51 protein-coding genes (1 of these 51 only partly in view) are annotated in these 56,853 nt (G+C 71.2%); 16 read left to right on the forward strand and 35 right to left on the reverse strand.

The genetic code is table 11. From position 1 onward, the window contains the following. Positions 1-444, reverse strand: a 444-nt coding sequence (locus ABD120_RS11390) for a sigma-70 family RNA polymerase sigma factor (protein ID WP_343949754.1), incomplete at its 3' end; no start/stop codon positions are given. A gap of 1 nt (position 445) precedes the next feature. Further along, positions 446-1,255 (reverse strand): MerR family transcriptional regulator, encoded by an 810-nt coding sequence (locus ABD120_RS11395; protein WP_343949755.1) that lies wholly within the window; start codon positions 1,253-1,255, stop codon positions 446-448. A 429-nt stretch (positions 1,256-1,684) separates the two neighbouring features. On the opposite strand from ABD120_RS11395, the gene ABD120_RS11400 reads away from it, so the two are divergent. The 4 genes from ABD120_RS11400 (at position 1,685) to ABD120_RS11415 (ending at position 5,672) form a co-directional block, all read left to right on the forward strand. Then, positions 1,685-2,650, forward strand: coding sequence for a VOC family protein (locus tag ABD120_RS11400; RefSeq protein WP_343949756.1), 966 nt, complete (start codon positions 1,685-1,687; stop codon positions 2,648-2,650). Between the two features lie 214 nt (positions 2,651-2,864). After that, a complete protein-coding gene (locus ABD120_RS11405; protein WP_343949757.1) occupies positions 2,865-3,527 on the forward strand; it encodes a TetR/AcrR family transcriptional regulator in 663 nt (220 codons plus the stop codon). Beyond that, positions 3,481-4,950, forward strand: a complete 1,470-nt coding sequence (locus ABD120_RS11410) for a class I adenylate-forming enzyme family protein (protein WP_343949758.1) — start codon at positions 3,481-3,483, stop codon at positions 4,948-4,950. The genes ABD120_RS11405 and ABD120_RS11410 overlap by 47 nt, the downstream gene beginning before the upstream one ends. Then, on the forward strand, positions 4,947-5,672 hold the full coding sequence (locus ABD120_RS11415; RefSeq protein WP_343949759.1) for an enoyl-CoA hydratase/isomerase family protein: 726 nt from the start codon (positions 4,947-4,949) through the stop codon (positions 5,670-5,672). Before ABD120_RS11410 ends, ABD120_RS11415 begins: the two co-directional genes overlap by 4 nt. Positions 5,673-5,706: 34 nt before the next feature. Here the strand turns inward: ABD120_RS11415 and ABD120_RS11420 are convergent, their stop codons facing one another. Both ABD120_RS11420 and ABD120_RS11425 read right to left on the reverse strand, forming a co-directional pair. Further along, complete coding sequence (locus ABD120_RS11420; RefSeq protein ID WP_343949760.1) at positions 5,707-6,315, reverse strand: PH domain-containing protein; 609 nt, start codon at positions 6,313-6,315, stop codon at positions 5,707-5,709. Next, positions 6,312-7,391: an adenosine deaminase gene (locus ABD120_RS11425; protein ID WP_343949761.1), complete on the reverse strand. Its 1,080-nt coding sequence runs from the start codon at positions 7,389-7,391 to the stop codon at positions 6,312-6,314. The genes ABD120_RS11420 and ABD120_RS11425 overlap by 4 nt, the downstream gene beginning before the upstream one ends. Before the next feature lie 22 nt (positions 7,392-7,413). Between ABD120_RS11425 and ABD120_RS11430 the strand changes: the two genes are divergently transcribed. Beyond that, entirely contained in the window at positions 7,414-10,314 is a 2,901-nt protein-coding gene (locus ABD120_RS11430; RefSeq protein WP_343949762.1) for an ATP-binding protein, read from the forward strand. On the opposite strand, the gene ABD120_RS11435 is transcribed toward ABD120_RS11430, so the two are convergent. The 9 genes from ABD120_RS11435 to ABD120_RS11475 all read right to left on the reverse strand — a co-directional run bounded on the left by ABD120_RS11435 (position 10,311) and on the right by ABD120_RS11475 (position 19,376). Further along, positions 10,311-11,132, reverse strand: a complete 822-nt coding sequence (locus ABD120_RS11435) for an NAD(P)H-binding protein (RefSeq protein ID WP_343949763.1) — start codon at positions 11,130-11,132, stop codon at positions 10,311-10,313. The genes ABD120_RS11430 and ABD120_RS11435 overlap by 4 nt on opposite strands. Positions 11,133-11,196: 64 nt before the next feature. Then, entirely contained in the window at positions 11,197-11,547 is a 351-nt protein-coding gene (locus ABD120_RS11440) for a cupin domain-containing protein (protein ID WP_343949764.1), read from the reverse strand. Positions 11,548-11,551: 4 nt separating this feature from the next. Next, positions 11,552-12,280, reverse strand: a complete 729-nt coding sequence (locus ABD120_RS11445; protein ID WP_343949765.1) for an AMIN-like domain-containing (lipo)protein — start codon at positions 12,278-12,280, stop codon at positions 11,552-11,554. A gap of 226 nt (positions 12,281-12,506) precedes the next feature. Then, on the reverse strand, positions 12,507-13,787 hold the full coding sequence (locus ABD120_RS11450; RefSeq protein ID WP_343949766.1) for a thymidine phosphorylase: 1,281 nt from the start codon (positions 13,785-13,787) through the stop codon (positions 12,507-12,509). Then, complete coding sequence (locus tag ABD120_RS11455) at positions 13,787-14,182, reverse strand: cytidine deaminase (RefSeq protein WP_343949767.1); 396 nt, start codon at positions 14,180-14,182, stop codon at positions 13,787-13,789. Before ABD120_RS11455 ends, ABD120_RS11450 begins: the two co-directional genes overlap by 1 nt. Before the next feature lie 2 nt (positions 14,183-14,184). Continuing rightward, positions 14,185-15,465, reverse strand: a complete 1,281-nt coding sequence (locus ABD120_RS11460) for an ABC transporter permease (protein WP_343949768.1) — start codon at positions 15,463-15,465, stop codon at positions 14,185-14,187. Further along, positions 15,462-16,601 carry an ABC transporter permease gene (locus tag ABD120_RS11465; RefSeq protein WP_343949769.1) on the reverse strand — a complete coding sequence of 380 codons (1,140 nt, stop codon included), beginning with the start codon at positions 16,599-16,601 and terminating at the stop codon, positions 15,462-15,464. The genes ABD120_RS11460 and ABD120_RS11465 overlap by 4 nt, the downstream gene beginning before the upstream one ends. Then, on the reverse strand, positions 16,601-18,190 hold the full coding sequence (locus ABD120_RS11470; RefSeq protein ID WP_343949770.1) for an ABC transporter ATP-binding protein: 1,590 nt from the start codon (positions 18,188-18,190) through the stop codon (positions 16,601-16,603). Before ABD120_RS11470 ends, ABD120_RS11465 begins: the two co-directional genes overlap by 1 nt. Positions 18,191-18,305: 115 nt before the next feature. Next, positions 18,306-19,376 carry a BMP family lipoprotein gene (locus ABD120_RS11475; RefSeq protein WP_343949771.1) on the reverse strand — a complete coding sequence of 357 codons (1,071 nt, stop codon included), beginning with the start codon at positions 19,374-19,376 and terminating at the stop codon, positions 18,306-18,308. 278 nt (positions 19,377-19,654) lie between these two features. Here ABD120_RS11475 and ABD120_RS11480 point away from each other — a divergent pair, with 278 nt between their 5' ends. Then, positions 19,655-21,535, forward strand: a complete 1,881-nt coding sequence (locus ABD120_RS11480; protein ID WP_343949772.1) for a Xaa-Pro dipeptidyl-peptidase — start codon at positions 19,655-19,657, stop codon at positions 21,533-21,535. A 78-nt stretch (positions 21,536-21,613) separates the two neighbouring features. Here ABD120_RS11480 and ABD120_RS11485 read toward each other — a convergent pair whose 3' ends face one another. After that, positions 21,614-22,846, reverse strand: a complete 1,233-nt coding sequence (locus ABD120_RS11485) for a M20 family metallopeptidase (RefSeq protein ID WP_343949773.1) — start codon at positions 22,844-22,846, stop codon at positions 21,614-21,616. Positions 22,847-23,264: 418 nt separating this feature from the next. On the opposite strand from ABD120_RS11485, the gene ABD120_RS11490 reads away from it, so the two are divergent. Beyond that, positions 23,265-24,656, forward strand: coding sequence for a peptide ligase PGM1-related protein (locus tag ABD120_RS11490; RefSeq protein WP_343949774.1), 1,392 nt, complete (start codon positions 23,265-23,267; stop codon positions 24,654-24,656). A gap of 3 nt (positions 24,657-24,659) precedes the next feature. On the opposite strand, the gene ABD120_RS11495 is transcribed toward ABD120_RS11490, so the two are convergent. Beyond that, positions 24,660-24,860 carry an SCO4848 family membrane protein gene (locus ABD120_RS11495; protein WP_343949775.1) on the reverse strand — a complete coding sequence of 67 codons (201 nt, stop codon included), beginning with the start codon at positions 24,858-24,860 and terminating at the stop codon, positions 24,660-24,662. Between the two features lie 83 nt (positions 24,861-24,943). Here ABD120_RS11495 and ABD120_RS11500 point away from each other — a divergent pair, with 83 nt between their 5' ends. Continuing rightward, positions 24,944-26,047 carry a D-alanyl-D-alanine carboxypeptidase family protein gene (locus ABD120_RS11500; protein ID WP_343949776.1) on the forward strand — a complete coding sequence of 368 codons (1,104 nt, stop codon included), beginning with the start codon at positions 24,944-24,946 and terminating at the stop codon, positions 26,045-26,047. A gap of 30 nt (positions 26,048-26,077) precedes the next feature. Here the strand turns inward: ABD120_RS11500 and ABD120_RS11505 are convergent, their stop codons facing one another. The 3 genes from ABD120_RS11505 to ABD120_RS11515 form a co-directional block, all read right to left on the reverse strand. Next, a complete protein-coding gene (locus ABD120_RS11505) occupies positions 26,078-27,004 on the reverse strand; it encodes a YihY/virulence factor BrkB family protein (RefSeq protein WP_343949777.1) in 927 nt (308 codons plus the stop codon). 77 nt (positions 27,005-27,081) lie between these two features. After that, entirely contained in the window at positions 27,082-28,086 is a 1,005-nt protein-coding gene (gene trpS, locus ABD120_RS11510; RefSeq protein WP_343949778.1) for a tryptophan--tRNA ligase, read from the reverse strand. A gap of 63 nt (positions 28,087-28,149) precedes the next feature. Next, positions 28,150-29,463, reverse strand: coding sequence for a hemolysin family protein (locus tag ABD120_RS11515; protein WP_343949779.1), 1,314 nt, complete (start codon positions 29,461-29,463; stop codon positions 28,150-28,152). Positions 29,464-29,549: 86 nt separating this feature from the next. Between ABD120_RS11515 and galE the strand changes: the two genes are divergently transcribed. Next, the gene (gene galE / locus ABD120_RS11520; protein ID WP_343949780.1) at positions 29,550-30,494 is read left to right on the forward strand and encodes a UDP-glucose 4-epimerase GalE; all 945 of its coding nucleotides are present in this window, start codon (positions 29,550-29,552) and stop codon (positions 30,492-30,494) included. Positions 30,495-30,831: 337 nt separating this feature from the next. Here galE and ABD120_RS11525 read toward each other — a convergent pair whose 3' ends face one another. From ABD120_RS11525 to ABD120_RS11540, 4 genes are all read right to left on the reverse strand, one after another. Beyond that, positions 30,832-31,758, reverse strand: coding sequence for a hypothetical protein (locus ABD120_RS11525; RefSeq protein WP_343949781.1), 927 nt, complete (start codon positions 31,756-31,758; stop codon positions 30,832-30,834). A gap of 119 nt (positions 31,759-31,877) precedes the next feature. Then, positions 31,878-32,849 (reverse strand): malate dehydrogenase, encoded by a 972-nt coding sequence (locus ABD120_RS11530; RefSeq protein ID WP_343949782.1) that lies wholly within the window; start codon positions 32,847-32,849, stop codon positions 31,878-31,880. Between the two features lie 54 nt (positions 32,850-32,903). Next, the gene (locus tag ABD120_RS11535) at positions 32,904-34,880 is read right to left on the reverse strand and encodes a serine/threonine-protein kinase (protein ID WP_343949783.1); all 1,977 of its coding nucleotides are present in this window, start codon (positions 34,878-34,880) and stop codon (positions 32,904-32,906) included. A gap of 181 nt (positions 34,881-35,061) precedes the next feature. Then, entirely contained in the window at positions 35,062-36,006 is a 945-nt protein-coding gene (locus ABD120_RS11540; protein ID WP_343949784.1) for a polysaccharide deacetylase family protein, read from the reverse strand. A 262-nt stretch (positions 36,007-36,268) separates the two neighbouring features. Between ABD120_RS11540 and ABD120_RS11545 the strand changes: the two genes are divergently transcribed. Further along, on the forward strand, positions 36,269-38,470 hold the full coding sequence (locus tag ABD120_RS11545; protein ID WP_343949785.1) for an NADP-dependent isocitrate dehydrogenase: 2,202 nt from the start codon (positions 36,269-36,271) through the stop codon (positions 38,468-38,470). A 44-nt stretch (positions 38,471-38,514) separates the two neighbouring features. Here ABD120_RS11545 and ABD120_RS11550 read toward each other — a convergent pair whose 3' ends face one another. Then, a complete protein-coding gene (locus ABD120_RS11550) occupies positions 38,515-38,811 on the reverse strand; it encodes a DUF3017 domain-containing protein (RefSeq protein ID WP_343949786.1) in 297 nt (98 codons plus the stop codon). After that, entirely contained in the window at positions 38,798-39,913 is a 1,116-nt protein-coding gene (locus ABD120_RS11555; protein WP_343949787.1) for a citrate/2-methylcitrate synthase, read from the reverse strand. The genes ABD120_RS11550 and ABD120_RS11555 overlap by 14 nt, the downstream gene beginning before the upstream one ends. Positions 39,914-40,184: 271 nt before the next feature. Between ABD120_RS11555 and ABD120_RS11560 the strand changes: the two genes are divergently transcribed. Next, on the forward strand, positions 40,185-40,835 hold the full coding sequence (locus ABD120_RS11560) for an FHA domain-containing protein (protein ID WP_343949788.1): 651 nt from the start codon (positions 40,185-40,187) through the stop codon (positions 40,833-40,835). Here ABD120_RS11560 and ABD120_RS11565 read toward each other — a convergent pair. Beyond that, entirely contained in the window at positions 40,830-41,927 is a 1,098-nt protein-coding gene (locus tag ABD120_RS11565) for an anhydro-N-acetylmuramic acid kinase (RefSeq protein WP_343949789.1), read from the reverse strand. The two genes, ABD120_RS11560 and ABD120_RS11565, sit on opposite strands and share 6 nt — an antisense overlap. A gap of 8 nt (positions 41,928-41,935) precedes the next feature. Then, positions 41,936-43,462: a glycoside hydrolase family 10-like protein gene (locus tag ABD120_RS11570; RefSeq protein WP_343949790.1), complete on the reverse strand. Its 1,527-nt coding sequence runs from the start codon at positions 43,460-43,462 to the stop codon at positions 41,936-41,938. A gap of 93 nt (positions 43,463-43,555) precedes the next feature. Between ABD120_RS11570 and ABD120_RS11575 the strand changes: the two genes are divergently transcribed. Both ABD120_RS11575 and ABD120_RS11580 read left to right on the forward strand, forming a co-directional pair. After that, positions 43,556-44,995: a glycoside hydrolase family 3 protein gene (locus tag ABD120_RS11575; RefSeq protein ID WP_343949791.1), complete on the forward strand. Its 1,440-nt coding sequence runs from the start codon at positions 43,556-43,558 to the stop codon at positions 44,993-44,995. Continuing rightward, positions 44,992-45,849, forward strand: a complete 858-nt coding sequence (locus ABD120_RS11580; RefSeq protein ID WP_343949792.1) for a MurR/RpiR family transcriptional regulator — start codon at positions 44,992-44,994, stop codon at positions 45,847-45,849. The genes ABD120_RS11575 and ABD120_RS11580 overlap by 4 nt, the downstream gene beginning before the upstream one ends. Here ABD120_RS11580 and ABD120_RS11585 read toward each other — a convergent pair. Both ABD120_RS11585 and ABD120_RS11590 read right to left on the reverse strand, forming a co-directional pair. Continuing rightward, positions 45,846-46,673, reverse strand: coding sequence for an SMP-30/gluconolactonase/LRE family protein (locus tag ABD120_RS11585; RefSeq protein WP_343949793.1), 828 nt, complete (start codon positions 46,671-46,673; stop codon positions 45,846-45,848). The two genes, ABD120_RS11580 and ABD120_RS11585, sit on opposite strands and share 4 nt — an antisense overlap. A gap of 8 nt (positions 46,674-46,681) precedes the next feature. After that, complete coding sequence (locus tag ABD120_RS11590) at positions 46,682-47,449, reverse strand: NAD-dependent epimerase/dehydratase family protein (protein ID WP_343949794.1); 768 nt, start codon at positions 47,447-47,449, stop codon at positions 46,682-46,684. Between the two features lie 322 nt (positions 47,450-47,771). On the opposite strand from ABD120_RS11590, the gene ABD120_RS11595 reads away from it, so the two are divergent. Next, positions 47,772-48,068: a hypothetical protein gene (locus ABD120_RS11595; protein WP_343949795.1), complete on the forward strand. Its 297-nt coding sequence runs from the start codon at positions 47,772-47,774 to the stop codon at positions 48,066-48,068. Between the two features lie 3 nt (positions 48,069-48,071). On the opposite strand, the gene cyaB is transcribed toward ABD120_RS11595, so the two are convergent. After that, complete coding sequence (cyaB, locus tag ABD120_RS11600) at positions 48,072-48,635, reverse strand: class IV adenylate cyclase (protein WP_343949796.1); 564 nt, start codon at positions 48,633-48,635, stop codon at positions 48,072-48,074. Positions 48,636-48,811: 176 nt separating this feature from the next. On the opposite strand from cyaB, the gene ABD120_RS11605 reads away from it, so the two are divergent. Continuing rightward, the gene (locus tag ABD120_RS11605) at positions 48,812-49,729 is read left to right on the forward strand and encodes an ROK family protein (RefSeq protein ID WP_343949797.1); all 918 of its coding nucleotides are present in this window, start codon (positions 48,812-48,814) and stop codon (positions 49,727-49,729) included. Here ABD120_RS11605 and ABD120_RS11610 read toward each other — a convergent pair. From ABD120_RS11610 to purN, 3 genes are all read right to left on the reverse strand, one after another. Beyond that, on the reverse strand, positions 49,698-49,865 hold the full coding sequence (locus tag ABD120_RS11610; RefSeq protein WP_343949798.1) for a hypothetical protein: 168 nt from the start codon (positions 49,863-49,865) through the stop codon (positions 49,698-49,700). The genes ABD120_RS11605 and ABD120_RS11610 overlap by 32 nt on opposite strands. 122 nt (positions 49,866-49,987) lie before the next feature. Beyond that, entirely contained in the window at positions 49,988-51,520 is a 1,533-nt protein-coding gene (gene purH, locus ABD120_RS11615; RefSeq protein WP_343949799.1) for a bifunctional phosphoribosylaminoimidazolecarboxamide formyltransferase/IMP cyclohydrolase, read from the reverse strand. Next, positions 51,517-52,131, reverse strand: coding sequence for a phosphoribosylglycinamide formyltransferase (gene purN, locus ABD120_RS11620; protein WP_343949800.1), 615 nt, complete (start codon positions 52,129-52,131; stop codon positions 51,517-51,519). The genes purH and purN overlap by 4 nt, the downstream gene beginning before the upstream one ends. 78 nt (positions 52,132-52,209) lie before the next feature. Between purN and ABD120_RS11625 the strand changes: the two genes are divergently transcribed. Continuing rightward, on the forward strand, positions 52,210-52,629 hold the full coding sequence (locus tag ABD120_RS11625; protein WP_343949801.1) for a hypothetical protein: 420 nt from the start codon (positions 52,210-52,212) through the stop codon (positions 52,627-52,629). Between the two features lie 2 nt (positions 52,630-52,631). Here ABD120_RS11625 and ABD120_RS11630 read toward each other — a convergent pair whose 3' ends face one another. The 3 genes from ABD120_RS11630 to sucC form a co-directional block, all read right to left on the reverse strand. Then, a complete protein-coding gene (locus ABD120_RS11630; protein ID WP_343949802.1) occupies positions 52,632-54,248 on the reverse strand; it encodes a cell division protein PerM in 1,617 nt (538 codons plus the stop codon). Positions 54,249-54,806: 558 nt separating this feature from the next. Continuing rightward, a complete protein-coding gene (gene sucD, locus ABD120_RS11635; RefSeq protein ID WP_343949803.1) occupies positions 54,807-55,682 on the reverse strand; it encodes a succinate--CoA ligase subunit alpha in 876 nt (291 codons plus the stop codon). After that, positions 55,682-56,853: the 3' portion of an ADP-forming succinate--CoA ligase subunit beta gene (sucC, locus tag ABD120_RS11640; protein ID WP_343949804.1), read on the reverse strand. It continues 10 nt past the right edge of the window; only the last 1,172 of its 1,182 coding nucleotides appear in the window; its start codon lies off the right edge, out of view; its stop codon occupies positions 55,682-55,684. Before sucC ends, sucD begins: the two co-directional genes overlap by 1 nt.

The raw sequence follows: 56,853 nt of genomic DNA on the forward strand, positions 1-56,853 counted from the left end.
CCCCACCTCCGCCGCCGACCAGCGCAATACGTCGCGCAGGATCAGCACCGCGCGTTGCCGGGGCGGCAGGTGCTGCAGTGCCGCGACGAAGGCCAGCCGGACGGACTCGCGGGCGACCGCGAGGTCGGCCGGGTCCATGAGCGCGTCGGGCATCGGATAGACCCAGCGGTCGTACGGCATCGGCGCGCCCAGCTCCGCGCCGGGCTCGGCCGCCGGGCCGAAGTCCATGGCCAGGGCCCGGCGGCGGGCGCCGCGTAGCATGTCGAAGCAGACGTTCGTGGCGATGCCGTACAGCCACGGGCGGAGCGGACCGCGTTCGGGGTCATAGCTCTTCCACGCCCTGACCAGGGTCTCCTGGACGGCGTCCTCGGCCTCGAACCCGGAGCCGAGCATCCGGTAGCAGTATCCGGCGAGCTCGGCGCGGTGCCGCTCGAAGTCCGTCACCTCAGCGGCTCACCTCCCACTGCAGCTCCGTCACCCATTCGTCGTGATCGTCCGGGCAGTGCAGCGACACCTCGCGGGCCAGGCCGACGGCGCGGTAGCCGTTCTCCTCGATCCAGTGGGCCAGCGCCTGCATCGTGGGGCCCACATGGTCCATCGAGCCCCGGTGGATGATCGCGGCGGCCTGCTCGATCGCGGGCAGGTCGACCACGTCGTAGCCGTCGCCCGTGGGGACCGCGACCTCCAGCCCGGCGTGGGCCAGGACCGAGCCGTCGTCGGCCTGCACGTAGTAGGCGCAGCCGGGGCCGACGATCGCCACCCCGGTCTCCTCCAGGCGTTCGACCAGCCGGCGGTAGAGCGGGGTGAGGACCGGGCCGATGTCGTCGCTCTCGTAGCTGGCCGCGCGGCCGCTGAGCACGGCCACCCGGAGGGGGGCGACCTTCTTGAGTACGACCTCGTCTGTGCGCATCTGACCTTCCCTCTCGATCGCGCGGAGCCTCGCCTCGACGCCGCGCAACCTGGCGAGGTCGGCGCTGATCTGGGCTTCGAGCTGGGCACGGCGCAGCCGTACCATGCCTTGGAGCTCTTCGGCGCTCACCTTCTCGTCGAGGATCGCGCCCACCTGCTCCAGTGTGAAACCCAGGTCCTTGATCGCGACGATCCGGTTGAGCCTGGCCAACTGCGCCGCCTGGTAGAAGCGGTAGCCGGTCGCGGGATCGACGTGCGCCGGACGCAGCAACCCGATCAGGTCGTAGTGGCGCAGCATCCGAACCGACACGAGCCCCAGCCTGGCGAAGTCTCCGATACCGAACATGACCCTCCCAGGTGTACGGCCTCCCACCGTGTCAGGGTCAACCCTATGCCCGCCCCCTGGGTGCGGCGCCTGCTCCGAACAGGCCCGGCCGGTCCCCGCCGCTGCGACGCGAAGCGTGGCGAGCAGCATCACGAGGGCGGGGACCGGCTTCCACCACCGTGCGGCCGGGACGGGATGCGGTGGTCTGTCCGCGGTGCCTCAGATATCCCGTCCCGGCAGCCCGGTGTCGGCGGCACGGGCACTGTGGGCCGCCCGCGCCACCACGCCGGCCTCTCAACCGAGGCATGCCCTACTTAGGCAAGGCAAACCTAACTTCATCACGCCTTCCGGTCAAGCGCCTCCCGTTTCACATAAATGATGGTCTACTCTCAATTGAGATGACAGTTGCAGAAGCGTTCGCTTCACCTATGACAACGGAGGTGGCCCGTCATGGGCGACGACATCAACGGCCTGCATCATGTGGGCCACATCGTGCGGGACATGGGGCAGGCGATGGAGCGCTACCGCCGGCTGGGATTCACGGTGCCCGCCCCCGCCTATCCCGTCCTCCCGCGGGTGCCCGGCGGCCCGGCCGAGCCGTTCGGGGTGGCCAACACCCACGTGTACTTCCCCGGCAACTTCATCGAACTGGTGGCCGTCGTCCCGGAGACCGGCCCCGCGCCCGAAGGCGCCCGCCCGATCCCCCTGCGGGTGCCGGACGACAGGCTGCCCGGACTGGTGGCCGCCGTGCGCGCCGCCGCCGAGAACATCACGTCCTTTCTCCGGCGCTTCCAAGGACTGCACATCATGATCGCCGACACGCCGGACCTCGACGGCGTCGCCGCCCGGCTGACGGCCTCCGGCGTCGGCCACGGCGGCGTGCACGCCGTCCAGCGGCCCGTGGAGACCAGCGTGGGGACCACGATGGAGCCCGCCCGCTACCTTGAGATCTCCGATCCCGGCCTGTCTGCCGGGCGCGTGCCCGAAGGCCGGATCGGGTTCGCCGAGAACGCACCGGCGCAGGCGCCCCCGTCGCCTCCCGACCACCCCAATGGCGCTACCGGCCTGGTGGAGTGTGTACTGTGCGTCGCCGACCCGGCGCTGCCCGAACTGGAGCGGCGCTACGGCACGTACTTCGGCCGGCCGGACGGCCGGGGGACACCGGGGACGGCGCGCTTCGGCCGGGCGAACGTCACCGTCGTCTCCGAGTCGGCGCTGGCCGCGCGGTTGCCCGGTGAGCGTCCGGCCGCCCTGCCCGCGTTCGCCGCCTACGCCGTGTCGGTCCGCGACCTCGCCGCCACCGAGCGGTTCCTGCGCGCCGGCGACGTCCCGCTCACCCGGACCGGCCCCGAGGAGCTGCTCGTCCCCGCCTCCGCCGCACTGGGCACCGCGATCGTCTTCCGCCAGGAGGGCTGAACATCCCCGTCGGGCGCCGCGATCACCTTCCGCCAGAACGATCGAACATCCTGGCGCCGCGATCGTCCTCCGCCAAGACGGTTGCGCATCCGCCCCGGCGGCCCGATCGTCCTCCGCCGGAGCGGCTGGGCATTCGCCTCTTGGCGGCGGCAGCGGAAGAGGTTACGCTACGACCGAACGTTCGGTAGGGCGAAGGGGAGACATGGACGCCGGGATGAAGATCAAGGCAGCCGCGATCGACCTCTTCGCCCGCGACGGCTACGCCGCGACCAGCATCAGAGACCTGGCCCGCGCCGTGAACATGACCAACGCCGGCATCTACCACCACGTCACCAGCAAAGAGGCCCTCCTCGCCGACCTCATGCGCGTCGGCCAGCTCGGCCTCATCGACGCCACCGACCGCCTCCTCGCCCACCGCCCCGCCCCCGCCGACCGCCTCGCCGTCCTCATCGGCTCGCTCACCGCCATCCACGCCCTCAACCCCATGACCACCCGCGTGATGGACGGCGAGCTGCGCTCGCTCACGCCGGGCTCCAGCGCCCGCGACGAGATCATCGCCCTGCGCGACCGCTACGAGGACCGCTGGCGGACCACCCTCGCCGAAGGTGCCGACCAAGGTGACTTCCGCATCCCCGACCAGCGGCTGACCCGCCTCGCCCTGATGGCGATGTGCACCGGCACCAGCGAGTGGTACCGCCCCGACGGCGACGCCTCGCTGGAGCGGGTCTGCGCCGAGTTCGTGGCGATCGGGCTGGCCTCGGTCCGCTCCCGCGTCCAGGTGAGCATGCGGCTCGACCTCTCCCTGCTGCCCGACTACCCATGGGAGCCCCATGTCGATCCCCGAGTTGATCCGGCAGGCCGCCACCCGATTCGCTGACCGACCTTTCCTGAAATTTCAGGACCGGACGCTCACCTTCGCCGACCTCGACCACCACACCGACCGCCTCGCGGGCGCCCTGGCCGCCCAAGGCGTCCGCCCCGGCGACCGGGTCGCCATCATGCTGGACAACGTCCCCGAGTGGCCGCTGAGCTGGCTGGCCGTCCTCAAGGCGGGGGCGATCACCGTCCCCGTCAACGTCCGCTACCGCTCCGCCGACCTCGCCCACATCCTGACCGACTCCGGCGCCACCCTCGCCGTCACCTCCCCCGAGTACGCCCCCCTCCTCCACGAGCAGGGCGTCCCCACCCTCACCGAGACCTCCGGCCCCGTCCCCCACCCCACCGTCCGCCCCTGGGATCTCGCCAACTTCCAGTACACCTCCGGCACCACCGGCTTCCCCAAAGCCTGCATGCTCACCCACGACTACTGGGCCACCACCGCCCGGACCATGGCCGAGTTCCTGGAACCCCGCGACGACGACGTCATGATGGTCGCCCAGCCGTTCTCCTACATGGACCCGCAGTGGATGACCCTCACCTGCCTGGTCGCCGGGATCCCCGTGGCCGTCCTGCCCCGCTTCTCCGCCTCCGGATTCTGGGCCTCGGCCCGCGAGCACGGCGCCACCCTCACCTACGTCCTCGGCACCATGCCGCTGCTGCTGTTCAAGCAGCCCCCGCACGAGCTCGACCGGGCGAGCCGCATGCGCCTGGTGCTCTGCTCCGCCATCCCGCCGAGGCTCCACGCCGCCCTGGAAGAGCGCTGGGGCGCCCCGTGGCGCGAACTGTACGGTTCCACGGAAACCGGCCTCGACCTCCTCGTCCGCCCCGAGGCGACCGGCACGGTCGGCACCGGCGCCATGGGCCTGCCGCCGCCCGGCAAGGAGGTCGAGGTGCTCGCCGAACCCGGCGAGACCGGCGAGATCGTCGTACGCGGCCACCCGATGATGCGCGGCTACTGGAACCACCCGCAGGCCACCGCGACCGCCTTCGAGGGCGGCTGGTACCACACCGGTGACCTGGGCTTCCGCGACGAGCACGGATACATCCACCACGCGGGCAGAACCAAGGACATGGTCCGCAGGGGCGGCGAGAACATCTCCTGCGCCGAGGTCGAGAACGTGCTCGCCGAGCACCCCGCCGTCCTCAACGTGGCCCTGGTGCCGATCCCGGACGAACTGTTCGGCGAGTTGCCCAAGGCGTTCGTGCAACTGCGCCCCGGCCACGAGCCGGGCAGGCAGACCGCGCTCGACATCGTCGCGCACGCCAGGCGGCGCCTGGCCAAGTTCAAGATCCCGGCGTTCGTCGAGTTCGTCTCCGGCTTCTCGCTGACCCCGTCGGCCCGCATCGAGAAGCGCCACCTCCTGCAACCCGCGCGCGACCAGCGTGCCGGGGCCGTCGCCGTCGAAGGAGAACCCGCATGATCGACGTCAGTGTCCGTGACGAGGTGACGGTGGTCACCCTCCGCCGCCCGGACAAGCTCAACGCCCTCACCACCCGGATGCGCCTGGACCTCGCGGCGATCGTGCGCGAGCACGGCCGAGACGGGCGGGGCATCGTGGTCACCGGCACCGGCCGGGCCTTCTGCGCGGGCGAGGACCTGCACGAGGCGGCGGACAAGTCGCTGGTCGAGGAGGTCGCCACCTTCCACGACCTGACCAGGGCGGTGCTGGAGACGCGGGTACCGGTGATCGCCGCCCTGAACGGCCTGACCGTGGGCGGCGCCGCCGAATGGACGCTCTCCTTCGACGCCCGTCTCGGCTGCCCCGCCACGGAGTTCTTCCTGCCGGAGAACGGCATCGGCCTGTCGATCTCGAACGCGTCGAGCTACCTGCTCCCGCGCCTGGTCGGCGGCAGGGCGCTGCGCATGGTGCTCGACACGGCCCGGCTGGACGCGGACACGGCGCTGGCCTCCGGGCTCCTGGACGAGATCGTCGAACCGGACGCGCTGCTCCCGGCCGCCGTCGCCCTCGCCAGACTCTGGACGGAGCCCGGCCTCGCCACCGGCGTGCACCTGCGGCTGCTGCGCCCGTCGGTCGAGGAGGTCGAGCGGGCCTTCGTCAGGGAGACGGAGGCGGCCAAGGAGGTGGAGGACGCCGGACTGGCCCAGGCGGGAATGGCCCGCTTCGCCGCCCGCCGCCGCTGACCTCCGGGAATGGCCCGCTTCGCCGTTGCCGGCCCTAGGGGATGACGAGAGCGGCGATGAGCAGTGCGACCGCCACCGCGATAACCGCGAAGGCGTCCTTCGCCCACGCGGTCGTCACCGGACCCGGCTGCTCGTCGCGCCGCTTGGCGGCCTCGACCCGCTCGGTGATCTGGTCGCCGACCCAGTCGGCGTGGGTCTTGCCCGCGAACGCCTCGGCCGCCGCCTGCTCGGCCTTCGTCAGCGCCGGTTCGGTGCGGAACCGGCCGCGCCGGGCCGGGGCCGCGCCCCGCCGCTGCGCCTTGGCCCGCTCACGGGCGGTGCTCGTGGGCGTCCACAGGCGCAGCATCTCCTCGCCGTGCCTGACGTTGATCGAGTGGGAGACGCTCACCCCGCCGATGGAGGCCCACGGCAGGAACGTCGTCCGGAACGGGTTGCGCACCCGCAGGCCGTCCTCTTCGAGCACGGTCGCGGGCCGCATCGCCACGGCGTACACGAGCGCGGTGATCGCGGCCAGCACCGCCGCCGCGATCAGCGTCGACTTCCCTGAGTAGCGCAGCGTGAGATCGACCGCGTTGACGAACACGAACCCCGCCCACACCATGGCGAAGACGAACATGTTCTTGGAGCGGAAGGTCTGTTTCACGGCTGCCACTTCAGTTGGGCGAAGCCCGGCTTGATGACCCCGTTGATGAGCGCGAGCCGCTCGTCGAAGGGGATGAAGGCCGACTTCATCGCGTTGACCGTGAACCACTGCAGATCGTCCCAGCCGTAGCCGAACGCCTCGGCCAGCTTGGCGAACTCCTCAGAGACGGAGGTGCGGCTCATCAGCCGGTTGTCGGTGTTGACCGTGACCCGGAAGTTGAGGCTCCGCAGCAGCCCGATCGGATGGTCGGCGATCGAGGCCGCCGCCCCGGTCTGCAGGTTGGAGGTCGGGCACATCTCCAGCGGGATGCGCTTGTCGCGGACGTAGGAGGCCAGCCGGCCGAGCTTGGCGCTGCCGTCGCCGGAGACCGTGATGTCGTCGATGATGCGCACGCCGTGGCCGAGCCGGTCGGCGCCGCACCACTGGATCGCCTGCCAGATCGACGGCAGCCCGAACGCCTCGCCCGCGTGGATGGTGAAGTGGGCGTTCTCCCGCTGAAGGTACTCGAAGGCGTCGAGGTGACGCGTGGGAGGGTAGCCCGCCTCGGCGCCGGCGATGTCGAAGCCGACCACGCCGACGTCGCGGTAGCGGACGGCCAGTTCGGCGATCTCCATCGAGCGGGCCTGGTGGCGCATGGCGGTCAGCAGGGTGCCGACCCTGATGCCCCGGCCCCGCGACCCGATCCGGAACCCGTCGAGGACGGCCTGCACGACCTCGTCCAGGCTGAGCCCGTTCGTGGTGTGCTGCTCGGGCGCGTAACGCACCTCGGCGTAGACGACGCCGTCGGCGGCGAGGTCCTCGGCGCACTCGGCGGCCACCCGGATCAGGGCCTCGCGCGTCTGCATGACGCCGACCGTGTGGTCGAAGGTCTCCAGATAGCGTTCGAGCGAGCCCGAGTCGGAGGCTTCCTGGAACCACTCGCGCAGACTGCCGGGATCGCCGGTGGGCAGCCGGTCGTAGCCCGCCTCGCGGGCCAGATCGACGATCGTCTCGGCCCGGAGTCCGCCGTCGAGATGGTCGTGGAGCAGGACCTTCGGGGCGCGCCTGATCTCGTCCTGCGTCGGCTGCACACTCATCTCGCCATCATAATGTGCGGTGATGCCTGACCTCATCGGCCGAGACCATCCCGCCGCCACACTTCGCGGCGCGGTCGAACGTGCGCTGACCAGCCACGGCTCACTCGTGCTCGTCACGGGCGAGGCGGGCGTCGGCAAGAGCGCGCTCGTCGCCGAGGCCGCCGGGCACGCCCGTCGGGCGGGCGCCCGGGTGCTGAGCGCCGCCTGCTGGGAGGGCGAGGGCACGCCCGGCTACTGGCCGTGGATCCAGATCGGCCGCAGGCTCGGCGCCGACCTCCTCGACGGCGCCGGATCGGCCTTCGAGTTGTACGACGCGGTGACGGCGCGGCTCGTGGCCGCCTCCCGCGAACGCCCGGTGGTGGTGGTCCTGGAGGACCTGCACTGGGCCGACCCGGCCTCGCTCAAGCTGCTCGACTTCGTCGTACGGCATGCGTGGTTCGAGCGCCTGCTCGTGGTCGGCACGGCCCGCGAGGGCGAGGCCGAGCTGCCCGCCGACCTGAAGGCGACCACGCTCGCGCTGACCGGCCTCGACCGTGACGAGGTCGGCGAACTGGTCGCCCGCACGGCGGGCCGCGAGCCCGGCCCCGGCCTGGTCGCCGAGATCCACCGGCGCACCGGCGGCAACCCGTTCTTCGTCGAGCAGACCGCGCGCCTGTGGCAGGGCGGCAGCCCGCTGGAGACGATCCCGCCGGGGGTGGGCGCGGCGATCGACCGGCGGCTGTCGCGGCTGTCGGCCGACACGCTCGACATCCTGCGGACGGCCGCCGTCCTGGGCGGGGAGTTCGACGAGGAGACGCTGTCGCGCGCGCTCGGCCGGCCGGTGGCGAGTCCGCTCGGCCAGGCGGCGGCCGCCGGGCTGGTCGCACCGCTCGGTCCCGGCCGTTCGGCGTTCGTCCACGATCTCGTCCGCGAGACCCTGTACGCCGGGCTGCCCGGCGACGACAGGCGGGCCAGGCACGCCGCCGCCCTGGCGGCCCTCGGCGACGCCCTGCCCGCCGAGCGGGCCCACCACGCCTACCTGGCCGCCTCCCCCGACGCGGCCGGTCTCCTGCTCGACGCGGCGCGCGACGCGGGCGCCCGGCTGTCGGACGAGGAGGCCGTGGGCCACTACCGGCGCGCGCTGGAGCTCGTCCCCGACGCCGCCGCCAGGGCGGACCTTCAGCTCGATCTCGGGACGACTCTCCACCGCCTCGGCGACGACGCCGGCGGCCGGGCGCAGATCGAGGCGGCCACCGAGACGGCCCGCGCGCTCGACGATCCCGATCTGCTGGCCCGGGTCGCGCTCAAGCTGTACTCAGCCGGTCATCCGGAGTTCGCCGGCGAGGCCCACCGGCGGCTGCTCGACGGCGACACCGTCCGGATGGAGGAGGTCGCCGGCGAGCTGAATGCGCTGGCCACCAGCCGGGCCCGGCTCGGCACCGACGACCAGGCGCTCGGTGAGGCGCTGATGACCGGCCTCGTCGCGATCTGGGGCCCCGGGACCGCCCGAGAGCGCCTCGCCATCGCCGAGGAGCTGTCGGCGGTCGCGGAACGTTCCGGCGACGTCCGGCTCCGGCTCCAGGCCCTGTCGTGGCGGGCGGCCTGCACCCTCGAACTCGGCGACCCCGCCCACCTTTCCGTCCATCGGGCCCTCACGGAGCTGTCCGAGCGGTCCGGGTTGCCGCTGTTCGTCCATGACGCGGCCCTGAGCGGTGCCAGGCTGGCGCTGCTCACCGGTGACTTCGCCGAGGTGAGACGGCTCGCCGAGGTCATCCGCGAGCTCGGCGAGCAGCCGTACGTCGGCCGTGACGACCTGCGCTGGACGCAGTTGTGCTCGGTGGCGCTGCTGCAGGGCCGTTTCGACGAGCTGGACACCGTGCTCGGCGAGATGCGGGAGGCGCGCAGCCCGCACTTCCCGCTGTACAACGCGGTCTGCGCGGTGCAGCTCGGCGACGCCGACGGGGCCGTACGGCACCTGGCCGAGATCATGGCGGCGGGCGAGCCGTACCTTCGCTGGATGGCGCCGCTCTGGCTGCGCTTCCAGGCGCAGGCGGCGGCGCTGTCGAAGGACCCGGAACTGTGCCGGCGGGCCCGTGCGGCCATCGCCCCCTACGCGGGCCAGTGGGCGATCACCGGGTCGATCGGGGTCGACGGGCCGTACACGCTGTGGATCGCGGTGATCGACGCCGCGCTGGGCCACCTCGACGCGGCCGAGGCCGGGTTCACCGAGGCGCGGCGGCAGGCCGAGGCCCTCGGCGCCTGGCCGTGGGCGGTGGAGGCCCGCGCCCGGCTGATCGAGGTGCTGGCCGCGCGGGGCGAGGACGTCTCCGAGGCGGCGGAGGAGGTCGAGCACGACGCCGCCCGGCTCGGCATGCTCGTGCGGCTGCCCAGGCGCGGCTCCCATGTCTTCCGCCGCGAGGGCGAGGTCTGGACGTTGGCGTTCGGCGGCCGTACGGTGCACCTGCCCGACGCCAAAGGGCTGCGCGACCTGCACGTACTGCTCGGCAGGCCCGGCGCGGAACTGCCCGCCGTCTCCCTGCTCAACCCGGCGGGCGGCGCCGAGGTCGTCGCCGCCCGCACCCTGGGCGGCGACGACGTGCTCGACGAGACCGCCAAGGCCGACTACCGGCGGCGGCTGGAACTGCTGGACGAGGAGATCGACGCGGCGGCGCTGCTCGGCGACCAGCGGCGGGCCGCCGAGTACGACGCCGAGCGGCAGGCGCTGCTCGACGAGCTGCGCCGGGCCTCGGGGCTGGGCGGACGCGCGCGACGGCTCGGCGACGAGGCCGAACGGGCCCGCAAGGCCGTGACGAACCGCATCAGGAACACCCTGCGCCAGCTCGACGAGCGCCACCCCGAGCTTGCCGCCCACCTGCGCGAATGCGTCTCCACCGGCGCCGTCTGCCGCTACCAGCCCACCACGCCGGTCACCTGGACGCTCTAGGCCCGGAACTCCCCCACGTTCTCGGCCACCCACTCGGCGAACGTACGGCCGGGGCGCCCGGTCACCTCCTCGACCGTGGGCAGCACGGTCATGCCGACGGCGGGCGGGTCGGCGCCGAGCATGACGGCGAACTCGATCGTCTCCTCGTCGGCGCCCCAGCCGCGCATCTGCTCGCGCAGCCCCTGCTCGGTCAGCTCCTCGAAGCGGATCTCGCGGCCGAGGGCGGCGCCGATCAGCCGTACGCGCTGCTCGGGGGTGAGCAGTTCGGGGCCGGTCAGCGTGTACGAGCGACCCGCGTGGCCGTCCTCCAGCAGCGCGGTGACGGCGACCGCCGCGATGTCCGCCTCGTGCACCGACGATCCGGCCCAGTTGCCGAACATCCGGACCACGCTCTCGTCGCGGACGGACGGCACCCACTCACGGACGTTGGCCATGAACTCGACACACTTGATCTGCGTCCACGGCAGGTCGCTCTCGCCCAGCGCGGCCTCGACGCTGCCCTCGTCCCAACCGGTCAGTACGCTCACCCGCTCGACGCCCGCCCGGCGGGCCAGCTCGACGATCTCCTTGCCGTTGTCCAGCGGGGCGTACAACTCGGCGCCGCCGAACGTCACCAGGTGCAGCCGCGTGACGCCCTCCAGCGCCGGTGCCAGCGACCCGGCGTCGGCCAGGTCGCCGAACGCGACCTCGACCGGCGCGGGCAGGTTCGCGCGGGCGGGGTTGCGGCTCAGCGCCCGTACCCGCTCGCCGCGCTCCACGAGCTGCTTCACGATCTGGCGTCCCACGGTGCCGGTCGCTCCGGTGACCAGAACAGTCATTTCATCCTCCTGAGGTGGTCTCACCCAGAAGGCGCTACATCCGATGTGGCGGGCCGCTAGCCGCTCAGTCGCGGTGGACGGTGTCCGGCGAGAAGGCGGGCAGGCACACGGCGACGTACTCGGCGCCCTCCGGTCCGCAGCTGTAGCGGATCTTCTCCCCTGCCTCGGTGACGATCGCCTGGCCCGCGTGGACCTCGGTGACGCCTCCGGCGTGCTCGACGCTGACGGTGCCGCGCAGCACGACGGTGTACTCGGTGAACTCGGGGGTCTGGGCGGGCTCGTCCCACCCGGGCGGAGCCACCATGTGGGCGACGGACAGCGTGTCGTCGCCGCTGTTGACTCGCCCGACGTACTCGTCGATGACCTTGCCGCCGGGCACCGGGATCCGGGTCGCCCCTTCGATCTTTCTGACCATCGGGTCAGTCTGCCACGTCGATGACGAGCCGCTTCGGCGAGCCCAGTTCGGTGACGCGGAACCCGGCGCGGCGGTCGAGCACCAGGCCGACGCCGACCTGGCCCTCGAAGTCGCCGGTCCTGACCACGCTGAGCAGGTTACCCAGCCTGGCCTGGTAGATGGGGCCGCCGCGCCAGGTGGGGGTGCCGCGCTCGGTGTGGGCGTGCGCGGGGGTGAGGGTGACGTGCAGGAACGCCCGGCCGCCGGCGTCGATGCGGTGGCCGGAGCCGTCCTGGATCAGCTCGTCGGCCCAGGTGACCCGGTAGCCGGGCATGTCGGCGCCCCTGAGGTCGATGACGACGCGGTCGTAGGCGCTGTGGGAGGCGAACCGGACGGCGGTGACGACGGCGGGCTCGCCGCTGCGGCGCTCGACCTCGACGGTGGCGGTCCCGGTGGGAGCGGGCTCGCCGGGACGCTCCTCCGCCTGCTGCCCCGCCGACGGCCGATCGGCGGCGGGAGGCTCACGGTCGGGCTCACGGTCGGGCTCACGGTCGGCGGGAGGCTCGGCGTCGGCCGGGGGTTCGGCGTCCGCAGGGGGCTCGGCGTCCGCGGAAGGCTCGCGGGGCTGCTCCGGGGCGGTCTCACGCTCGGTCTGGACGGTGCCCGACGTGGCGGTTCCCTGGGAGGCGGCGGGACCGCAGGCGACGAGCAGCGGAAGCATGCCGACGGCGACGAGCCGGAGCGAGGGGCGCATGAGCGCAGTATGCACAGCTCATCAGCCCGGATGTGGCCACTCGGCGAAATCTCCGCAACCGTACGGCCGGTCGCACGGCGAAGGCGGCCACGGACGCGGCCGCCTTCGCTTCGGTGCCGGTGGGACTCAGAGTGTGACGCGGTCGGCGGCCGCCTTCGTTTCGGTGTCGGCGGGGCTCAGGGTGTGACGCGGTCGGCGGCCGCCTTCGTTTCGGTGTCGGCGAGGCTCAGGGCGTGATGCGGTCGATGACCAGAGGCAGAGGCAGACGGTCCGCCACGGCCTCGCCGACGGCGTAACCGCCTTCCAGGGCCTCCAGGGCGCGGCCGAAGCGGCCGGGGTCGTCGGCGTGCAGGGTCAGCAGCGGCTGCCCCTCCTTGACGGCGTCGCCCGGCTTGGCGTGCAGGGTGATGCCGGCGCCGAAGGAGACCGGGTCGCCCTGCCTGGCCCGTCCGGCGCCGAGCCGCCAGGCGGCCAGGCCGACCGCGTAGGCGTCCAGCCGTGACAGCACGCCGGTGGCCGGGGCGGTCACGACGCTGGACTCGGCGGCCGTCGGCAGCGGGGCCGAGGGGTCGCCGCCCTGGGCGGTGATCATGCGGCGCCAGGCGTCCATGGCCGAGCCGTCGGCCAGGGCGTCGGCCGGGTCCTTGCCGGAGATCCCGGCGGCCTCCAGCATCTCGCGGGCCAGCCGTACGGTGAGTTCGACCACGTCGGCGGGCCCGCCGCCGGCCAGCACCTCGACCGACTCCTGAACCTCGACCGCGTTGCCGACGGCCAGCCCCAGCGGGGTGTCCATGGCGGTGAGCAGCGCGACCGTGCGCACGCCCGCGTCGGTGCCGAGCGCGACCATGGTCTCGGCCAGTTCACGGGCCCGTTCGGTGGTCTTCATGAACGCGCCGGAGCCGACCTTGACGTCGAGGACGAGCGACCCCGTCCCCTCGGCGATCTTCTTGGACATGATCGACGAAGCGATGAGCGGGATCGCCTCGACGGTGCCGGTGACGTCGCGCAGGGCGTACAGCTTCTTGTCGGCGGGGGCCAGGCCGGACCCGGCCGCGCAGACGACCGCGCCCGCCCCGCGCAGGACGGCCAGCATCTCGTCGTTGGACAGCGACGCCCGCCAGCCGGGGATGGACTCCAGCTTGTCGAGCGTGCCGCCGGTGTGGCCGAGCCCGCGTCCGGAAAGCTGCGGGACGTAGGCCCCGCACGCCGCCACGAGCGGCGCCAGCGGCAGCGTGATCTTGTCGCCGACGCCGCCGGTCGAGTGCTTGTCGGCCGTGGGGCGGTCGAGCGAGGACCAGTCCATGCGCTCGCCGGAGCGGATCATGGCCTGGGTCCAGTCGGCGATCTCGCGGCGGTCCATGCCGTTGAGCAGGATCGCCATCGCGAGCGACGACATCTGCTCGTCGGCGACCTCGCCCTTGGTGTAGGCGTCGATCACCCAGTCGATCTGCGCGCGCGTCAGCTCGCGGCCGTCGCGCTTGGCGACGATGACCTCGATGGCGTCCATCAGGCTCCCCTGCTCAGGTCGTCGGGGCCGAAGGCGTACGGCAGCAGCTCCGCCATGCGCTTCGGCCCGTCGGGCGTTTCCACCAGCAGCTCGTCGCCGCCGAATTCGTACAGCAGCTGACGGCACCGGCCGCACGGCATGAGCAGCTCGCCGTGCCCGTCCACGCAGGTGAAGGCCACGAGCCGGCCGCCGCCCGAGGCGTGCAGCGCGGAGACGAGTCCGCATTCGGCGCACAGGCCGAGCCCGTAGGAGGCGTTCTCGACGTTGCAGCCGGTCACGATCCGGCCGTCATCCGCGAGCGCGGCGGCGCCCACCGGGAACTTGGAGTAGGGCGCGTACGCGTTGCGCATGGCCTCGCGGGCCGCGTCGCGCAGGCCGTCCCAGTCGATGTCCATGATCAGTGCTGCTCCCCGCGCCGGTAGCGGACGCCGTCTGCCTTGGGCATGCGCAGGCGTTGCGATGCCGCCAGCAGCACGAGCAGGGTGAGCACGTGCGGCGTGATGTAGACGAACTCGTCCGGCAGCTTGTCGATGACCATCCACAGCCAGATGAGCACGACGGCGCCTGCCGCGGCGGCGGCCATCGTCGTGTACTCCTTGGCGCCGGTGCCGGCGATCTCGACCGGCCCGCTGGAGCGAACGATCTTCCTCACCTTGACGGCGAGGTAGACCAGCAGCAGAACCGCGCCGAAGAGGAAGATCGTCGTGACGGCGCCCTTGCTGCGCAGTTGGAGGCCGTCGGCGTAACCGAAGAGCGTGGCTCCGGCGGCGAGCCCGCCCGGCCGCCAGTTACCGAAGATCATGGAGGCGAGGCCGATGAAGCCGCGTCCCTGTGTCTGGCCCTCGACGTACTTGGAGACGAAGAAGACCAGGAAGGTGCCGCCGAGCCCGGCGAACGCGCCGGAGATGACCACGGCGACGTACTTGAGGGTGTAGACGCTGACGCCGAGCGACTCGGCCGCCCACGGGTTCTCACCCACCGAGCGCAGCCGCAGGCCGAAGGCCGTGCGCCAGAGCACGAAGAAGGTGAGCGGCACCAGCGCGACGGCCACGATGGCCAGCAGGTTGACGTTGCGGGTGAGGCCGCCGAGGACACCTGCCACGTCGGAGATCAGGAACCAGTGCGTGCTCTCCAGATCGCCCAGCAGGTTGGGGCCGGAGGAGAGGATCGGCAGGCTGATCTCGGGTGCCTTCGTCGACAGCGCCGGTGAGGTGGTGATGCCCGCGCCCAGGGCGGACGCCCCGGTGCCCTCCTTGTAGAGGACCTCGGACAGGAAGCGGGTGACACCGGGGCCGAGCAGGTTGATCGCGACACCGCTGATGATGTGGTCGACGCCGAAGCCGACGGTGGCGATGGCGTGGATGAGCCCGCCGATCGCGCCCGCCGCGACCCCGGCGACCAGGGCGGCCATGAAGCCCCACTGGTACCCGGCCCATCCGGCGAACCAGGTGCCGAGCACCATCATGCCTTCGAGACCGATGTTCACCACACCGGCGCGCTCGGCCCACAGACCACCGAGACCGGCCAGGCCGATGGGAACGGCGAGAGCCAGCGCGGCGGCGAACGTCCCGGACGAGGTGAGGTCGTTCTGGCCGGAGATCATCCTGACCAGCGACACCACCGCGATCAGGGCGGCGATGCCGATCAGGGTGAGGTGGTACTTGCGGGTGCGCGTCATGCTGCCACCTCAACAGGTTTGTCGGTACCGAGCTCCCGAGCCGCCCTGCGCTCCTCGGCGCGGAGGGCCATCCGACGGGTGACCTCGTTGGAGACGACCACGAGCAGCACGATCGTGCCCTGCATGATGATGATCACGCTGGGCGGCACGTTGGCGAACTGCAGGGGCCCCTGTGCGCGGTCGAGGAAACCGAACAGCAGCGCCGCGACGGCGATGCCGACCGGCTTGTTCCGGCCGAGCAGCGCCACGGCGATGCCGAGGAAGCCGAGCCCCGGGGTGAAGTTGTTGTTGTAGGCGTGGTTGGAGCCGAGCAGCTCGGGTACCCCGATGAGCCCGGCGATGGCACCGGACAGCACCATCGCCGAGATGACCATCTTCTTGGGGTTGACGCCGGAGGCCAGCGCGGCCGAGGGGTTGAGCCCGCTCGCCTTGACGTCGAAGCCGAACCGGGTCCGCTCCAGCACCAGCCAGAGGCCGATGCCGAGCAGGATCGCCACCACGAGGAAACCCCACAGCCCGCCGCCTCTGGGAGCGGGCAGCCCGAACAGCTCGAACAGGAAATTCAGGTTGGGCATCCAGGCCGATTCGGGCAGCGGCGGCGTGGAGATCGTCAGCAGACCTTCTGCCCGTTCGCCCATGAACGGCCCGCGTACCAGGAAGGCGGCCAGGTTGAGGGCGACGTAGTTGAGCATGATCGTGGCGATCACCTCGTTGACGCCCCTGCCCACCTTCATCAGCGCGGGTATGAGGGCCCACAGTCCGCCGACGACGGCCGCCACGATGATGATCACCGGGATCTGGATCCAGGCGGGCGCCACGAAGGTGGAGCCGACGAAGGCGGCGACGACCGCCGCGATCCGGTACTGCCCCTCGACGCCGATGTTGAAGAGGTTCATCCGGAAGCCGACCGCGACGGCCAGTCCGGCGATGAACAGCGGGACCGCCCGGTTGATCATGGCGGTGATGCTGTTGACGACGGCGCGCGGAGTCTCGCCGAAGTTGAAGAACGCGGCGAAGGCGTCCGCCGGGCTGGCCCCGGCGACGACGATGGCCACGCTGGAGATCGCGACGGCCAGCACGATGGCGACGACCGCACCCGCGACGGTCAGCAGCGCGCGATAGAGCCCTGCGGGCATCACATCTCCTCGGTGGCGGCGATGGCGCCGGTCATGTAACCGCCCAGGGTCTCGGGCGTGACGTCCGCCGGGTCGAGCTGGGCGACCAGGCTGCCCCGGTAGATCACCCGCAGCGTGTCGGACAGCCCGATGAGCTCGTCGAGGTCGGCGGAGATCAGAAGTACGGCCAGGCCCGCCGCGCGGGCGTGACGCAGGTGGTCCCAGATGGCCGCCTGGGCGCCGACGTCCACGCCCCGGGTGGGGTGGGCGGCGATGAGGAAGGCGGGGGCGCCGCTCATCTCCCTGCCGATGATGAGTTTCTGCTGGTTGCCGCCGGACAGCGCGAGCGCGAGCGTGTCGACGCCGGGGGTGCGGACGTCGTACTGGTCGATGATGCGGGCGGTGTCGGCCTTGGCCTTGCGCCGGTTGATCCAGATGCCCTTCCTGGCGGGCTTCCTGGTCTGGTGGCCGAGGACGCGGTTCTCCCACAGGGACGCTTCCAGGAGCAGTCCCTGGCGGTGGCGGTCCTCGGGGATGTATCCGATGCCGGATTCGCGGCGTTTGAGAGTGGACCAGCCGCTGATGTCCTGGCCGTCGAGGGTGACGGTGCCGTGCGTCTGACGCATGCCCATGATGGCCTCGATGAGCTCGGACTGGCCGTTGCCCTCGACGCCCGCGATGCCAAGGATCTCGCCTTTGCGGATCTCGAAGGACACCTCGTCGAGCAGCAGCCGGACGCCGGCGGCGCGCAGCGACTCGGGGGTGGCGTTGGGAACGTACCCGCCGGCGCCGAGGGTGAGGCCGGAGACCTGGAGCGCGACCCTGTCGGTGACGGTGGACTCGCGGATCTCCGGGGTGGGCAGTTCGCTGCCGACCATGAGCTCGGCGAGTTGGCGGGCGCTGGCGATCTCGCTGCGAGGCAGGCTGGCGACGGTGGTGCCGCGCCTGATCACCGTGATGGCGTCGGCGATGCTGAGCACCTCGTCCAGCTTGTGCGAGATGAAGATGACGGTGAGGCCGTCGGCCTTGAGCTCGCGCAGGTTGTCGAACAGTTCCTCGACCTCCTGCGGCACGAGGACCGCGGTGGGCTCGTCCAGGATGAGGATCCGGGCGCCCCGGTAGAGGACCTTGAGGATCTCGACGCGCTGCCGGTCGCCGACGCCGAGTTCCTCGACCAGCCGGTCGGGGTCGACGTGCAGGCCGTGGTCCTCGCCGAGTTTGAGGATGCGGGCGCGGGCGGCCGCCGTGTCGAGGGTGCCGGCCTTCTTCGGCTCGGCGCCGAGGACGATGTTCTCCAGCACGGTCAGGTTGTCGGCCAGCATGAAGTGCTGGTGGACCATGCCGATGCCGACGTCGATGGCGTCGCTGGGCGAGCGGAAGCTCACGTCCGCGCCGTTGACCCTGATCTGGCCCTCGTCCGGCTTCTGCATGCCGTAGAGGATCTTCATCAGGGTGGACTTGCCCGCGCCGTTCTCACCACAGATCGCGTGGACGGTGCCGGCCTCGACGGCGATCCGGATGTCATGGTTGGCGACGACGCCGGGGAATCGTTTGGTGATGCCCGTCAGCTCGACGGCGGTTGTCGCCGGAGCGAGCGTGTCGGAGCTCATCGGTCGCTCACCGTGCTCATGCGGTCTCCTGGAGCCAAAGGCGGGATAGAGCGAAGCCCGGGGAGCGGATGTCGGGTCCGCGCCCCGGGCCCTGAGACAGATTGTGCTGCCCTGGTTACGGCTTGGCGGAAACCGTGATCTCGCCGGAGACGATCTTCTCCGTGGCGGCGTCGAGTTCCTTCTTCAGGTCGTCGATGTCGCCGCCGGTGGTGGCGAGGCCGACGCCGTCGACCTTGAGGTCGTAGGTGACGTTGGAGCCGCCCTGGCCGCCGCCCTGGAAGGCCTTGATGAACTCGAAGACGCCGACGTCGACGCGCTTGATCATCGAGGTCATGATGGTGGCCTGCAGGTCGGTCTCCTTGACCGTCTGGCGCTGGTCGGAGTCGACGCCGATGGCCAGCTTCTTGGCGGCCGCGGCTGCCTGGAAGACGCCGAGGCCGGAGTCGCCGGAGGCGTGGTAGACGATGTCGGCACCGTCCTGGTACATCTTCTCGGCCGCGACCTTGCCCTTGTCGGGGGCCTTGAAGCCGGAGAAGTCGCCGTCGGGCGTGAGGTACTTGACGTCGATCTTGGCGTCCTTCTTGGTCGCCTTGACGCCCTGGACGAAGCCCGCCTCGAACTTCTTGATCAGGTCGTTCTCGACGCCGCCGACGAAGCCGACGTGGTTGCTCTTGGACTTCAGCGCGGCGGCGACACCGGCCAGGTAGGAGCCCTGCTCCTCGGCGAAGAGCAGCCCGGTCACGTTCTTGGCGTTGGACGCGGAGTCCACGATGCCGAACTGGATCTCGGGGTACTCCTCGGCGGCCTTCTTGATGTCCTCGCCGTAGGCGAAGCCGACGCCGATGATCGGGTTGTAGCCCGCGTCGGCGAGCTGGCGCAGCAGGTCGGCCCGGTTGTTGCCGTCTCCGGCGGGGCTGAGTTCCTTGATCTCGGCGCCGAGTTCGGCCTTGGCCTTCTCCAGGCCCGCGTAGGCGGAGTCGTTGAAGGACTTGTCGCCGCGACCGCCGATGTCGAAGGCCAGACCCACCTTCAGGGCGCCCTTGGGGGCCTCGCTGGAGGCCGCTTCGCTGGGCGCGCTGCTCGCGTTGGTGGTGCCGGAGTTGCCGCCGCCACAGGCCGCCGCCGCCATGAGCATGGCCCCGGTCAGCGCGCCGACCGCCGTCTTGCCGAATCGCTTGCTGAGCAAGGCGACTCCCTTCATCTCCCCGCCGGCTAACTTCATCGCGGGCGCGAAGAAACGCACGGCAACCCTGCTCGGAAGATAGTTGGTCGGCTTGGACATACCAAACCGTGCAGCGCTCCGCAACCGCTCCGTTATCGACATCAGGCGCGACCGTTACCTGGAATCACGCGAGAACACGGGCGTGAACCTTTGCCGAAGTTTGGGCTTGTCATGATCTTGCCGGGGGCCGCAAGGTGGCAGAGATTCCCGTCATAGGCCCCAAAACCTCGCAGGAGGCTCAGATGTCACGCTGGCCGGCTTTAGCCGCGCCGCTGGTGCTCGTCGCCGCACTCACGGCGGCGCCCGCAGCGGCCGATCCCCCCGAGATCTCGATCGTCGGCGGCGCCACCCAACCGGTCTTCTCCCGCGCGGACGCGATCAAGCAGACCGTCTTCGTGGAGGTCGCCGGAACCGACAGCGACGCGGACGGCAAGCCCGACCGCGTCGCGGTCGACATCCTGCGTCCCAAGGAGACCGAGCAGGGTCTGCGGGTTCCGGTGATCATGGAGGCCAGCCCCTACTACGCCGGGGGCAACGACGTCCCCAACCATCCGGTGGACGTCGACGAGAACGGCACCCCGCTTCCGAGCCTGCGCGCGGCGCAGGCCAGGACCGCAGGCCCGTTCGACAGCTACTACGACAACTACTTCGTGCCGCGCGGGTACGCGGTCGCGCTCGTGGAGAACGTCGGCAGCGGCCGGGCCACCGGCTGCCCGACGACCGGCGACCCCGCGGAGACGGCGGGGCCGAAGGCCGCGATCGACTGGCTGAACGGCCGCGCGGCGGGCTTCGACGCCGACGGCGCCCCGGTGCGCGCGACCTGGTCCACCGGCAGCGTCGGCATGATCGGCACCTCCTACAACGGCACCCTGCCCAACGCGGTGGCGACGACCGGCGTCGAGGGGCTGAAGACCATCGTCCCGATCGCCGCGATCTCCTCCTGGTACGACTACTACCGGGCCAACGGCGGCGTGCTGGCGCCGGGCGGCTACCAGGGTGAGGACGCGGACGTGCTCGCCCGGTTCGTACTGACCAGGCAGAACGGCCAGGAGGCGTGCGGCGCCCTCATGGACCGCATCGAGGCCGAGCAGGACCGGGTCACCGGCGACTACAACGCCTTCTGGGATGCCCGCAACTACCTCAACGACGTGCGCAAGGTGAAGGCCAGCGTCTTCGTGGCCCACGGGCTGAACGACTGGAACGTCAAGACCAAGCAGGCCGTCCAGTGGTGGGACGCGCTGGGCAAGCAGGGGGTGGAGCGCAAGATCTGGCTGCACCAGGGCACCCACCGCGACCCGTTCAGCCTGCGGGCCCGCGAGTGGCTGCGCCAACTGCACGGCTGGTTCGACCACTGGCTGCACGGCATCGACAACGGCGTCATGAGCGAGCCGCAGGCCGACGTCGAGTACGCCCCCGGTCAGTGGAGCACGCACGCGTCCTGGCCGCCGCCGGGCACGTTCACGGTGCCGCTCCGGCTCGGCTCGGGGTCGCGGCTCGGGCTGCTGCCCCGTCCGTCGTCGCGGGCCGAGAGCTTCACCGACCAGAAGTCGCGGCGGGCCGAGCAGCTCATCGGTACGGTCCCCTCGGCCGACCCGAACCGGCTGGCGTACCTGACCGAGGAACTGAAGGCGGACGTCCGGGTCGCGGGCACGCCGACGGTGTCGGTACGCGCGTCCTTCGCGAAGGGTTCCTCGCCGTATCTGACGGCGCTGCTGGTGGACTTCGGCACCGACACCCGGCCGACCGGGGCGCTGACGCCGACGGGCGAGACCTGGTGTTACGGCCAGGGCGTGCCCGGGGACACGGGCTGCACCTCGATCCGCACGCACACGGTGGCGGAGACGCCGTACAAGATCGTCACGAGGGGTTGGCTGGACGCCCGCAACCGGCACCGGGCCGATCGGACGCAGCCCCTCAAGCCGGGCAAGGAGTACACCTTCACCTGGGACCTTCAGCCCCAGGACCACATCTTCAAGAAGGGGCACCGGATCGGCCTGGTGCTGCTGTCGACCGACTACGACTACACGCTGCGGTATCCGGCGGGCACCGAGATCACGGTGCAGCCGGGCCGCTCGGCGCTGCGGCTGCCGGTCAACCTGGCCGACACCACGGCCCTGGGCTGAGCTGAGACGCGAAAGAGCCGTGGCCGGTCGGCCACGGCTCTTTCCGGTCCAGGCGAGGGCGCCGGTGACGGTCCCGGTTCAGGCGAGGGCGCTGGTGACGGCCGGGTCCATGACGCGGGCGCCCTGCCACAGGGCGGTGAACGCGGTGGCCGCCATCAGCCGGACTCCCTGGCCGATCGCGCGCTCGTCGATGTCGAAGGTGCCCTGGTGGATGTCGTAGGTGACGCCGGTCTCCGGCGAGCGGGTGCCGAGGCGGGCGAAGGCGCCGGGGATCGACTCCAGGTACCAGGCGAAGTCCTCGCCGCCGAGCGACTGCTGGGTGGGGACCACGCTGCCGGGGCCGAGCGCCCGTTCGGCGGCCTCGGCCAGCAGTTCGACGCTGACCTCGTCGTTGACGACGGGCGGGACGCCCCGGGTGTACTCCATCTCGGCCTCGACGCCGTAGGCGCCGGCCACCGACTCCAGCAGCGCCTTGATGAGGTCGGGCGCGGCGTGCCAGGCGCTCTCGTCGAGGCAGCGCACGGTGCCCTCGGCGACGCCGTCGTCGGGGATGGCGTTGGCGGCTGAGCCGGCCTCGACCTTGCCCCAGACCAGGCTGAGCGAGGAGCGCGGGTCCACCCGGCGCGACAGCGCGGCGGGCAGCTCGGTGAGGATCTTGGCCAGGGCGAAGACCAGGTCGGCGGTCAGGTGGGGGCGGGCGGTGTGGCCGCCGGGGCCCTTGACCCTGATGACCAGCTTGTCGCACGCGGAGGTGATGGGGCCGGACTTGAGGCCGACCTGGCCGACGTCGACGCGGGGGTCGCAGTGGAGGCCGAAGATGCGGTCGAGGCCGCTGATGCCGCCGTGGGCCATGACCTCGCGGGCGCCGCCGGGGAGTTCCTCGGCGGGCTGGAAGATCAGCCGTACGCGGCCGGGCAGCAAGCCGGCGGCGGCCTGCTGGGCGAGGAACAGCGAGGTGCCGAGCAGGATCGCGGTGTGGACGTCGTGGCCGCAGGCGTGACAGGCGCCGGGCACGGTGGAGCGGTAGGAGACGCTCTTCTCGTCCTGGAGGGGCAGCGCGTCGATGTCGGCGCGCAGCCCGATGGTGGGCCCGTCGCCGCTGCCCACGTCGCAGATGATGCCGCTGCCGCGTGGCAGCACTCTGGGGACCAGTCCGGCAGCGGTCAGCCGCTCGGCGATCAACCCGGTCGTGCGGTATTCGGCGAAGGCCAGTTCAGGATGCATGTGCACGTCGCGGCGGAACGCCACGAGATCCTTTTCGGTCTCCGCCAGGAACGCGTCGAGTTCCCCCCGAAGCTCACGTCCCCGCATTGTTCACCGTCCCGTTCCCTGCGCGTGCGGGCTCGGCTGGGGAGCGTCGCACGGCCAATAGCGCCGTCTTCCGTCATTCGTCTCACTGCGGTAGCAGAGCGCGTGATCATCTTGTGCCCCGATCGGGACCCAGCCCGGCCTGGTGAGCCATCTGGCGATGCTTCGACTTTAGCCCTCCGGCGGGTCCCCCCGTGGCCAACTACCCTAAATGATGCCCGACGGCATGACCGTAATCGCAGGTCATCACTGTGCGTGACGTTCGGGGGGACCGGAAAATAGTCACAAGGGATCATTAGTTGGTGACCCGTGGTCCCTGTGTCCAAACGTGTAACGGATTTTGATTCCTGTCACCTCCGGGGATGCTCATCACACTGCGCCGGTGACTGCATTTGTGAGGAATGCGTGTTTCACTCGCAATATGATCACTAACATCCCGTTCGGGGAGAAGCATGCACAGTTGAGCATCTTCGAGCCGAGAGAGGGGACCCTGGTGGTCGTACCCTCGCTCTCCCTCCCTCAGGACGAGCTGCGCCGGATCACGGGCGCCAGGTGCTACGAGGAACGCCTGCTCTTCCTCCTGCTCACCCTCCGCGCACCGGGGGTCAGGGTGGTCTACGTCTCCTCCGCGCCGATCGATCCCGACATCGTCGCCTACTACTTCGGCTTCCTGCCCGACCCGGAGGACGCCGCCCGGCGGCTCACGCTGATCAGCCTCGACGAGACCCGCTCCCAGCCGCTGACCCGCACGCTCCTGGCCCGGCCGCAGCTCGTCGAGCGGGTGCGGGCCGCGATCACCGGCGACGCGTGGCTGGTGCCGTTCGTGCTGAGCGAGCTGGAGGAGCGCCTCGCGCACCTGCTCCGCATCCCCCTGTACGGCCCCGCCACCGCCCTTGCCCACCACGGCTCGAAGAGCGGGTCGCGCAAGATCGGCAACCGGGCCGGAGTGCCGATGGCCAGGGGCTTCGGCGACCTGCGCCACCAGGCCGAGATCGAGGACGCCGCCTCCGCCCTGCCCGGTGAGCGCGTCATCGTCAAGCTCAACGACGGCTACTCGGGGCTCGGCAACGCGATCGTCACCAAGAGCGACTGGTCGAAGACCAACTTCTCCGCCGAGGGCGAGACATGGGAGAGCTTCTCCGCCAAGATCGCCGAACGCGGCGCGGTGGTCGAGGAATTCATCGAGCACCAGCCGCTGTACTTCCCGAGCGCGCTGGCTCGCATCACCCCCGGCGGCCACCACGACGTGGTCGCCACCCACGACCAGGTGCTCGGCGGCGCCAACGCCGACGTCTACCAGGGGTGCACGTTCCCGGCCCGCGACGAGTACCGGGCCGAGGTCGGCGAGTCGGCCGCGCGCATCGCCGCCGTGCTCGCCGAGCGGGGCGTCGTCGGGCTGTTCGGCATGGACTTCTTCGCGATGAAGACCGACGCCGGGTACGCCGCGCTGCTGTGCGAGATCAACCTGCGGATCGGCGGCACCACGCACCCCTTCGGCGCTACCCTGCTGACGACGGGCGCCGCCTACGACGCCGGCAGCGGCCTGCTCAAGGTCGGCGACCAGCCGAAGTACTACACCGCCACCGACAACTGCGCCGCCCCCGGTCTTCAGGGGCGCACGCCGGGCGAGGTGGTGCGGATGGTCGAGGACCGAGGGCTCGGATTCGACGCGGGCAGCCGCACCGGCAACGTCTTACACCTGCTCGGGGCCATCCCCGAGCACGGCAAACTGGGCTTCACCTCGATCGGTGACTCCCGGGAGGAGGCCGCGGAGCTGCACCGCCGTACCAGGGAGAGCCTTTGCCGCTGCTGAGGGTCAGGGCTTCGCGCGCCGCAGGCCCCGCACCCCGATGACGGCGAGGACGATCGCCAGCACGAGGTTGACGGCGACGAGAACGCCGTGGACGACGTAGAAGGCGGTCGTTCGGCCGTCGCCCAGGTTAAACCCCAGATTGATCCACTCAAAGATCATGAAGGCGGCGACTGCGACCAGGAATCCGGCGATCTTTCGCGACATAACCACTTCTCTTGTATCAGGGGCGGATCATCGGGGGAAGTGACCGCACATGTGCAACAACTCGAAGCTACGCTGAGACCGCCATGTGGACGAAACTGGTGCCGGCCACGGCACTCCTCGCAGCGGTCACCCTGAGCGGTACCGCACACGCCAGCCCGGCCACGCCCGTCGGCGGGGAGCAGCTCGGCGGCCGCGGACTGGTTCATCCCGAAGGGGTCGAGGCGCCGCCCAAGACCAAGGCGACCTCCTACGTCATCGCCGACGCGGGAACCGGCCACGTGCTCGCCGCGAAGAACCCGCACGGGCGCTTCCTCCCGGCCAGCACGCTGAAGGCGCTGACCGCGCTGACGCTCATCCCCAAGCTGGACCGTGACAAGACGGTCCAGCCCAGCCGCAACGCGATCAACCAGGAGGGGTCCGCGGTCGGGCTCGCCCCGAAGCCCATCTACAAGGTCCACGACCTGTTCAGGGCGCTGATGCTGTCGTCGGGCAACGACGCCGCGATGGCGCTGGCCGAGGCCAACGGCGGGCTGGCCAAGACCATGCGGGACATGAACGCCGAGGCCAAACGGCTCCAGGCGGGCGACACCGTGGCCAAGACGCCGAGCGGCCTCGACGCGCCCGGCCAGAGCAGTTCGGCCTACGACCTGGCGCTGATCGCCAGGGCGGGCCTGGCCAACGCCGACTTCCGCAAGTACATCGGTACCAAGACCGCGAAGTTCCCGGCGCCGAAGAACTTCTACGAGATCAGCAACCACAACAAGCTGCTCTGGCGCTACAAGGGCATGATCGGCGTCAAGAACGGCTGGACCACCAAGGCGCAGGCCAGCTTCGTCGGCGCCGCCACCAGGGGCGGCCACACGATCATCGTCACGATCATGCGGCACGAAGGGTACTTCTGGGAGGAGGTCGAGCAGTTGCTCGACTGGGGCTTCGCCAACCGGGCCGAGGCCGCCCCCGTGGGCAGGCTGGTCGATCCGCTGCCCGAGGCGCGGCCGTCCACACGGCCGATGGCCGCGCAGTCTCAGCCCGCCGCCGCCCCGCCGCTGCTCGACGCCGCCGCCGCCAAGCAGACCGGCACCAGCCGTACGATCGGCCTGGCCGTCGTCGGCGGCGGCCTGGTGCTCGGGCTGTCGTGGGTCGGCTTCGGCGTCGTGCGCAGGCGCAGCAGGGCCGCACGCGACTGACGGCGGCGGAGCGGGCGTCGGCGGCGGGCCTCACGCGGCCGACGGGAGCGGTGTGGGAGTGGGCGGCGGGTGCAGGCCCGTCGTGGCGGTCCACGCCGCGACGTAGAGCACCAGCCGCACCGACAGGTTGATCCAGATCAGCAGCCCGACGATCACCGCGAAGGTCCCGTACACGGGATTGTTGAGAGTGTGCTCCAGCAGCAGCGAGGCGAGCTGCTTCAGCAGCCCGAACCCGATCGCGCCGAGCAGCGCCCCCCGCGCGATCGTGGCGGGCGGCCGGGTGGGCCGGGCCACCCAGCCGAGCACGACGACGAACAGCAGCCAGTCGGCGCCGACGGCGGCGAGCGTGCCGAAGAGCCAGACGAGCGAGCGGGCGAGCGGGTCGGCGACGGAGAAGCCGAGCAGGTCGGTCGCCTTGCCGGTGGCCTGGGTGGCGACGATCGAGAGCACGGCGGAGACGAGCAGGGTGACGCCGATGAGCAGCATGGACACGAGGTCACGCAGTTTGCCGAGCGGCCAGTTGAGCGGCGCCCGCGTGGTCATGGACATCTCGCGCAGCGCGCCGCGCAGCGCGTCCACCGCGCCCATGCCCGCATACAGCAGGCCGAGCAGTCCGATGAGCCCGGCGGTGGTCTTGGCCTGGGCGATGGCGTCGAGGTTGAGCTGCGGGGCCAGGCCGGGCAACTGGGCGGCGATCTCGGCCTTCAGCGCCTGCTCCAGGTCGGGGTGGGCGGTCAGCACGTAGCCGAAGGCCGCGTAGGCCAGCGCGATCAGCGGGAAGAACGACAGGAAGGCGAAGTAGGTGACGGCCCCGGCGAGCCGGTCGCCGAACTGCCCCTGGTAGCGGCGGAAGGTCCTGATCAGATGATCGACGGACGGCCGTCGTACGCGCCAGCGGTCGACGACACGTCGGCCGCACGCGCGCACGACGGCGACGCGCTCGTTGAGGCTCACCATCGGTCAGGGCGCTCCAGTGCTCGGGTCCGGGGGGACCAAGGGCACCTGCCCTGGTGACGGTGGTTATGCGGAGGCGGTCAGTAGGCGGGCAGGAAGCCCACCCGCTCGCGCACCTGGGCCATGGTCTGCTGGGCGACCGCGCGGGCGCGGCCGGCGCCGATCGCGAGCAGGCGGTCGAGTTCGCCCTCGTCGGCGAGCAGCTTCTCGGTGCGCTCGCGGATCGGGGTGAGGGTGTCGGCGACGACCTCCGCGACGTCCTTCTTGAAGGTGCCGTAGCCCTGGCCCTCGTAGCGCGCGACCAGATCGGGGATCGGCGTGCCCGACAGGGCGGACTGGATGCGCAGCAGGTTGGAGATGCCCGGCTTGTTCTCCTCGTCGAAGGCGACCTCGGTGCCGGTGTCGGTGACCGCGCGCATGATCTTCTTGCGCATCGGGCCGGGCTGCTCCAGCACGTCGATGATGCCCTGCGGGCTGGAGGAGGACTTCGACATCTTGGCTGCCGGGTCCTGGAGGTCGGTGATCTTCTCGACGCTCTTGACGATGTGCGGCTGGGGCAGCGTGAAGGTGTCGCCGAAGCGGTGGTTGAAGCGCTGCGCGAGGTCGCGGGTGAGTTCCAGGTGCTGCTTCTGGTCGGCGCCGACGGGCACGCTCTCGGCGTGGTAGAGCAGGATGTCGGCGGCCTGGAGGATCGGGTACGTGAACAGGCCGACGCTGGCGGCGCTCTCGCCGAACTTGGCCGACTTGTCCTTGAACTGCGTCATGCGCCCGGCCTCGCCCATGCCGGTCAGGCAGTTGAGCACCCACGCGAGCTCGGTGTGCTCGCGGATGTGCGACTGGACGAACACCGTGGCCCGCTCGGGGTCGAGACCGACGGCGAACAACTGCGCGGCCGCCACCCGGCTGCGGTGGCGCAGCGTCGCGGCCTCGACCGGGATGGTGATCGCGTGGAGGTCGACCACGCAGTAGAAGGCGTCGTGGGTCTCCTGCATCGTGACCCACTGACGAATGGCACCCAGGTAGTTGCCCAGATGGAAGGAGTCGGCCGTGGGCTGGATGCCGGAGAGCACACGAGGTTTCGCCATAGCTCTCAATTGTGTCAGCTACCGGGCACGAGCGGCGACCTGCTCGGGTCGTGTCTTCGCCCGTCAGGTCGGTATTTCCGCTGGTAGGTCCGGTATTGGGCGGCGTTTGACCCGCACACGGGCGATGCGGCGGCCGTCGAGATCGGTGACCGTGAAGCTGAACCCGGGGATCTCCACCGTCTCGCCGACGACGGCCACGTGCCCGAGGACGGCCATCACGAACCCGCCCAGGGTCTCGTACGGCCCGTCGGGCAGCCTGATGCCGGTCTGGGCGGCGAAGTCGTTGAGGTTGGTCAGGCCGTCGATCTCGATCTCGCCCGCAGGCAGTACGACGGTGTCGTCCTCGACGTCGTACTCGTCCCTGATGTCGCCGATCAGCTCCTCGACCAGGTCCTCCAGGGTGACGATGCCCGCGGTGCCGCCGTACTCGTCGACGACGATGGCCAGGTGGTGTCCCTCGTCGCGCATCTCACTCAGGGTGCTCAGCACCCTCTTGGACACCGGCACCAGCTTGACCGGCCGGATCGGCACGAGTTCGCTGATGGGCTCGATGCGCCCGGTCAGCACCGGGTCGAGCAGGTCGCGCACGTGGACGAAGCCGAGGATCTCGTCGTAGGACTCGCGGTAGACGGGGAAGCGGGAGTGGGGCAGCGCGGCGGCGAGGACGGCGGCCTCGGCCAGCGCGGTGTCGGCCTCCATGAACTCGACCTCGGTGCGCGGCAGCATGACCTCGCGCAGCTGCCGCTTGCCCGCCGCGAAGACCTCGGCGATCAGGTGGCGCTCGTCGGCGGTGAGGTCGGTGTGGCCGACGACCATGTCGCGGAGTTCCTCGGTGGTCATCTCCTCGCGGTCGGCGTGGGGGTTGCCGCCGACGAGCCTGACGACGCCGTCCGTGGACTTCGACAGGGCCCAGATGATCGGCCGCGACAGCGTGGCGACCCAGTCGAGGAAGGGGGCGACCAGCAGCGACAGCCCTTCGGCGCGCTGGCGGGCCAGGCGCTTGGGGGCGAGTTCGCCGAGGACCAGGGAGACGTAGGAGATGGCCAGGGTGACCAGGACGAGCGCGAGCGGGGCGGCGACGGCGACCGGGACGTTCCAGCCTTCGAGGACGGGGACGAGGGCGTTGCCGAGGCGGTCGGCGCCGAAGGCGGCCGACAGCATGGTGGCGACGGTGACGCCGATCTGGACTGCGGACAGGAATCGGTTGGGGTCTCGGGCGAGCTTGGCCACACGCTCACCGCGGCGGCCCTTCTTGGCGAGTCGTCGCACCTGGCTCTCCCGGAGGGAGACCATGGCCATCTCGGCCGCGGCGAAGAAGCCGCCCACGAGGATGAACACGAGGACCAGGGCGATGTTGGCCACGACGGTGTCAAACATGGTGGTTGGCAGCGTACTCGGCGGCTTTCCCGCGTATGCTGAACCGCGTACCATACAAAATCAAACAGATATCCACAGGAGTGAACATGAGGGTGCTGGTCACCGGAGGCGCCGGATATGTCGGCAGCGTCGTGGCGGCACAGCTCGTCGAGGCGGGCCATGAGGTGACCGTGCTCGACGACCTGTCCACCGGGCACGAGGACGCCGTGCCGGAGGGCGCCCGGTTCGTGCGCGCGGACATCGCGCGGGCCCACGACGCGCTCGACGGGCAGGAGGCCGTCCTGCACTTCGCCGCCAGGTCGCTGGTCGGTGAGTCGGTCGAGAAGCCCGGGATGTACTGGGCGCACAACCTCGGCGGCACCCTCGCCCTGCTGGAGGCCATGCAGGCCACGGGGGTGCGGCGCATCGTCTTCTCCTCGACGGCCGCGACGTACGGGGAGCCCGAGCGCTCCCCCATCGTCGAGACCGACCCCACCCGGCCGACGAACCCGTACGGGGCCTCCAAGCTGGCCGTGGACACCACGCTGAGCGCGTTCGCGGGGCTGCGCGGGCTCGGGGCGGTCAGCCTGCGCTACTTCAACGTCGCGGGGGCCTACGGACGCTTCCGCGAGCGCCACGCGGTCGAGACGCACCTCATCCCCAACGTGCTCAAGGTGGCGACGGGCGAGCGCGCCGAGGTGAGCGTGTTCGGCACCGACTACCCGACGCCGGACGGCACGTGCGTCAGGGACTACGTGCACGTGGCCGACCTGGCGCGGGCGCACCTGCTGGCGCTGGAGGCGGTGACGGAGGGCGAGCACAAGATCTACAACCTGGGGAGCGGGGCGGGCTTCTCGGTCAGGGAGGTCATCGACGTGTGCCGCGCGGTGACGGGCCACGAGATCCCGGAGCGGATCGCGGGCCGCCGCGCGGGCGACCCGGCGGTGCTGGTCGCCTCGTCCGCCAAGATCCAGTCCGAGCTGGGCTGGCTCCCCGAGCACGCCGCCCTGAAGACCATCGTCTCCGACGCGTGGCGGGCGCTCTCTCTGTAGTGGCGGGCGCTCTGTGGAGAGTCACGGCCGGTGGCGGGTCACTGCGAAACCCCTCCAAGGGTCACGGCACAGCCCCCCTACCACCGCCCACCGCACCCAGCGGGCGGCCTCCCCGGCGCCACTCCTCTGACACCACCCCACCCGACGACGCCCTGTTGACCGCCCGAACAGGTAACGGCGCTTCGTCACCGACTGGACGGGGCAGGTGCGTCGTCGCGGGTGGGGAGAGTGAGACGAGTGGCGCCGGAGAGGCCGTCAGCCCCGGGTGGCGGGCGGCGGTGTGGGGGCCGGCCGTAACGGATTCCCTGAAGCTGTGACAGACGCCCCCGCAACGGGTCTACCGCAGCCGCAGCAGCGACTCGTTGTCCGACGGCTCGCGGTCGCCGAAGCGGGAGGAGAACACCGTCGCGCGGATCGCGCGACGCTCGGGCTCGAACAGCAGCCGCACCCGCATCCGCTCCCCCGCCCCCAGCGCCCGCAGCCCGCACTGCAACTCCTCCAGCCGACCCCGGCAGCGCGCCCCCTCCGACGACACCAGCCGCCCCCGCGCCCGGAAGTAGGCGAACGCGTCCCGCACCATGCGCGGCCCCCGGTTGCCGATCACCGCCGTGACCTCCGCGAGCCCCCCGCTCCGCACCTGTCCCGTCAGCCGCACCCCCAGGTCCGCGCCCTCGTCCACCCGCGCCAGGTGCGTGAAGGTGTTGTCGCGCTCGTTCGCGTCGGCCGTGGCGGAGGTCAGCTTCGCCACCGTCCGCAACGGCCCGCGCGCCGACGTGCCGACCAGGCCGGTGATCGTGACCCCGCCGCCGCCACCGGCCCGCACGTCCGTCGCGGACGCGCAGCGCACCTGGTGGCTGGTGGTGCCGGGGCGGCAGGTGGCCACGTTCGTGTGGAGGATCCGCACCTCGGGCGGCACCGACACCACCAGCACGGGCAGCACCGCGTCCCCGGGCCCGGCGTTGGCCACCTCCACCCGGTAGGCGATCGGCTGGCCGGGCTGGGCGACGGCGGGCTCGGAGGTGATCCGTACGGACAGGTCGGCTCGCGCGACGACCGGCTTGACCGCCGGGTTCTCGGTCGGCTTGACGACCGGCGTGGTCACCGGGTTCTCGATCAGATCGACCACCGGTGTGGTTACCGGCCCCACTGTCGGCCCTACTGTCGGCCCCACTATCGGCTCGGTCACCGGGTCGTCGGCGAGCGCCACTCCGGGCGCGCCGGCCACGACCAGTCCCGTGAACCCGGCAAGCAGTCTGCGCAGCATGGACCCCCATTGAACGCGCTGACCGGCGCGGGCGACCTCCCGACACGCCGCGAGTGGATCATGGAAAGCGAAAGAGCACACGTCCGAGGCCGGACGTGTGCTCTTCACGGCGGAACGGCTCAGATGAGGCCGAGCTCCTTCACCGCGTCGCGCTCCTCGACGAGTTCACGCACGGAGGCGTCGATGCGCTCGCGGGAGAAGGCGTCGATCTCCAGGCCCTGGATGATCTCGAAGCGGCCGCCGGCGGCGCGGACCGGGAACGAGGAGATGATCCCCTCCGGCACCCCGTACGAGCCGTCGGAGACGACGGCGGCGGAGGTCCAGTCGGTGCCGTTGACCCAGTCGTGGACGTGGTCGACCGCCGCGTTGGCGGCCGAGGCGGCGGAGGAGGCGCCACGGGCCTCGATGATCGCCGCGCCGCGCTTGGCGACCGTGGGGATGAAGGTGTCCTTCAGCCACTCGGCCTCGACCTGCTCGGCCGCGATCTTGCCGCCGACCTCGGTGTGGAACAGGTCGGGGTACTGCGTGGCGGAGTGGTTGCCCCAGATGGTCATCTTCTTGATCTCGGTGACCGGGACCTGGAGCTTGGCCGACAGCTGCGACAGCGCGCGGTTGTGGTCGAGGCGGGTCATCGCGGTGAACCGCTCGGCGGGCACGTCGGGCGCGTGCTGCTGGGCGATGAGCGCATTGGTGTTGGCCGGGTTGCCCACGACCAGCACCTTGATGTCGTCGGCGGCGTGGTCGTTGATCGCCTTGCCCTGCGGGCCGAAGATGCCGCCGTTGGCGCCGAGCAGGTCGCCGCGCTCCATGCCGGCCTTGCGCGGCATGGCGCCGACCAGCAGGGCGACGCCGGCCCCGTCGAACGCGACGTCGGGGTTGTCGGTGATCTCGATGCCCGACAGCAGCGGGAACGCGCAGTCGTCCAGCTCCATGGCGCTGCCCTCGGCGGCCTTCACGGCCTGCGGGACCTCCAGCAGGCTCAGCTTGACCGGAACGTCGGCACCGAGCAGCTGCCCGGAGGCGATGCGGAAGAGCAGCGCGTAACCGATCTGTCCGGCGGCACCGGTGACGGTCACCTTGACGGGCCCCATGGCCTTCCCCTAACTGGCAGGATGAATCATTGACTTTCGGATGCTACCCGTTCGTCACCGGCAGTCTTCCATCGCGGGTGCCTTCGACTCGGGCGTGAACTCCACCCTCCCGAAGTACTTACCGAGCAGCTGGGCCATCGTCCCCTTCTGGTACAGGTCGGCGATGATCCCGTTGATCGCCGTGCAGGTCTTCGCGTCGCCCAGCTTGAGGCCGACGGCCCAGCGCGTGTTATCGAGGCGGGCGCCGAGCAGCTTGAAACGGAAGTTCTTCTCACGCTGGGCGAATCCGGCCAGCAGCAGGTCCTCGCCGGGGACCGCGTCGACCTGCCCGCTCTTGAGGCGGTCCATGCAGATCGCGTAGTTGGAGGCGGACACGAGTTTCACGTCCACCCGCTCCTGGACCATCCCGACCGAGGAGTTGTCCGGCGCGCACAGGCGCTTGCCCCGCAGGTCGTCCATGCTGTCGATGCCGCCGCCCTGACGCACCAGCACGTCGTGGTGGGCCACGTAGTACGGCCCCGCGAACTGCACCTCGCTCTTGTCGATGGAGTAGGAGGCGAGCACCATGTCCACCTGCTCCTCGGCCAGCGCCTCGGCCCGCTTGCCCCGCGACACGAACACGAAGTCGATCTGCCGGGCGCCGAGCGCCGTCGCGATGCGCCTGCCCAGTTCGGCGTCGAGGCCCTCGAAGGTGCCGTCGCCGCGTTCGAGCCCGATGCCGGGCAGGTCGCCCCTGATGCCGATGGTGATGGCCCCGGTGCTCGCGACCCTGTCCACGACCGACGTGTACCCCGGAGGCCCCTGGCTTCCCGACGCCCCGCCGGCCAGCGAGTCGACGATCCGCTGCGGCCAGTTGTTGACCAGCGCGACCAGCAGCAGCACCCCGACCAGCGCGACCGCCAGGACGATGACGGCCCGGCGGCGTCCGCCCGTCCTCTTCGGCGCGGGTGCCGCCTCCGGCGGCGGCGCGGGCACGTCGGGCGACGGCACGGACAACTCGGCGGGCAACACGGGCGAGGCCGCGAGCGGCTGGGCGGGAAACTGGATAGGTAGCTGGGCGGCGGGCGGGACCGTCTGCTGCGGCACCGGCCGTGCGCCGGTCTCGGGCCGCCCGGCCGGCCCCCCTCCCGCCATCCCGGCGTTCACCCGGCCGAACGGGGTGGTGTCGTCGCCCGCCACCTCGGCGCCCTTCGACAGCACCGCCGCCGAGGCGCCGGCGGAGTCGGGCTGCCCGAGCAGCCGCAACAGCAGCTGGTCGGCCGTCGGACGGGACTTCGCGTCCTTCGACAACGCCGAGGCCACCACGCCGCGCAGCGGCTCCGGCATCGAGCTGACGTCCACCTCGTGGTTGAGGATGCGGTTGAGCACCACCGCGATGGACTTGCCCTCGAACACGGTCTCGCCGGTCGCGGCGAAGGCGATCGTGGCGCCCCAGGCGAACACGTCGGTGAACGGCCCGACCTCGTCGCCCGCGATCTGCTCGGGCGCCATGTACGCCGGGGTGCCGATGGCCCGGCTGGTGATCGTGCCGGTCGAGTCGACGATCCTGGCGATGCCGAAGTCGACCACACGCGGGCCGTCGGCGGCGATGAGCACGTTGTCCGGTTTGAAGTCGCGGTGCACGATCGAGGCGTGGTGGATGGCGGTCAGCGCGGTCGCGGTGCCGATGGCCAGCCGGTCGAGCGGGGTGCCGGTGATCGGGCCCTCGGTCTCGACGACGTCGCGCAGTGACAGGCCGTCGATGTACTCGCTGGCGATGTAGGGGGTGTTGCCGTCGAGGTCGGCCTCCATGACGCGGGCCGTGCAGAATGAGGCCACCCGCTGGGCGGCCCGCAGCTCGCGGCCGAAGCGCGAGCGCGCGATGGTGTCGCCGGTGAACTTGACGTGCAGAAGCTTGATCGCGGCGCGCTCGCCCTGTTCGTTGACCCCCAGGTAGACGATGCCCTGTCCGCCCTCGCCGATTCGTCCCGTCAGCCGGAAAGAGCCCAGCTGATCGGGATCGCCTGCGACGAGCGGCGCGATCTGCGGCATTGACCATCCCCACGTGAACACAAACCCCAACCAGGGAAACTTTACGACGCCCAGGAAGTCCACAGGGAACCGTTAACCGTTCGTGACGTCCTGTCACGGCGATCTTCCGAGGTGGCGGGGCCCGCGCACGGCGACGCCGCCCCGATGAAGATCGGGACGGCGCCGCAGGTCCGAGGGGTTGTCAGTAGGGCAGGGCGCCGGCCGCGAAGCCCTTGCGCAGGAACGGCGCCTTGAACTTGGGGAAGGCCACAGTCGAGCCGTCACCGTCGGAGGTGTACCTCATGTCCGGGTTGCTCTTCAGCCAGTCGAGCCAGGCCGTCGAGCAGAACTGGGTGCAGTCGCCCGTCTTGTCCATCGCCCTGATGCGCGGGATGCCGAGCGGGTCGAAGGTCTTGGTGAACGGCGCGGGCGCGGGCGTGTATCCGGCGAGGAACACCCCGCCGTGGTTGTAGACGCCCTCGCCCGCCTTGCCGCGCAGCGCCCACTCCTTGACCTTGGGCTGGTTGCCGTACGGCAGCGCCAGCGTGACCGGTGAGATGGCGGCCAGCGACTTCACCTGCTGCTGGATCGAGCCGATCTGGTCCGCCACGTCCTTCTGCGAGCGTTCGCGCAGGTTGACGTGGTCGCGGGTGTGGTTGCCGATGTCGAAGCCGTTGTCCTTCAGCCACATCAGCGTCTGCGCCTGCTCCTCGCGCGTGGACTTGCCGAACATGTCGCGCGTGACGTAGAAGGTGGCGACCGCCCGGAAGCCGGGGTGCTTGGCCGCCATCTCCCGCAGGATCGCGACGGCGGTGTCGGCCTTGGGCACGCCCAGCTCGTCCAGCGTGAGCTGTGACGGCGAGGAGTCGTCGAAGGTCAGCACCACCGGGTGCCTGCCGGCGGGGATGTCGATCTTCCCGGTGACGTACTCGGCGGCGGTGATCGGCACGTAGCCGTCACGGGCCAGCCGTTCGAGGTCGGCGCGGAACTTCGCCGGGGTCCGGTCGTCCTGCGAGCCGGGTTTCTCGATGATGCGGTGGTACATCAGCACCGGGATCTGCCCCAGCTCGTTGGCCTTCACCTTCGCGGCCGCAGCCGCCTTCGCGGCCTGGGCCTGCTGCTTCTGAACCGCAGGATCCACCTTCACGGCACTCTGTTTGACCGTTTCCGCACCACAACCACTCGCGATCGCGCCGACCGCGACCAACCCGAGCACACCCAGACGCATCGGAACCCCCGAAAGACACGACCGTCGATTACGCCTCGGATGTCCCCCCACGCCACTCCCGCCACTCCGGACCGCTCCAAAAGAGATCACCAAACCTCGCGCCCCTGGTCCGCTGTCGCAGGGGCACCGGGCAGCGGATATCTTGATGTCAAGCAATTTCGGCTAATGGAGCGGACATCCGGTGACTGATTCGACCATCATCTACACGCACACCGACGAGGCCCCGGCTTTGGCCACGTACTCGTTCCTGCCCGTCGTCCAGGCGTATGCCTCCACGGCCGGGGTGCGAGTGGAAAGTCGTGACATCTCCCTCGCCGGGCGGATCCTCGCCCACTTCCCCGAGCGGCTCGCCGAGAGCCGGCGCGTCGGCGACGCCCTCGCCGAGCTGGGCGAGCTGGCGCAGACCCCCGAGGCGAACATCATCAAGCTGCCGAACATCTCGGCCTCGATCCCCCAGCTCAAGGCGGCCATCGCCGAACTCCAGGCGCAGGGCTACGACCTGCCCGCCTACCCCGAGGACCCCAAGACCGACGAGGAGCGCGACATCCGCGCCCGCTACGACAAGGTCAAGGGCAGCGCCGTCAACCCGGTCCTTCGCGAGGGCAACTCCGACCGCCGCGCCTCCGCCTCCGTGAAGGCGTACGCCAAGGCCCACCCCCACCGGATGGGTGCCTGGAGCGCCGACTCGCAGACCAACGTCACACACATGACCGCCGACGACTTCCGCTCCACCGAGAAGTCCGCGGTCGTCGGCGCGGCCGGGTCGCTGCGCATCGAACTGGCCGGGGCCGACGGCACCACCACCGTCCTGCGCGAGTCCGTGCCGGTGCTCGCAGGCGAGATCGTCGACGCCGCCGTCATGCGCGTGGCCGCCCTCCGCGAGTTCCTGTCGGCGCAGGTCGCCCGGGCCAAGGCCGAGAACGTGCTGTTCTCCGTCCACCTGAAGGCCACGATGATGAAGGTCTCCGACCCGATCATCTTCGGCCACGTCGTGCAGGCGTTCTTCCCCAAGACGTTCGCCAGGTACGGCGCCGAACTGGCCGCCGCCGGGCTCAGCCCCAACGACGGGCTCGGCGGCATCCTCAAGGGCGCCTCCGACGAGATCCGCGCCGCCTTCGAGGCGGAGCAGGCCGAGGGCCCGCGCCTGGCCATGGTCGACTCCGACCGGGGCATCACCAACCTGCACGTGCCGAGCGACGTCATCGTCGACGCCTCCATGCCCGCGATGATCCGCACCTCCGGCCACATGTGGGGCCCGGACGGCAACGAGGCCGACACCCTCGCGGTGCTGCCCGACAGCAGCTACGCGGGCATCTACCAGGTCGTCATCGACGACTGCCGCGCCCACGGCGCCTTCGACCCGGCCACCATGGGCTCGGTGCCCAACGTCGGCCTGATGGCGCAGAAGGCCGAGGAGTACGGCAGCCACGACAAGACCTTCGAGATCCCGGCGGCGGGGACCGTACGCGTGGTCGACGGCGCGGGTCAGGTCGTGCTGGAGCACGAGGTCGCCGAGGGCGACATCTGGCGCATGTGCCAGACCAAGGACCTGCCGGTCCAGGACTGGGTCAAGCTGGCCGTCGGCCGCGCCCGCGCGACCGGCGACCCGGCCGTGTTCTGGCTCGACGCGACCCGGGCGCACGACGCCCAGCTCATCGCCAAGGTCCGGGAGTACCTGCCGCAGCACGACACCGAGGGGCTGCGCATCGAGATCATGGCGCCGGTCGAGGCCACCGCCTTCTCCCTTGAGCGCATCCGCAAGGGCGAGAACACGATCTCGGTCACCGGCAACGTGCTGCGCGACTACCTGACCGACCTGTTCCCGATCCTGGAGCTCGGCACCAGCGCCAAGATGCTCTCGATCGTCCCGCTGATGAACGGCGGCGGCCTGTTCGAGACCGGCGCGGGCGGCTCGGCGCCCAAGCACGTCCAGCAGCTCGTCAAGGAGAACTACCTGCGCTGGGACAGCCTGGGCGAGTTCCTCGCGCTCGCGGTCAGCTTCGAGCACCTGGCGCAGTCGACGGGCAACGCACGGGCGCAGATCCTGGCCGACACGCTCGACCGGGCGACCTCGACGTTCCTCAACGAGAACAAGTCCCCGAGCCGCAGGCTCGGCGGGATCGACAACCGGGGCAGCCACTTCTACCTCGCGCTCTACTGGGCGCAGGAACTGGCCGCGCAGACCGACGACGCCGAGGTGGCGCAGTCCTTCAGCGGCCTGGCCAAGACCCTGGCCGAGCAGGAGCAGACGATCACCGGCGAGCTGCTCGCGGTCCAGGGCTCGCCCGTGGACCTCGGCGGCTACTTCCAGCCGGACCCGGCGAAGGCGGCGGCCGCGATGCGGCCGTCGAAGACGTTCAACGAGGCCATCGCGAGCCTCTGAAACGGCTCGGGCGGCGCCCTTCCGGCGCCGCCCGGCTCTTTTCCTCAGTTCAGCAGGCCCAGCACGGCGGGCTTGAGGATGGAGCCGAACTCCAGGAACATCGCGACGGCCACCAAGCCGAAGCCGAAGCCCGCGTAGAGGCCGACGTCGGTCATGCGTGAGCGGATGGCCAGCATGCCGTCGTAGTCCGCGAAGCGCAGCGCGCCCGCCACGAGCAGCACCCCGCCCAGCGCGAAGGCGCCCCATTCGGCGTCGGCGAAGAGGATCCCGAGCACGGCGACCGCCGCTCCCGCCAGGATCAGCGGGAACGGCCCCCAGGCCAGGTCTCTATCGCTCGTCAATCGGCTTCCATTTCTGGTCGCGGCGCCCGATGTACTCGCTGTCGGGACGGATGAGGCGGTTGTCTGCGTGCTGCTCGATCACGTGTGCCGTCCAGCCGGACATGCGGCTGACGGAGAAGACGGGTGTGAACAGGTCGGTCGGGATCCCAAGGTAGTGGTAGACCGACGCGGCGTAGAAGTCCACGTTGGGATACAGGCCCTTGGTCTCGAAGACGACCTCCTCCATCTCCTTGGACATCCGGTAGTAGGTCGGGTCGTCGGCCGACAGTTCCTCCGACATCCGCCGCAGGTGGGTGGCCCTCGGGTCCTCGGTCTTGTAGACGCGGTGGCCGAAGCCCATGATCTTCTCCCCCGCCGCGAGCCGGTCGCGTACGGCCTGGGCCACCCCGTCGGGCGAGATCGACTGCAGCGTCTTCATGACCTGCTCGTTCGCGCCGCCGTGCAGCGGGCCCTTGAGCGTGCCGATGGCGGCGACGACGGCCGAGTGCATGTCGGACAGCGTGGCGGCGCACACCCGGGCGGCGAAGGTGGAGGCGTTCATGGTGTGGTCGGCGTGCAGTACCAGGCACGCGTCGAAGATCTCGATCGCGCGCCGCTCCGGCGTGCGGCCGCTCACCTGAAGCAGGAAGTTGCCCGCGATGCCGAGCGAGGGGTCGGCGGGCGTGAGGTCGGCGCCGCTGCGGGCGGCGTGGTAGGCCGCGACCAGCAGCGGCTGCTGGGCGGTGAGCCGGGCGGCCTTGCGCAGGTCGGCCTCGGCGCCGGCGGAATCGCGGTCGGGGTCGTCGGCGCTGCCCAGGGAGACGAGGGTGCGCAGGGCCTCCATGGGCTGCTGCCTGCCGGCGATCTCGGCGAGGTTCGCCGCGACGAGCGGGCCGAGGTCGTGGCCCGCCTCCAGTTCCCCGGTGTAGGCCGCGAGGCGGTCCCTGCCGGGCAGGTCGCCCCGCTGGAGCAGGTGGGCGGTCTCCTCGAACGTCGTCCGGCCGGCCAGGTCGTGGATGTCGTATCCACGGTAGAACAGGCGACCGGCCTTGCCGTCTATGTCGCTGAGCGCGGTGGACGCGGCTACGACGTCGGCCAGACCTTTCGTGGGCTTGTCCGCCATGAGTGTTTCCTCCGCTTATCGTCGCTGGAAGTCTACCGGTGAGCTGGCAAAACCGTCCGCGAAGGTCCTGGCCAAATTCACGCTGCATTCTCCTTATGGCAAAGGCGATTCCGCATCACCTCGTTTGGGTAAGCCGGAGCTGTAGTAATAGTTACGGCGGGCTTGCTCGGGCGGGCGGCACCGCCGGTTCACGCAGCATCCACCAGGAGGGACTCACGTGCCAGGAGAAGCTGCGCCACTCATACGCAGCGTCTACTAGGGAGGACTGACCGTGGAGGGGCCGTTTATCCGCATCGAGGACACCGGAGAGGTCGTCCCGTTGCGCCCCGAGATCACAACGGTCGGCAGAGGTCGCGGTGTCGACATCCGGCTCACCGATCCCAGTGTCTCTCGACTCCATGCCGAATTCGTCCGGAGGGGACCCTACCTGTACGTCGTTGACCTGGGCCTGTCCCGCAACGGCACGCGGGTGAACGGCAGGCCGATCGCCCGGAGGGTGCTCGACGACGGCGACGTCGTCTCCTTCGGGGCCGCACGCGGCCGCATCGGCGGCGTGCCACGCGAGGACTTCACCCCGGAGGTGGAACTGCGGCGGGCCGCCGCGCCGGAACTGACCAGGCGCGAGGTCGACGTCCTCACCTCGCTCTGCAGACCGGCGCTGTCCGACGAGGCGTTCGTCGCCCCGGCGACGGCCCGGGAGATCGCCGACGACCTGGTGGTGACGGAGGCCGCGGTCAAGCAGCATCTGCTGCGGCTGTACCAGAAGTTCCGCATCCCCGAGGGCACCAACCGGCGCACCCGGCTGGCCAACGAGGTCGTCGCGCTGGGCCTGGTCCGCCCCACCCCCGTGGTGCCGCCGCAGCGGTCGGGAACCCCCGCCGCCGCCGAGCAACCGTCGGCGGCCGGACGCAGGGCGTCATAGGAAACTGATCGCTACCGGTGCTTCGGCGAGGGGTTCCGGCAGTACGAGTGGTCCGGAGCCGGGCGTCATCGTGCCCAGGATGCGGGCGCCGTCGGCGCCTGTGCAGCTGGGCACGGTGGCAGGCAGCCCGTGGGCGCTCAGCCAGCCGAACAACGAGAAGGCGATGGCCTCCTTGTGGTCGGAGGGCACCCCGAGTTCGTCGCTGACGACGAGCCGGGCGCCTGTGCGCTCGCCCAGCATGCGCATGAGCGTGGGGTTGCGCACCCCGCCGCCCGACACGACCACGGTGTCGAGCCGGTGGCGCCGGATCTCGTCCGCCACGGTCTGCGCGGTGAGCGCGGTCAACGTCGCCACCAGGTCGGCCTGGGGCAGGTCGCTGGTGACGTAGTCGGGCGTGAACAGCTCCTTGCCGGTGGTCTTGGGCGGCTCGCGCCGGTAGTAGGGCTCGGCGAGCAGTTCGTCGAGCAGGTCCCGGCTGACCGTTCCCGCCGCCCCCAGCCGCCCGTCCACGTCGTACGGCGGCGCCGCCGCGTCGATCAGCGCGCACGCGGGCCCGGTGTCGTAGGCGATGGCGGGCTCGCGCACGGTGAGGTTGGCGATGCCGCCCAGGTTGAGCGCCCCCGAGCGGCCCTCGATGCCGTTGAGCAGCAGCAGGTCCAGGTAGGAGACCAGCGGCGCCCCGTTGCCGCCCGCGGCCACGTCCCGTACGCGGACGTCGGAGACCACGGGCAGTCCGGTGCGTTCGGCGATCCAGGCGGGCTGGCCGAGTTGCAGGGTGCCCTCGACCCGGCCGTCCTCCACCCAGTGGTAGAGGGTCTGCCCGTGGGAGCAGATCAGGTCGGCCGGGCCCGCGCCCTCGGCGGCGGCGGCGAACTCCCGGCCGATGAGGGTGTCGAGGGCGCACACCTCGCCCATGCTCACCTGGTGGGGTGGCAGGGCGGCGACGATGCGGGCTCTCAGCTCGTCGGGGTAGCGGCGCTCGCCGAGCGACAGCAGCCGCCCGGTGAGTGTGCCGCCGTCCATGGACCAGTCCACGACGGCGGTGTCGATCCCGTCGTGCGACGTACCCGACATAAGTCCAAGAACCCGCATATTTCCTCTTAAATGACCACTCGGAAGGGGTTGCTGACCCGGGACGTCCTGTTCGCCCGGTCCACCGCTATCGCGTAGTAGAAGTCGCCGCGCTTGCCGTCCGGATCGACCCAGCGTACGTGCCGGTCGCCGGGGATCACCGCGACCAGGTGGGTGGCGTCCTCGAAGCGGCGCAGCTCGCGGTCCGAACGGAAGATCGCGAACTGGAAGGGCTCGTGCCGTCCCGTGGCCACGATCTTCACCTCGACGCCGCCGCCGACGCGGCGGGCGAAGGCCACCACCGGCCGGTTGGGCGCCCGTCCGTCCGCGAGCCTCGGCAGCACCGGCCCGAGCGCGGGCCGCTGGTAGTGGTCCTTGACCGCCGTCGTGATCGAGCCGACCCGGTCGGCGCGCACGTCGCCCGCGCTGAACCAGATGTCACCGGTGATCTCCGGGTGCGAGCGGTTGAGCGTGAGGTGATTGGACAGTTCGGCCGGGTTCTGCCACTGCGGCACCTGCGCGGGGTCGCCCGCCTTGTAGGCGGCCTGGCCGATCCACAGCAGCGTGCCGGTGCCCTTGGCGACGTCCGACCACCACGGCACCAGCTTGCTGTAGTCGGCGGGCGGCTGGCCGATGTACCAGTAGAGCTGCGGCGCGATGTAGTCGAGCCAGCCCTTCTTGACCCAGCCGCGCGTGTCGGCGTGCAGGTTGTCGTACGACTGGCCGCCGTTGGTGTCGGAGCCCAGCGGGTCGCTGCCCTTGTTGCGCCAGATGCCCGACGGGCTGATGCCCCAGGCGATCTCCGGCTTGAGCTCGCGCACCCGCTGCTGCATCTCCGAGACCATGAGGTCCACGTTCTGGCGCCGCCAGGCGGCGAGGTCGGGGAAGCCCGCGCCGTACTTCGCGAAGGCGGCGCTGTCGTCGAAGGCCGTGGTGTTGGTCGGGTAGAAGTAGTCGTCGAAGTGGAAGCCGTCGATGTCGTAGCGCGCGAGCGCGTCGAGCATCGCGTCCTGGCAGAACTTCCGGACCTCGGGCATGCCCGGGTTGTAGTAGAGCTTGCCGCCGAACGGCAGGATCCAGTCGGGGTTCTTGCGGCCGGGGTGCTCGGGGTGCAGCTTGGCGGGGTCGGCCTGCATGGACACCCGGTAGGGGTTGAACCAGGCGTGGAAGGACAGGCCGCGCTTGTGGGTCTCCTCGACGGCGAAGCCCAGCGGGTCGTAGCCGGGGTCCTGGCCCTGCGTGCCGGTCAGGTACTGCGACCACGGCTCGAACGGCGACGGCCAGAACGCGTCGGCCGTCGGCCGGATCTGCACGAACACCGCGTTCAGCTTGCGCTGGACCGCGAGGTCGAGCCAGGCGACGTACTCGGCCTTCTGCTCCTCAGCCGACAGTCCGGTGCGGGAGGGCCAGTTGATGTTGAGGACGGAGGCGATCCACATGCCGCGCATCTGGCGCAGCGGCGGGACGTAGTCGGCGTCGGCGAAGGCGGGCAGGGGGACGGCGGAGGCGGCGACGGCGGCGGCCAGCCCTTTGAGAACGGTCCTTCTGCTGGGCATGCGGGGGGTGACCTCTCGGGAGGTGGGTTGTGTTCGAGGGCGACGATGGCAGAAAATTACCTTCAGATCAACGATTGTGAAGGAAAATGCCGTATGAGCACTGACCTCTGCCGACTCGCCCTGGCCGTCCTCCAGCCGGGGTTCGAGGGCACCACGGCTCCCGACTGGCTGCGCCGGGCCCTCGGCGACGGCTTGGGCGGCGCGGTGCTCTTCGCGCGCAACCTCCCGAGCGACACCCTCGTCCCCCAGCTCCGCGCCGAGAACCCGGACGTGATCGTCGCCGTCGACGAGGAGGGCGGCGTCGTCACCCGCCTGGAGGCGCACACCGGCAGCTCCTTCCCCGGCAACCGCGCCCTCGGCGTCGTGGACGACGTGGACCTCACCGAGCGCGTCGCCCACCAGATCGGGCGCCTGCTCGCCGCCGCCGACGTCACCCTCGACTACGCCCCCTCCGTGGACGTCAACGCCAACCCGGAGAACCCGGTCATCGGCGTCCGCTCCTTCGGGCCCACCCCCGACCTGGTCGCCCGGCACTCGGCCGCGTACGTGCGCGGCCTCCAGGCCGCCGGGGTCGCCGCCTGCGCCAAGCACTTCCCCGGGCACGGCGACACGATCACCGACTCCCACCTCGCGCTCCCGACCGTCCACGCCGACGTGGACACGTTGCGGGCGCGCGACCTGCCGCCGTTCCGCGCCGCCATCGCCGCCGGGGTCCGCGCCGTCATGTGCGGCCACCTGCTGGTGCCCGCGCTCGACCCGGACCAGCCGGCGACGCTCAGCCGTACGGTGCTGACCGGCCTGCTCAGGGGCGAACTCGGCTTCGACGGCCTGCTGGTCACCGACGCGATCGAGATGAAGGCCGTGGCCGCGCGCCACTCCCTCGGCGAGATCGCGGTGCGGGCGCTGGCCGCCGGGGTGGACGCCGTCTGCATCGGCATCACCGACGAGCGGGGGCTGCACGAACTGCGCGACGCCGTCGTCGCCGCCGTACGCTCGGGCGCGCTGCCCGAGGAACGGCTGGCCGAGGCCGCCGGGCGGGTGCAGTCCCTGGCCGAGTGGTACGGCAAGCAGAGCCGCCCGGCGGCGGCCTTCGAGCCCGGCGTCGGGCTGGAGGCCGCACGCGCGGCGCTCACCACGAGCGGCACCGCCACCCTGGTGTCCGCGCCGGTCGTGGTGGAGGTCAACACCCGGCTCAACCAGGCCGTCGACAGCACCGCCCCCACCGGGCTGACGGCGGCGCTCGACGCCCGGCTGCCCGGCACCACCCGGGTCGCCATGGCGCCGGAGTCCGGTCTGCCGGAGCTCGACCGGAACCGTCCGCTCGTGCTCGTGGTCCACGACTCCGCCAGGCACGCGTGGGTACGCGAGCGGATCGCGCAGGCCGTGCAGGCGCGTCCGGACGTGATCGTGGTCGACACCGGCATCGCCGCCCCGGCGCCCGCCGCGACCTTCGTCTCCACCCACGGCATCTCCAGGGCCTCCGCCGAGGCGGCGGCCGAATGGCTCACAACGACGCGAGAGGCAAGCGGATGACCGAACCCGCCAACCCCGTGGCGGCAGTACGCGCGGTACTCCCCTCCCTGACCCCCGCCGCGCAGGCCATCGCCCGGATCATCCTCGATGATCCGGGCCTGGTCGTGCGCAGCACCATCACCGAGTTCAGCGCCGTCTCCGGCACCAGCGAGGCGACGATCGTGCGCACTGCCCGCGCGCTCGGGTTCACCGGCTACTCGCAGATGCGCTTCTCGCTGGCCGCCGCCGTCGCCAAGCAGCCCGAACGGCTCGTCCCCGGCGACCTCGGCCCCGACGACCCGCTCACCGACGTGATCGCCAAGGTGGCGCGGGCGGAGTCCGACGCCCTCGCCGACACCGCCGCCCAGCTCGACCCCGACCAGCTCTGGGCGGTCGTCTCCGCCATCGCCGCCGCCCGCCGCGTGGACGTGTACGGCGTCGCCGCCTCCGGTCTCGTCGCCACCGACATGTCGCAGAAGCTGCTGCGCATCGGCCTGTCCAGCCACCCGTTCAGCGACGCCCACCTGGCCCTGACCAGCGCCGCCCTACTGAAGCCCGACGACGTCGTGGTGGCCATCAGCACCAGCGGCGAGACCCCTGACGTGCTGGTGCCCGCGCGCACCGCCAAGGAGTCCGGCGCGCACGTGGTCGCGATCACCAACAACCCGCGCTCGTCGCTCGCGGGCCTGTCCGACCACACGCTGGTCTCGGCCGGGCGGGAGACGGCCTTCCGGCCGGGCGCCCTCGCCAGCCGCATCAGCCAGCTCCTCATCGTCGATGTGATCTTCGTGGGGCTGGCGCAGCGCACCTACGAGCAGGCCGACGCCGCGATCCGGGCCACCAGGGAGGCCATCGACAGGTACCGCGTCCGCTAAAGACGCCGCCAGGGGGTCGCGGGCGGCGCCTGCGTGGCGGTCTCGACGGCGAACAGGGCACCGTCCAGCGGGCCCGGGTCGGCCAGGCCGACGCGGGCGGTCGTGACGTACAGGGCCGAGCCGACGAAGGCGCAGCTCGTCACCCGGGAGGCCGGGACGCGCACGACCGTGTCGAGGCGCCCGTCCGGCGTGTGGCGGCGCACCTGACCGGCACCCCACAGCCCGATCCAGAGGCAGCCGTCGGCATCCACGCACAGGCCGTCCGGCCAGCCCTCCTCGCGGTCGATCGCCAGCCGCGCGCGAACGGGCCCGAGTTCGCCGTCGTCGTAGCCGTAGCCGGTGATCACTCCGGTCAGCGTGTCGGCGAACCACATCGTCCCGCCGTCCGGCGACCAGCCCAGCCCGTTGGCCAGGCCGGTGTCGAGGACCCTGGTCACGCCGGGGCCCGGGTCGAGGCGGTGGAGGCCGCCGGTGACCGGCTGCTCCCCTCGCGCGACCGTGCCCGCCCAGGCCCGGCCCGCCGGGTCGCACTTGGCGTCGTTGCAGCGCATTCCGGCGGGGACGAAGTCGAGCAGCGGGGTGAGCGTGCCGTCCTCGTCCAGGGTCGCGAACCCGTCGCGGACCGCCAGCAGCCAGCCGCCGCCCTCGGCGGGCAGGGCCGCCCCCACCTCGGTGCCGACCTCGTAGGTGCGCCCGGAGGTCAGGTGCACGCGGCCTGCGAGGATGTCGGTCCACACCAGACAGTCGTGGGCGGCGTCCCACAGGGGGGCCTCGCCCAGCAGCGCCTCCGGCCGTGCGGCCACCTCGGCGGTCAGTTCACGCATGCGGGCGATCATTCACCAGCCGTGCGGGCGGCGTCCACCCGGGCGACGAAGTCGGCGAACCGGCCGGGCGCGCGGCCCAGCACCTGTTGGACGCCGTCGCTCAGGTAGGCGTTGGCGCCGTTCGCGATGTCCACCAGCAGGCCCGCCGTGTACTCCGCGAGCTCCTCACCGAACCCGGCGATCTCCCGCTTGAACTCCTCCGCCGTCACCGGCTCGTACTCGACGCCGCGCCCGAGCAGGGCGACGGCCTCGCGGAAGGACAGCAGTTCGGGGCCGGACAGGTCGTAGGCCCGCCCGTCGTGGCCGGGGTCGGTGAGCGCCTCCACGGCCACGTCGGCGACGTCGGCCAGGTCCACGAACGGCTCGCGGCCCTCGCCGGTCGGCAGGGCCAGCCGTCCCCTCTCCATGAACCCGGCGAACAGGTCCTCGGTGAAGTTCTGCGCGAACCAGGTCGGGCGCAGGATCGTCCAGCCGCCCGTGTGCTCGCGGACCGGCGCCTCCGCGGGCGAGTGGATGTCGCGGGCCGACAACAGCACCACCCGGGCCTCCGTACGGCCGAGCAGGTCGGCGACCTCCTTCGACGTGTCGGTGCTCAGGGGGTTCGTGACCAGGTAGACGGCCCGCGCGCCCGCCAGGTGGGGCGCCCAGGTGTCCGGCCGGTCCCAGTGGAAGCCGGTCGAGCGGGCGGCCACCCGGACGTCGTGGCCTCGGGCCTTCAGGCGGTCGGTGACGCGGCGGCCGGTCTTGCCGGTGCCGCCGATGACGAGAATGGACATACCCCGCAGTCAACCGGGCCCGGCCGAGACGCCGCCATAGGCGAAAGGGCAGAAAGCATAGGAGATCGTCCAGCGGCGGACATTCCCTCCCCTGATGTGCATGACCTGAGGATCTGCCTGCGACCTGCGTCGATTCTCCGTACCTTGGAGAAAAAGCGAGTTGGAAGGACGGGCGGTATGGGGAAGAACCAGGACGAGGAGCCGGAGCGCCCCCGGTGCGGGGCCTGCTTCGGCGAGGGTGGCAACTGGGAAGAACTCAACGGCGAGAAGGGGCAGGAACGCACATGGGCGAACTGCCGGGCATGCGAAGGAAGCGGTTGGGTTGACGCCTGACCCGGCCATCTGCCCCGAATGCGGCGGGACCCTCGTGGAGTGGGTCGCGGGCATGGCCCTGGCCTGCCAGTCCTGCCATGGCAAGGGGCACGACGGCCCCCCGCGCTGGAGTCCCGAGTCGCCGCCGCCGCTGCTGCCGATCTGGGCCGACCCGCGCTGGAACGACCCCGACCTGGCTCAGCACGGGCTGTGCCGCTTCTGCCTGGGCGGTCGCGAGGTCGTGCGGGTGGACGAGGTGCGGCGCTCCATCGTCTCCGCACCCTGCCCCTCCTGCGCCGCGCCCTGACACTCACACCTCCGGCCGGAACCCCAGGGTGAGGTGGGGGTAACCGACGTTGACACGCTCGCCGAGTTCGATGCCGAGCCCGCCGACGAACGCCGTGATCGCCGCCGTCGCCTCCTCGACACCGGCCGCCTCGCCCTTGAACTCGAACTCCACGAAGTCGCCGTGCCCGGCCACCCGGTCGAAGGCCACCGCGACGCCGTCCAGATGCCACTCCTCGCGGATCTTGTCGACGACCGTCAGCTCGGTGAAGTCGAGGGCCGCGAGCACCCGCCTGACCGCCTCGGCGTCCGAGACGGCGCTCTCGTACTCGTCGCAGTGGGTCTTGACCGGTTCCTCCAGAGGGTGCCACCGCTTGAAGTTCAGGGAGGCGCCGCCGTCCTCCTGCCTGATGCGCAGCCACTCGCTGACGACCGGGTCGTCGCGGAAGTCGCGGTGCGGGGCGTTGAAGTAGGTGTCGACCTGGCGGGCGGGCGCCCCGGGTACGGCCCCGCGCCGGACGAGGGCTGCCTTGAGCTCCTCGACCGGGCTGAGGAGCCGGAACTTCTGCTCGACCTCGATGTACTCCACGCCCGGCAGCATGCCAGGAAACGGCGTTCGCGGCGGCGGTTTCCGGCCGGATGACAACGTTGCCATCGAAGGGTGGAGAGCCTAGTGTGACGGCGTCAGCGCACCTTCGGCCGAGGAGTGAACCGCGTGGTCTCAGCATCCAGCCGCCCGCTCCGCCCGCTCCGCCTGTTCCGCCGATGAGCTGTGTGCTCGCCGTCGACATCGGCGGCACCAAACTGGCCGCCGCCCTCGTCGGCCGTGACGGCGCCGTCCTGCGCGACGCCACCGTGCCGACCCCGCCGACCGGCGTCATGGACGCCCTCACGGCCCTCATCGCCACCGTGACCGAGGACGCGCCGCCGCCGGTGGCCGTCGGCATCGGCAGCGCGGGGCCCATGGACGCCCTCGCGGGTACGGTCAGCCCGGTCAACATGCCGAGCTGGCGCGGTTTCCCGCTGCGCGAGCGGGTCGGGGAGCTGACGGGGCTGCCCACGGTCCTCGCGGGCGACGCCCAGTGCTTCGCCCTCGGCGAGCACTGGCTTGGCGCGGGCGACGGCAGCGGCTCACTGCTCGGCGTGGTGGTCTCCACGGGCATCGGCGGCGGCCTGGTGATCGACGGCCGGCCGCTGCTCGGCCCGCTCGGCAACGCGGGCCACGTCGGCCACATGATCGTCGATCCGTACGGTGAGACCTGCGAGTGCGGCGGGCGCGGCTGCGTCGAGCGGTACGCCAGCGGCCCCAACCTGGTCCGCTGGGCCGTCGCGAACGGCTGGCACGGCCCCGACGCGCGGGCGCTGGCCGCCGACGCGGGCCGGGGCGACCCGACCGCGCTGGCCGCCTTCGAACGCGGCGCACGCGCCCTGGCAGCCATGATCGCCTCGGTGGCGGCGGCGGCCGAAGTGGACACCGTCGTCATCGGCGGCGGGGTCGCGGGTGCGGGCCGGGTGCTGTTCGAGCCGCTGGAGCGGGCGGTGGACGAGGTGGCCGGGCTCGCCTTCGTCAGGGCGGTGCGGGTGGTGCCCACCACGCTCGGGGTGCGGGCGGCGCTGGCGGGCGCGGCGAAGCTCGCCTGGAATCAGGCGGCTAGTCGCGCTGCGCGGCCCGGCGCTCGATGATGCGGCGGGTGAACGGGATCGTCTCGGCGGCCTTGGCCCCCAGCGACGCCCCTGCCAGACCGAGTATGACCAAGGCGACTGGGCTGGTGGCGAAGTCCATCATGGTCACGTAGACGCGCAGGAGTTCGTCGAGCATGGGTGGGGGCTCCCTGGGTACGGCCGGGCGGAGACGTCCCAGGGTAGCCCCGGTTCGGTTCTGCCGACGCCGCAGGCAGGCGGACACGAGCGGGGATCCCGCCGGGGATCCCCGCGTGCGCGCTAGTGGAAGAAGTGGCGGGTGCCGGTGAAGTAGAGGGAGATGCCCGCCTGCTTCGCCGCCGCGATCACCTCGTCGTCGCGGATCGACCCGCCGGGCTCGACGACCGCCTTCACCCCGGCCGCGATGAGCACCTCCAGCCCGTCGGCGAACGGGAAGAACGCGTCGGAGGCCGCCACGGAACCGGCCACCCGCTCCCCCGCCCTGGTGACCGCGAGCCGGCAGGAGTCGACCCGGTTGACCTGGCCCATGCCGACCCCGACGGTGGCGCGGTCGGCGGCCAGCAGGATCGCGTTGGACTTGACCGAGCGGCAGGCCCGCCAGGCGAACTCCAGGTCGGCGAGGACCTCGGCCGAGACCGGCTCCCCCGCCTTGAGCTCCCAGGCGGCGGGCGCGTCGCCGTCGGCGTCGACCCGGTCCACCTGCTGGACGAGCAGCCCGCCGTCGATCCGCCGGAACTCGGCCGGGTTGCCGGGGCCCTGCGGGCAGACGAGCAGCCTGAGGTTCTTCTTCCTGGTCAGGACGGCGAGGGCGGCGTCGGTGAACGCGGGGGCGACCACCACCTCGGTGAACACCCCGGCGATCTGCTCGGCCAGCTCGGCCGTGACGGGGCCGTTGACCGCGATGACGCCGCCGTAGGCGGAGACGGGGTCGCAGGCGTGCGCCTTGCGGTGGGCCTCCGCCACGTCGGCGCCGACGGCGATGCCGCACGGGTTCTGGTGCTTGATGATGGCGACGCACGGCTCGGTGAAGTCCCATGCGGCCCGCCAGGCGGCGTCGGCGTCGAGGTAGTTGTTGTAGGACATCTCCTTGCCGTGCAGCTGCTCGGCGTCGGCGAGCCCGCCGCCGCCGTCGCTGTAGAGGGCGGCGCGCTGGTGCGGGTTCTCGCCGTAGCGCAGGGTGGCGGTGCGCTCGTAGGCGGCGCCGAGGAAGTCGTCCTCCCCCGTGTACGCCGAGGAGAACCAGTTGGCCACGGCCACGTCGTAGGCGGCGGTGTGGGCGTAGGCGCGCCCGGCCAGCCGCCTGCGCTGGTCGAGGGTGAACCCGCCCTGCTCCAGGGCGTCGTGGACGGCCGGGTAGCCCTCGGGGTCGACGACGACGGCGCAGGTGGCGTGGTTCTTGGCGGCGCCGCGGATCATCGCGGGCCCGCCGATGTCGATCTGCTCGACGCACTCGGCGTCCGAGGCCCCGGAGGCGACGGTCTCCTTGAACGGGTAGAGGTTGACGACCACGAGCTGGAACGGATCGATCTCCAGCTCGTCGAGCTGGGCGATGTGGTGGGGCTTGGTGAGATCGGCGAGCAGCCCGGCGTGGACGCGGGGGTGCAGGGTCTTGACCCGCCCGTCGAGACATTCGGGGAAGCCGGTGAGCTGCTCGACCTTGGTGACCGCGATGCCGTAGGAGGCGATGGCGGCGGCGGTGCCGCCCGTGGAGACGATCTCGACCCCGGCGGCGTCGAGTCGCCTCGCAAGCTCCTCAAGCCCCGATTTGTCATATACCGCGATCAGCGCCCGCTTGATAGCGATACTTGTCAACTTGCCCCTCCAATGATCACTGTCCGCCCGTTGACGGTCCAGCCCTCTCGGACCATACGGCCCACGGTTTCGACGAGCAGCCCGCGTTCGACGGACTTGATGCGCTCGTGCAGCGACGACTCGTCGTCGTCCTGGCGCACGAGGACGGTCTCCTGCGCCAGGATCGGCCCGGTGTCGACCCCGGCGTCCGCCAGCATCACCGTGCAGCCGGTCACCTTCACGCCATAGGCGAGCGCGTCGCGCACACCGTGGGCGCCGGGGAAGGACGGCAGCAGCGCGGGATGGGTGTTGAGCACCGGGAACGCCTCCAGGGTCGGTGCGCCCAAGATCTTCATGAAGCCTGCGGACACGACGAGGTCAGGCTCATGGTCCGCGATTTTCCGCGCGATGGCGAGATCCCAGGACTCCCTGGTCGGATAGTCCTTCAGACGTTCCACGAAAATCGGGACATCCGACCGCCGCGCGCGGTCCAGACCCTCGATGCCGTCGCGGTCGGCGCCCACGGCCACCACCCGGGCACCGTACGACGGGTCGGCGGAAGCGTCCAGCAGGGCCTGTAGGTTGGTTCCAGAGCCGGAGACGAGGACGACGAGCCGCCCAGCCTTAGACACGCGCACTCCAATTCGGGGAAGCCGGGGTGGGGCTGACAGCGTATCTGCTCACTCGCCCGGCGACGCAGAGGAGGTCAGGTGTCGACACCGGTGCAGGCGCCGTCAGGGCGGCCGCCCGCAGAGTCAGCAGGTCGCCGCGCGATCTGGCTGTCGATCGCGGCGCTGGCCATGACGTTCATGCTGCCGCTCGCCGGGCTGGTGATGGGCGTTTTCGCCCTCGTGTCCGGCGTGCGCGCGCTGCCCAGGCTGCGCGAGGCGGGCGGTTCCACGGGGGTGGCGGCGGGCGGCATCGCGGTCGCGGCGCTGGCGATCGTGCTGTCGGCGATGACCTCGGGAATGCAGCTGTACCTGATGGACGAGTACTCCGCCTACCAGACGTGCATGGAGAGCGCGGGCACCGTGTCGGCGCAGGGCGACTGCTTCACGCAGTTCGAGAGCGCGGCGGCCAAGAAGCTGCCGCCCGAGGTGGTGGAGATGCTCGGGTCCGTCCAGCCCTGAGGTCAGTCGCGGTCCCAGGCGTACGGATCGACGTAGATCACGTGGCCGCCCCGGTCGTCCGACTCGTCGACGATGTCCTTGCGCGGCGGCGGTGCGGGCGGCCGTACGTGCGGTGCCGTGTCCGGACCTGCGGCGGAGGCGTGCTCGTCCTGCCAGTCGTCGCGGATCACCGGGATCGGCTGGGTGTCGGCCTCGGTGGCGTCCATCCAGTGGCCGGGCAGCGGCCGCGCGTCGGACTCGGCGAGACCCACGCGGCCCGCCGCGCGTGACAGCGCCGCACCGACCTTGCGCACCGGGGCGGCGGCCCGGTCGAGCGGGGCGCGGGCCTTCCGGCTGAGCAGCAGCCAGTTGGCGAGTCCGGCGGAGATCCCGGCGGCGACGCCGACCTCCAGCGCCACCGAGAGCGCGACCTCCCAGACGGAGGGCCCGACGACCGAGAGCCGGCCGCCGCGCAGCGGCCCGCCGGACAATCCGGCCAGTACCCCGGCCAGCAGCCCCGTGCACACGCCGGAGAAGAACCCCCACAGCGGCGCCGCCTCGTAGGAGTGCGACGGCGCGATCCTGGCCACCATCACCCCGGCGACGGCGCCCGCCGCGAACGGCAGCGCCACGACGGCCATCATCACCGACGGCACCGGGCCGCTGTCGGGCAGCGCGCCCAGGAGCGGCAGGCTGGGCACCATGCCCATCTGGACGCCGGTGGGCGCGATCAGGGTGCCGGTGCCGAACGCGAACCCCGGTCCGGAGATGTACGACATCCCCCAGATGACGGCGTTGGGGAGGTACAGCCCTTGCAGGAGGAACAGCAGCACACCGCCGACGAACCCGGTCGAGAGCTGCGAGGACAGCGCCCGCACCTCGCCGAGGTTGAACACGACGGCGGCCAGCACCATGATCAGGCCGCCCGCCAGCATGATCAGCGTCGCCACCGCCGTGCCGACGGTCAGCGCGCGCACCCGCTCGGGCAGCAGCCGCAGCATCGTCGCCCACGAGCCGATCGTGCGCGCGGTCGCCAGCGCGCCCACCAGGAAGGCCAGCAGGAAGTGGCTGAGCAGCGCGTCGCCGATGAACGGCTGGGTGACGTCGTTCTGCGCCACCAGCGCGATCAGGCCCGCCAGCAGCGCGTACGGGGCCGCGAGCGAGACCCCCGCCTGGACCACCAGCAGGAGCTGGGCGCGGCGGCGGGCGTTGGCCTTCTCACGGGGGCTGTTCTTGGGCAGGCGTTCAGGCAGCCGCACCCGCAGATCGGCGTCGCGAGCCATCCAGCGGCCCGCGCGGTAGAGCAGGAAGGCCGGCAGGACCATCAGGCCGAGCGGCAGCAGCCCGACGTGTCCGCCGGGGATGGCGAAGCCGGTCTGGTGGGCGGCCAGCCACAGTTGCGCGGCCGTGCGGAACACGGCGGGCAGGCCCTGGCCGAGCGCGCCGCGCGGGGCGGCCATCCAGCCGACGAGGGTGAGTGTGGTGAGGACCGCGAGGCCGACGCCCAGCGTGCAGGCGGCGGCGAGCATGCCGGACACCGGCAGCGGCCGCCTGGAATCGTCGTCGTCGCCGTTGACCCCGGGGAGTTTGCCGAGGACGGAACGGGGTGCCGTCTTCAGCTGGTCGAGTAGCGCCGTCACGGGAGTCTATTTTCCTCCACTTTCCCCAACCTGCCCCATCGGCGCGCCGCCTCGCCCCATCCGGGATCCCAGCTTGGTGGTATTCGCCGCTGTCCTTGATCTCCCCCGTTCCGGGGGAGCACCCATCCGTTACGGCCCAGCCGCCGCCACGCCCACCCGCCGACCTGCGCCGGCGGCCTCACCCACGCCAAGCGCCACCCCACGACCCACCGTGACGCCGCCTGTTACGCCCCTCCCACGGTGGGGGCCGCGTCCGCCGGGGCGACGAGGCCAGGTCCTGTCAGTACGGCCAGACGGGTCCTCAAGCGCGCAGGGGTGGTGCGGTCTGTGGGAGCGCGGGCCGGAAAGGCTCCTGACGGCGGATCCGCGAGGCCGTGGGAGGGGCGTCACAGGGCGGCGTCACGGCGGGGAGGTGGGCGGCGTTTGGCGTGGGTGAGGCCGTCGGCCCGGGGCGGCGGCTGGGCGTGGCGGCGGCCTGGCCGTAACGGATGGAGGGTTTGGATTGAAGGCAGGAGGCCCCCGCCGAGAGCGGCGGGGGCCTCCTGGAAAGCAGGCCGGTCAGCGGGCCTGCATGACCTCGCGCATGAGGCGCGCGGTCTCCGACGGCGTCTTGCCGACGCGGACTCCTACCTTCTCCAGGGCCTCCTTCTTGGCCTGGGCGGTGCCCGCGGAGCCGGACACGATCGCGCCCGCGTGCCCCATCGTCTTGCCCTCGGGGGCCGTGAAGCCCGCCACGTAGGCCACGACCGGCTTGGTCACGTGCTGCTCGATGTAGGCCGCGGCACGCTCCTCGGCGTCGCCGCCGATCTCGCCGATCATCACGATCGCGTCGGTCTCCGGGTCGTCCTGGAACGCCTGGAGCGCGTCGATGTGCGTGGTGCCGATGACCGGGTCGCCGCCGATGCCGACGCACGAGGAGAAGCCGAAGTCGCGCAGCTCGTACATGAGCTGGTAAGTCAGCGTGCCCGACTTCGACACCAGGCCGATGCGCCCCTTCGGGGTGATGTCGGCCGGGATGATGCCGGCGTTGGAGGCGCCGGGCGAGGCGATGCCGGGGCAGTTGGGGCCGATGATGCGGGTCTTGTTGCCCTTGGCCACCGCGTACGCCCAGAACTCGGTCGAGTCGTGGACCGGCACGCCCTCGGTGATCACGACGCAGAGCGGGATCTCCGCGTCGATGGCCTCCTTGACGGCGTCCTTGGTGAACGCCGGCGGCACGAAGACGACCGACACGTCGGCGCCGGTCTGCGCCATGGCCTCGCGGACCGTGCCGAACACCGGCAGGTCGAGGTGGGTGGTGCCGGCCTTGCGGGCGTTGACGCCGCCGACCACCTTGGCGCCCGAGGCGAGCATGCGCTTGGCGTGCTTGGTGCCCTCGCCTCCGGTCATGCCCTGGACGATGATCTTGCTGTTCTCGTTCAGCCAGATAGCCATTACGCACCTACCGCAGCGAGCTCGGCGGCGCGCTTGGCCGCGTCGTCCATCGTGTCGACCAGTTCGACGCCCTTGAGCCGGGCGTCGTGGAGGATCTGCCGTCCGAGGGCGGCGTTGTTGCCGTCGAGGCGGACCACCAGCGGGTGCGTCACCGACTCGCCGCGCTCCTCCAGGAGCTTGAACGCCGCGACGATGCCGTTGGCGACGGCGTCGCAGGCGGTGATGCCGCCGAAGACGTTCACGAAGATCGACTTCACGGCCGGGTCGGACATGATGATCTCCAGGCCCGCCGCCATGACCTCGGCGGACGCGCCGCCGCCGATGTCGAGGAAGTTGGCCGGCGACGGCTTGCCCGGGAGGTTCTCGCCCGCGTAGGCGACCACGTCGAGCGTGGACATGACCAGCCCGGCGCCGTTGCCGATGATGCCGACGTCGCCGTCGAGCTTCACGTAGTTGAGGTCCTTCTCCTTGGCCTTGGCCTCAAGGGGGTCCTCCGCCGCCTTGTCGGCGTACGCCTCGTGCTCCTTCTGGCGGAAGGCGGCGTTGTCGTCGAAGGAGACCTTGCCGTCGAGCGCCTTGACCTCGCCGTCGGCCGACAGGATCATCGGGTTGACCTCGACGAGCGTGGCGTCCTCGTCGACGAAGGCGCACCAGAGCTTCTCGATGAGCTCGGCGGCGCCGTCGAGCGACTTCTCCGGCAGGCCGCCCATGATCGCGATCTCGCGGGCGAAGCGGCGGTCGACGCCGGTGATCGCCGAGATCGGCACCTTGGCGACCTTCTCGGGGGTGCTGTGCGCGACCTCCTCGATGTCCATTCCGCCGGCGGCGGAGCAGATCGCGAGGAAGGTACGGTTCGCGCGGTCGAGCAGGAAGGAGAAGTAGTACTCCTCCGCGATCGCGCTGGCCTCCTCCACAAGCACCTTGTGGACCGTGTGGCCCTTGATGTCCATGCCCAGGATCGCCTCGGCCTTCACGGCCGCGTCGGCCGCGTCGTCGGCAACCTTGACACCGCCCGCCTTGCCGCGCCCTCCGGTCTTCACCTGGGCCTTGACCACGACACGACCGGTCAGCTGCTCGGCAGCGGACCGCGCCTCCTCCACGGTGCGGGCGACGAGGCCGCGCGGCACCGGGATGCCGTAGTCTGCGAAGAGCTCCTTCGCCTGATGTTCGA

Origin of the sequence: Nonomuraea longicatena (assembly GCF_039525605.1) — a bacterium.
GTDB lineage: Bacteria > Actinomycetota > Actinomycetes > Streptosporangiales > Streptosporangiaceae > Nonomuraea > Nonomuraea longicatena.

Bases quoted from the DNA above. Each gene is read 5' to 3' on its own strand.
- ABD120_RS11535 (WP_343949783.1), bottom strand. From the start codon at position 34,880: ATGCCGCAGATCGCGCCGCTCGTCGCAGGCGATCCCGATCAGCTGGGC.
- ABD120_RS11495 (WP_343949775.1), bottom strand. From the start codon at position 24,860: ATGTCGCGAAAGATCGCCGGATTCCTGGTCGCAGTCGCCGCCTTCATG.
- ABD120_RS11395 (WP_343949755.1), bottom strand. From the start codon at position 1,255: ATGTTCGGTATCGGAGACTTCGCCAGGCTGGGGCTCGTGTCGGTTCGG.
- galE (WP_343949780.1), top strand. From the start codon at position 29,550: ATGAGGGTGCTGGTCACCGGAGGCGCCGGATATGTCGGCAGCGTCGTG.
- ABD120_RS11485 (WP_343949773.1), bottom strand. From the start codon at position 22,846: ATGCGGGGACGTGAGCTTCGGGGGGAACTCGACGCGTTCCTGGCGGAG.
- ABD120_RS11480 (WP_343949772.1), top strand. From the start codon at position 19,655: ATGTCACGCTGGCCGGCTTTAGCCGCGCCGCTGGTGCTCGTCGCCGCA.
- ABD120_RS11505 (WP_343949777.1), bottom strand. From the start codon at position 27,004: ATGGTGAGCCTCAACGAGCGCGTCGCCGTCGTGCGCGCGTGCGGCCGA.
- ABD120_RS11530 (WP_343949782.1), bottom strand. From the start codon at position 32,849: ATGGGGCCCGTCAAGGTGACCGTCACCGGTGCCGCCGGACAGATCGGT.
- ABD120_RS11455 (WP_343949767.1), bottom strand. From the start codon at position 14,182: ATGGACATCGACTGGGACGGCCTGCGCGACGCGGCCCGCGAGGCCATG.
- ABD120_RS11525 (WP_343949781.1), bottom strand. From the start codon at position 31,758: ATGCTGCGCAGACTGCTTGCCGGGTTCACGGGACTGGTCGTGGCCGGC.
- ABD120_RS11590 (WP_343949794.1), bottom strand. From the start codon at position 47,449: ATGTCCATTCTCGTCATCGGCGGCACCGGCAAGACCGGCCGCCGCGTC.
- ABD120_RS11575 (WP_343949791.1), top strand. From the start codon at position 43,556: ATGAGCACTGACCTCTGCCGACTCGCCCTGGCCGTCCTCCAGCCGGGG.
- ABD120_RS11565 (WP_343949789.1), bottom strand. From the start codon at position 41,927: ATGCGGGTTCTTGGACTTATGTCGGGTACGTCGCACGACGGGATCGAC.
- ABD120_RS11450 (WP_343949766.1), bottom strand. From the start codon at position 13,787: ATGGACGCCATCGAGGTCATCGTCGCCAAGCGCGACGGCCGCGAGCTG.
- ABD120_RS11500 (WP_343949776.1), top strand. From the start codon at position 24,944: ATGTGGACGAAACTGGTGCCGGCCACGGCACTCCTCGCAGCGGTCACC.
- ABD120_RS11470 (WP_343949770.1), bottom strand. From the start codon at position 18,190: ATGAGCTCCGACACGCTCGCTCCGGCGACAACCGCCGTCGAGCTGACG.
- ABD120_RS11435 (WP_343949763.1), bottom strand. From the start codon at position 11,132: ATGACTGTTCTGGTCACCGGAGCGACCGGCACCGTGGGACGCCAGATC.
- ABD120_RS11605 (WP_343949797.1), top strand. From the start codon at position 48,812: ATGAGCTGTGTGCTCGCCGTCGACATCGGCGGCACCAAACTGGCCGCC.
- ABD120_RS11555 (WP_343949787.1), bottom strand. From the start codon at position 39,913: ATGGCGGACAAGCCCACGAAAGGTCTGGCCGACGTCGTAGCCGCGTCC.
- ABD120_RS11460 (WP_343949768.1), bottom strand. From the start codon at position 15,465: ATGACGCGCACCCGCAAGTACCACCTCACCCTGATCGGCATCGCCGCC.
- ABD120_RS11430 (WP_343949762.1), top strand. From the start codon at position 7,414: ATGCCTGACCTCATCGGCCGAGACCATCCCGCCGCCACACTTCGCGGC.
- ABD120_RS11425 (WP_343949761.1), bottom strand. From the start codon at position 7,391: ATGAGTGTGCAGCCGACGCAGGACGAGATCAGGCGCGCCCCGAAGGTC.
- ABD120_RS11405 (WP_343949757.1), top strand. From the start codon at position 2,865: ATGAAGATCAAGGCAGCCGCGATCGACCTCTTCGCCCGCGACGGCTAC.
- ABD120_RS11515 (WP_343949779.1), bottom strand. From the start codon at position 29,463: ATGTTTGACACCGTCGTGGCCAACATCGCCCTGGTCCTCGTGTTCATC.
- ABD120_RS11445 (WP_343949765.1), bottom strand. From the start codon at position 12,280: ATGCGCCCCTCGCTCCGGCTCGTCGCCGTCGGCATGCTTCCGCTGCTC.
- ABD120_RS11585 (WP_343949793.1), bottom strand. From the start codon at position 46,673: ATGCGTGAACTGACCGCCGAGGTGGCCGCACGGCCGGAGGCGCTGCTG.
- trpS (WP_343949778.1), bottom strand. From the start codon at position 28,086: ATGGCGAAACCTCGTGTGCTCTCCGGCATCCAGCCCACGGCCGACTCC.
- ABD120_RS11400 (WP_343949756.1), top strand. From the start codon at position 1,685: ATGGGCGACGACATCAACGGCCTGCATCATGTGGGCCACATCGTGCGG.
- ABD120_RS11610 (WP_343949798.1), bottom strand. From the start codon at position 49,865: ATGCTCGACGAACTCCTGCGCGTCTACGTGACCATGATGGACTTCGCC.
- ABD120_RS11415 (WP_343949759.1), top strand. From the start codon at position 4,947: ATGATCGACGTCAGTGTCCGTGACGAGGTGACGGTGGTCACCCTCCGC.
- ABD120_RS11490 (WP_343949774.1), top strand. From the start codon at position 23,265: ATGATCACTAACATCCCGTTCGGGGAGAAGCATGCACAGTTGAGCATC.
- ABD120_RS11580 (WP_343949792.1), top strand. From the start codon at position 44,992: ATGACCGAACCCGCCAACCCCGTGGCGGCAGTACGCGCGGTACTCCCC.
- ABD120_RS11570 (WP_343949790.1), bottom strand. From the start codon at position 43,462: ATGCCCAGCAGAAGGACCGTTCTCAAAGGGCTGGCCGCCGCCGTCGCC.
- sucD (WP_343949803.1), bottom strand. From the start codon at position 55,682: ATGGCTATCTGGCTGAACGAGAACAGCAAGATCATCGTCCAGGGCATG.
- ABD120_RS11440 (WP_343949764.1), bottom strand. From the start codon at position 11,547: ATGGTCAGAAAGATCGAAGGGGCGACCCGGATCCCGGTGCCCGGCGGC.
- ABD120_RS11465 (WP_343949769.1), bottom strand. From the start codon at position 16,601: ATGCCCGCAGGGCTCTATCGCGCGCTGCTGACCGTCGCGGGTGCGGTC.
- ABD120_RS11410 (WP_343949758.1), top strand. From the start codon at position 3,481: ATGTCGATCCCCGAGTTGATCCGGCAGGCCGCCACCCGATTCGCTGAC.